The organism is Fibrobacter sp. (genome assembly GCF_045601785.1).
Classification (GTDB): Bacteria; Fibrobacterota; Fibrobacteria; order Fibrobacterales; family Fibrobacteraceae; genus Fibrobacter.
This window is the reverse complement of the sequence record NZ_JAZSAF010000003.1, coordinates 1-57,671: the sequence shown is the minus strand read 5'-3', so window position 1 is coordinate 57,671 and position 57,671 is coordinate 1. Positions and strand designations below refer to the sequence as shown.

General features: G+C 52.3%; 45 protein-coding genes (1 of these 45 running past the window's edge). 31 read left to right on the top strand and 14 right to left on the bottom strand.

The window, feature by feature from the left end:
* From ACKI61_RS00650 to ACKI61_RS00615, 8 genes are all read left to right on the top strand, one after another.
* Positions 1-3,735: the 3' portion of a glycoside hydrolase family 9 protein gene (locus ACKI61_RS00650; protein WP_407455895.1), read on the top strand. It extends 2,106 nt beyond the left edge of the window; 3,735 of the gene's 5,841 nt are visible here — the last part of the coding sequence; the start codon falls outside the window, past its left edge; it ends in the stop codon at positions 3,733-3,735.
* 1 nt (position 3,736) lies between these two features.
* Positions 3,737-6,085: an ATP-binding protein gene (locus ACKI61_RS00645; RefSeq protein ID WP_407455894.1), complete on the top strand. Its 2,349-nt coding sequence runs from the start codon at positions 3,737-3,739 to the stop codon at positions 6,083-6,085.
* Positions 6,085-6,459 (top strand): response regulator, encoded by a 375-nt coding sequence (locus tag ACKI61_RS00640; protein WP_407455893.1) that lies wholly within the window; start codon positions 6,085-6,087, stop codon positions 6,457-6,459. The genes ACKI61_RS00645 and ACKI61_RS00640 overlap by 1 nt, the downstream gene beginning before the upstream one ends.
* A 10-nt stretch (positions 6,460-6,469) precedes the next feature.
* Complete coding sequence (locus ACKI61_RS00635; RefSeq protein WP_407455892.1) at positions 6,470-7,939, top strand: sigma-54 dependent transcriptional regulator; 1,470 nt, start codon at positions 6,470-6,472, stop codon at positions 7,937-7,939.
* Positions 7,940-7,952: 13 nt separating this feature from the next.
* Positions 7,953-9,356: a replicative DNA helicase gene (gene dnaB, locus ACKI61_RS00630; protein WP_407455891.1), complete on the top strand. Its 1,404-nt coding sequence runs from the start codon at positions 7,953-7,955 to the stop codon at positions 9,354-9,356.
* Positions 9,343-10,122, top strand: coding sequence for an MlaE family ABC transporter permease (locus tag ACKI61_RS00625; RefSeq protein ID WP_407455890.1), 780 nt, complete (start codon positions 9,343-9,345; stop codon positions 10,120-10,122). Before dnaB ends, ACKI61_RS00625 begins: the two co-directional genes overlap by 14 nt.
* A gap of 9 nt (positions 10,123-10,131) precedes the next feature.
* On the top strand, positions 10,132-10,917 hold the full coding sequence (locus ACKI61_RS00620) for an ABC transporter ATP-binding protein (RefSeq protein WP_407455889.1): 786 nt from the start codon (positions 10,132-10,134) through the stop codon (positions 10,915-10,917).
* Between the two features lie 126 nt (positions 10,918-11,043).
* Positions 11,044-12,240, top strand: a complete 1,197-nt coding sequence (locus ACKI61_RS00615; RefSeq protein ID WP_407455888.1) for a PKD domain-containing protein — start codon at positions 11,044-11,046, stop codon at positions 12,238-12,240.
* A gap of 10 nt (positions 12,241-12,250) precedes the next feature.
* Here the strand turns inward: ACKI61_RS00615 and ACKI61_RS00610 are convergent, their stop codons facing one another.
* The 8 genes from ACKI61_RS00610 to ACKI61_RS00575 form a co-directional block, all read right to left on the bottom strand.
* The gene (locus ACKI61_RS00610; protein WP_407455887.1) at positions 12,251-12,385 is read right to left on the bottom strand and encodes a hypothetical protein; all 135 of its coding nucleotides are present in this window, start codon (positions 12,383-12,385) and stop codon (positions 12,251-12,253) included.
* 140 nt (positions 12,386-12,525) lie between these two features.
* A complete protein-coding gene (locus ACKI61_RS00605; protein ID WP_407455886.1) occupies positions 12,526-13,269 on the bottom strand; it encodes a DedA family protein in 744 nt (247 codons plus the stop codon).
* Positions 13,270-13,301: 32 nt separating this feature from the next.
* Entirely contained in the window at positions 13,302-14,918 is a 1,617-nt protein-coding gene (locus ACKI61_RS00600; protein WP_407455885.1) for a tetratricopeptide repeat protein, read from the bottom strand.
* A gap of 72 nt (positions 14,919-14,990) precedes the next feature.
* The gene (locus ACKI61_RS00595; protein ID WP_407455884.1) at positions 14,991-16,574 is read right to left on the bottom strand and encodes a PEGA domain-containing protein; all 1,584 of its coding nucleotides are present in this window, start codon (positions 16,572-16,574) and stop codon (positions 14,991-14,993) included.
* A gap of 7 nt (positions 16,575-16,581) precedes the next feature.
* Positions 16,582-17,199, bottom strand: a complete 618-nt coding sequence (locus ACKI61_RS00590) for a hypothetical protein (protein ID WP_407455883.1) — start codon at positions 17,197-17,199, stop codon at positions 16,582-16,584.
* A complete protein-coding gene (locus ACKI61_RS00585) occupies positions 17,200-18,567 on the bottom strand; it encodes a hypothetical protein (RefSeq protein ID WP_407455882.1) in 1,368 nt (455 codons plus the stop codon).
* The gene (locus ACKI61_RS00580) at positions 18,560-19,852 is read right to left on the bottom strand and encodes a hypothetical protein (RefSeq protein WP_407455881.1); all 1,293 of its coding nucleotides are present in this window, start codon (positions 19,850-19,852) and stop codon (positions 18,560-18,562) included. Before ACKI61_RS00580 ends, ACKI61_RS00585 begins: the two co-directional genes overlap by 8 nt.
* On the bottom strand, positions 19,849-20,562 hold the full coding sequence (locus ACKI61_RS00575; RefSeq protein ID WP_407455880.1) for a hypothetical protein: 714 nt from the start codon (positions 20,560-20,562) through the stop codon (positions 19,849-19,851). The genes ACKI61_RS00580 and ACKI61_RS00575 overlap by 4 nt, the downstream gene beginning before the upstream one ends.
* A gap of 28 nt (positions 20,563-20,590) precedes the next feature.
* Here ACKI61_RS00575 and xseB point away from each other — a divergent pair, with 28 nt between their 5' ends.
* From xseB to ACKI61_RS00515, 12 genes are all read left to right on the top strand, one after another.
* A complete protein-coding gene (gene xseB, locus ACKI61_RS00570) occupies positions 20,591-20,809 on the top strand; it encodes an exodeoxyribonuclease VII small subunit (protein ID WP_173566169.1) in 219 nt (72 codons plus the stop codon).
* Between the two features lie 2 nt (positions 20,810-20,811).
* The gene (locus ACKI61_RS00565; RefSeq protein WP_407455879.1) at positions 20,812-21,657 is read left to right on the top strand and encodes an ATP-binding cassette domain-containing protein; all 846 of its coding nucleotides are present in this window, start codon (positions 20,812-20,814) and stop codon (positions 21,655-21,657) included.
* A gap of 58 nt (positions 21,658-21,715) precedes the next feature.
* A complete protein-coding gene (locus ACKI61_RS00560) occupies positions 21,716-22,060 on the top strand; it encodes a hypothetical protein (RefSeq protein WP_407455878.1) in 345 nt (114 codons plus the stop codon).
* 46 nt (positions 22,061-22,106) lie between these two features.
* Positions 22,107-22,730, top strand: a complete 624-nt coding sequence (gene hisH, locus ACKI61_RS00555) for an imidazole glycerol phosphate synthase subunit HisH (protein WP_407455877.1) — start codon at positions 22,107-22,109, stop codon at positions 22,728-22,730.
* Positions 22,731-22,781: 51 nt separating this feature from the next.
* Positions 22,782-23,918: a dTDP-glucose 4,6-dehydratase gene (locus tag ACKI61_RS00550; RefSeq protein ID WP_407455876.1), complete on the top strand. Its 1,137-nt coding sequence runs from the start codon at positions 22,782-22,784 to the stop codon at positions 23,916-23,918.
* Between the two features lie 116 nt (positions 23,919-24,034).
* Positions 24,035-24,598, top strand: a complete 564-nt coding sequence (rfbC, locus tag ACKI61_RS00545) for a dTDP-4-dehydrorhamnose 3,5-epimerase (protein WP_407455875.1) — start codon at positions 24,035-24,037, stop codon at positions 24,596-24,598.
* Between the two features lie 104 nt (positions 24,599-24,702).
* On the top strand, positions 24,703-25,149 hold the full coding sequence (locus tag ACKI61_RS00540) for a low molecular weight protein-tyrosine-phosphatase (protein ID WP_173566175.1): 447 nt from the start codon (positions 24,703-24,705) through the stop codon (positions 25,147-25,149).
* Positions 25,150-25,170: 21 nt separating this feature from the next.
* On the top strand, positions 25,171-26,301 hold the full coding sequence (locus ACKI61_RS00535; RefSeq protein ID WP_407455874.1) for a polysaccharide biosynthesis/export family protein: 1,131 nt from the start codon (positions 25,171-25,173) through the stop codon (positions 26,299-26,301).
* 22 nt (positions 26,302-26,323) lie between these two features.
* Positions 26,324-27,700, top strand: a complete 1,377-nt coding sequence (locus ACKI61_RS00530; protein WP_407455873.1) for a mannose-1-phosphate guanylyltransferase/mannose-6-phosphate isomerase — start codon at positions 26,324-26,326, stop codon at positions 27,698-27,700.
* A gap of 197 nt (positions 27,701-27,897) precedes the next feature.
* Positions 27,898-30,225 carry a family 43 glycosylhydrolase gene (locus tag ACKI61_RS00525; protein ID WP_407455872.1) on the top strand — a complete coding sequence of 776 codons (2,328 nt, stop codon included), beginning with the start codon at positions 27,898-27,900 and terminating at the stop codon, positions 30,223-30,225.
* 23 nt (positions 30,226-30,248) lie between these two features.
* Positions 30,249-31,757, top strand: a complete 1,509-nt coding sequence (locus ACKI61_RS00520; RefSeq protein WP_407455871.1) for a carbohydrate binding domain-containing protein — start codon at positions 30,249-30,251, stop codon at positions 31,755-31,757.
* Between the two features lie 125 nt (positions 31,758-31,882).
* On the top strand, positions 31,883-33,709 hold the full coding sequence (locus ACKI61_RS00515) for a carbohydrate-binding protein (protein ID WP_407455870.1): 1,827 nt from the start codon (positions 31,883-31,885) through the stop codon (positions 33,707-33,709).
* Between the two features lie 3 nt (positions 33,710-33,712).
* Here ACKI61_RS00515 and ACKI61_RS00510 read toward each other — a convergent pair whose 3' ends face one another.
* The 3 genes from ACKI61_RS00510 to ACKI61_RS00500 are packed head-to-tail and all read right to left on the bottom strand — an operon-like array spanning position 33,713 to position 36,597.
* On the bottom strand, positions 33,713-35,377 hold the full coding sequence (locus tag ACKI61_RS00510; protein WP_407455869.1) for a hypothetical protein: 1,665 nt from the start codon (positions 35,375-35,377) through the stop codon (positions 33,713-33,715).
* A gap of 3 nt (positions 35,378-35,380) precedes the next feature.
* Positions 35,381-36,253 (bottom strand): TIGR02147 family protein, encoded by an 873-nt coding sequence (locus tag ACKI61_RS00505; RefSeq protein WP_407455868.1) that lies wholly within the window; start codon positions 36,251-36,253, stop codon positions 35,381-35,383.
* Between the two features lie 44 nt (positions 36,254-36,297).
* Positions 36,298-36,597, bottom strand: a complete 300-nt coding sequence (locus tag ACKI61_RS00500; protein ID WP_298771871.1) for a hypothetical protein — start codon at positions 36,595-36,597, stop codon at positions 36,298-36,300.
* Between the two features lie 451 nt (positions 36,598-37,048).
* Here ACKI61_RS00500 and ACKI61_RS00495 point away from each other — a divergent pair, with 451 nt between their 5' ends.
* Both ACKI61_RS00495 and ACKI61_RS00490 read left to right on the top strand, forming a co-directional pair.
* Positions 37,049-38,344, top strand: coding sequence for a fibrobacter succinogenes major paralogous domain-containing protein (locus tag ACKI61_RS00495; protein WP_407455867.1), 1,296 nt, complete (start codon positions 37,049-37,051; stop codon positions 38,342-38,344).
* A gap of 27 nt (positions 38,345-38,371) precedes the next feature.
* A complete protein-coding gene (locus tag ACKI61_RS00490) occupies positions 38,372-39,259 on the top strand; it encodes a hypothetical protein (RefSeq protein WP_407455866.1) in 888 nt (295 codons plus the stop codon).
* A 130-nt stretch (positions 39,260-39,389) separates the two neighbouring features.
* On the opposite strand, the gene ACKI61_RS00485 is transcribed toward ACKI61_RS00490, so the two are convergent.
* Positions 39,390-40,304, bottom strand: a complete 915-nt coding sequence (locus tag ACKI61_RS00485) for a PD-(D/E)XK nuclease family transposase (RefSeq protein WP_407455865.1) — start codon at positions 40,302-40,304, stop codon at positions 39,390-39,392.
* A 157-nt stretch (positions 40,305-40,461) separates the two neighbouring features.
* On the opposite strand from ACKI61_RS00485, the gene ACKI61_RS00480 reads away from it, so the two are divergent.
* The 7 genes from ACKI61_RS00480 to ACKI61_RS00450 all read left to right on the top strand — a co-directional run bounded on the left by ACKI61_RS00480 (position 40,462) and on the right by ACKI61_RS00450 (position 52,259).
* Positions 40,462-43,533, top strand: a complete 3,072-nt coding sequence (locus tag ACKI61_RS00480; protein WP_407455864.1) for a hypothetical protein — start codon at positions 40,462-40,464, stop codon at positions 43,531-43,533.
* 7 nt (positions 43,534-43,540) lie between these two features.
* A complete protein-coding gene (locus ACKI61_RS00475) occupies positions 43,541-43,678 on the top strand; it encodes a hypothetical protein (RefSeq protein ID WP_407455863.1) in 138 nt (45 codons plus the stop codon).
* Positions 43,679-43,758: 80 nt separating this feature from the next.
* On the top strand, positions 43,759-45,495 hold the full coding sequence (locus tag ACKI61_RS00470) for an AAA family ATPase (protein WP_407455862.1): 1,737 nt from the start codon (positions 43,759-43,761) through the stop codon (positions 45,493-45,495).
* Positions 45,496-45,602: 107 nt separating this feature from the next.
* Positions 45,603-46,466: a DUF4423 domain-containing protein gene (locus tag ACKI61_RS00465; protein WP_072979852.1), complete on the top strand. Its 864-nt coding sequence runs from the start codon at positions 45,603-45,605 to the stop codon at positions 46,464-46,466.
* A complete protein-coding gene (locus tag ACKI61_RS00460; protein WP_407455861.1) occupies positions 46,463-47,668 on the top strand; it encodes a hypothetical protein in 1,206 nt (401 codons plus the stop codon). The genes ACKI61_RS00465 and ACKI61_RS00460 overlap by 4 nt, the downstream gene beginning before the upstream one ends.
* Positions 47,669-47,809: 141 nt before the next feature.
* Positions 47,810-50,470: a beta-L-arabinofuranosidase domain-containing protein gene (locus ACKI61_RS00455; RefSeq protein WP_407455900.1), complete on the top strand. Its 2,661-nt coding sequence runs from the start codon at positions 47,810-47,812 to the stop codon at positions 50,468-50,470.
* 124 nt (positions 50,471-50,594) lie between these two features.
* The gene (locus ACKI61_RS00450; protein WP_407455860.1) at positions 50,595-52,259 is read left to right on the top strand and encodes a carbohydrate-binding protein; all 1,665 of its coding nucleotides are present in this window, start codon (positions 50,595-50,597) and stop codon (positions 52,257-52,259) included.
* An 85-nt stretch (positions 52,260-52,344) separates the two neighbouring features.
* Here ACKI61_RS00450 and ACKI61_RS00445 read toward each other — a convergent pair whose 3' ends face one another.
* Together ACKI61_RS00445 and ACKI61_RS00440 are read right to left on the bottom strand one after the other, a co-directional pair.
* A complete protein-coding gene (locus ACKI61_RS00445) occupies positions 52,345-53,475 on the bottom strand; it encodes an LD-carboxypeptidase (protein WP_407455859.1) in 1,131 nt (376 codons plus the stop codon).
* An 8-nt stretch (positions 53,476-53,483) separates the two neighbouring features.
* Positions 53,484-54,653, bottom strand: a complete 1,170-nt coding sequence (locus ACKI61_RS00440) for a glycoside hydrolase family 3 protein (protein ID WP_407455858.1) — start codon at positions 54,651-54,653, stop codon at positions 53,484-53,486.
* Positions 54,654-54,856: 203 nt separating this feature from the next.
* Here ACKI61_RS00440 and ACKI61_RS00435 point away from each other — a divergent pair, with 203 nt between their 5' ends.
* Positions 54,857-55,558 carry an SIMPL domain-containing protein gene (locus ACKI61_RS00435; RefSeq protein WP_407455857.1) on the top strand — a complete coding sequence of 234 codons (702 nt, stop codon included), beginning with the start codon at positions 54,857-54,859 and terminating at the stop codon, positions 55,556-55,558.
* Between the two features lie 132 nt (positions 55,559-55,690).
* The coding region (locus ACKI61_RS00430; RefSeq protein WP_407455856.1) for a right-handed parallel beta-helix repeat-containing protein at positions 55,691-57,671 on the top strand (1,981 nt) is incomplete at its 3' end.

Below are 57,671 nucleotides of genomic sequence, written 5' to 3'. Positions count from 1 at the left end.
GAAGTGGCCCTGGTGACGGTGTTCTACAATACGGTTCCCGATGCGAATGGCGCAATGTCTGTTCAGCAGGCCAAGGGCTCGAAGGGCGGCTCCGTGACTTTGTCTGGCCTCAAGCAGGGCGAAACCTACTACTTCTTCTTGGAAGGAATGGATGTCAAGCGTAACATTACGACCGACGACAACCATGGACAATGGTACCAGTTCACGATGACTGATGTGCGTCCCAACATTAGCGGAGTGACCATTTGCCAGGTGGACCATCGCAGCGCCAAGATTTACTGGTGGACCGATTCTCGATCGAATGGCTTGGTAAAGTATGGCACGTCGATGAGCGCGTTGAACGAATCTAAGGCATCGACCGATGGGGCCGTGCTGTTCCACGAAGTGGAATTGACGGATTTGAAGCCGGGAACCACCTATTTCTTTGAAGTGTCTTCGGGTATGTCGACAGACGACAACGGTGGCGCGGGTTACAGCTTTACGACAGACAGCGAAGCCTCCTATGTGGATCTTGCCATTTCGTTCAAGCCGTCGAACAAGGAAAGTAACTGCAGCAACTGGAAGGACTGCAAGGCGTTCTTCTTTATCGTCAACAACAGGGACACGGTGGATTACGAAGATTTGGAAATTCGCCTCTACCTGGATAAGTCCGTGACTGCGGTTAGCTATGACCACCAGGCCTTTGCCGGAACGGGTCAGGCAAACAATGCCAATTTCGATTTGCAGATTGGTACCTACACGACCGACGAAGCCGGCAACGGCTATTTGCCGATTACCATCAAGGGAACCCTGTTCGTGTCGGGAAGTGTTTTCTCTGAACTGATTCTGACGAACTCGACTTTTGACGGTCTCGAAAATTCATGGTCGCTTCGTCCGCATACCGACGCAACGGATCCGGAATATTTCGAAGGAATCGACCTTACAAAGGGCCCTTACTATAAGGAAAATTCCTATACAAAGTCCTTTGTCGAAACGGTTAACGGCGTCCGCGAAGAAGCGTTTAGGAAAGACCCCTACATTACAGCCTACTACCACGGCAAGTACATTTACGGCTATGCTCCGGACTACGAACCGGGCAAGGGCCCGCAGGTGCGCCGCACGGTAACGCTCAACTTTATCGAGCCGTTCGTCTCTCCGGCATATTCTGTCGAAAAGGTGGATTACAAGACGAGCTTTGTGGGGGCAAGCAAGGTGACCGGAATGGGACTTCTCGATGACCTCGAAATGAATGGTCGTCCGCAGTCTTTTGTGTACGACAATTCTCCGCATTACGATTCCTTTGTATTTGCAAAGTCAGATACGGTGCTTGCATACGGCAACAACTACATGGAATGGGTGAGCTGGCATAACCATGGGGCGAACCAGAAGACCGAAAACAAGTATGACTGCGCTTGCGCCGTGGTTCGTACCAACGTGGAAATCGATACGATTACGGTTCCGCTCGAAAAGCGCTATCTGATTTTTGACAAGTCCATCTACAAGACTTACCAGACGCTTCCAGGGGGAGCGCCCAAGAGGGTCCTTGTCAAGGTGCAGCTGCTCGACAGTCTTGCCCAGCCGCTTGACTCGGTGAATCTCTCGCTCAACTTGTCGACGGAATCGGGTAATGTCCTCTTCTGGAGTTCTGCGACGGCGACCATTCCTATTACAAGTATCGCCCTGGTGAACGGCTATGCGGAATTCTATGTGAGCTCCGAGGAAGTGCTTTCTACCAAGCTGATTGCCGATGCGGGGCCGTCGACGCTGTTCGATTACGAAAAGGCTGTAGCGGACCTTGTAATCGAAGAGTTGCCGCCCTGGCCGATTATTGACATCGCCAAGATGGTCGATACCGATTGTGACAACGTACCTGACGCCATCAAGATCACGATCTCGAACGAGTACCAGGAAAATCAGTCGTTCAAGTCGGTAGAGTTTGTCTACAATGGCGACACGATTACCACGACCGATGTCATCAGCCAAAACGGCAAGGATCTCCTGGTCAAGGCCAATATCAAGGACACATCGGTGAATACGAATCCGAGCGGCTCCATCACGCTGTACACCAACGTGGGTTCCAGCGTCGAAAGCCATACGGATTTTTACCAGGATGGTGTTTCCCCGGTACTTCTTGCAATTTCTGTTCTGGAACGCCTAGATACAGCAACTAGCGACCGCGTGTACATGCAGTTCAGCGAACCGATTTCAAGTCCAGGCATGAGCTGGCCGGTGCAGCTGTTTGCAAGTAACAAGACGACGGCGGTAGACGCACCCCCGGTCAAGTTCTCAAAGATCTACAACGAGTCGATGAACGTCTGGGAAATGGAAGTCGCTTTTGCTGAAGATGGTTCTTCGATCGTGACGGAAGGCATGTTTGCGCAGCTCCTTTCCAATGGAGTCATCAAGGACAAGAACGGTAACGAGGTCTCCATGGATTGCGGACAGCCGAAGCTTCCGGTAACCTTGAAACTGATGCCTGTTCCGATGACATACGCATCCATTTCGGATTACGACGAAGACGGTGTGGCGGAACGGGTGTACATCGAATATGTGCGCCCCATTGACCCGAAGCATTACCCGGACAGCCTTTCGCTTGTCTTTGGCCTTACTGCGCCGGAAACGCTGTGGGTGAAGGGTTCCGAAGCGGCCTATGCAGCCGATGGCATGAGTGCGACGCTTGATTTGCAGCATCCCTTTAGCTATGGCGTGACCACGGGACCGCTCGAAGGCATCTTGCTTGGAAAGGAAATCTCGGGTGCAGGTCTTGTCGCGCAGCACCTGGGTGCAGGAGCCTCTTATGAAAAGGATACAGTGCTTGCCGAAGACAAGGTGGGCCCCGTCATTGTGACTGCGTCCATTGATATGTCCAAGTCTGACAAGTACGACCTGCTGGACATGGACTTGAGCGAACACGTCGTGGTGGTGGATTCTTCGCGCGTGTACTACCGCGAAAAGGTTTCTGACCGCGATACGGCCGTATACAAGTCCTCGATTCAGTCCTTGTCGCTTGGCTCGGATAAGAAGAGCCTTGTCGCCATTTACGACAAGGAAAGCCCGCTTGCCGTAAACGACGGCGACTTTGTGCGCCTGCAGCCCAAGGAGCTTAGCGCCCTGATTGATGGCAATGGCAACGTGCCTTCGATGAACGCTCCGTGGGTACCCATCATGAGCAGCGGCGATCCGAAGATCAAGTACGCGGTGACGCTCTGGAACAGCGTGTCGCGTTCCGGTGGCGAAATGCGCTCGCAGGTGCAGGCTCCGGACAATATCCGCATGTATGTGCTGAACCCGACGACGCATAAGCTTGACCTCATCAGCGATGGTCAGGTGATTGCCGCGGGAATTGACTCGACAATGATCCAGGGTGCCGTCTGGAGGATTGAGCTTACCCTTCCGAGAGGAACTACCGCCGATGGTTCCCCGGCTTGGGACAGTCTGCGTGTCAAGTACAACATGCCGATCTATTCCAACCTGGGCAGCTTCGTGAACCGTCTTTCCGGAAAGTTCGATGTATCCTCTATAGAATACCTCTCCACGAGTGGCAAGATTGTCTTCTTTGCGGAATGGGCAAATACCGACAAGGGAATTGTCTCGGAACAGGGTAGGGCTGTTGCTACCGGCGCCTACATCTACAAGATGCAGCTGGAAAGCTTGTTCATCCCGAACCCGAATGCCGATGCAGAGACTGCTTCCAAGTATAGTAGCAAACATTCTTACGACAAGACTGCTACATTTGGTGTAAAGCGAGAAAAGTAAAATGTCCGAGTGCCTGTATTCCGATTCCCCATACCTGTTGGTGCTTTCGGTGCTTGCACTCGTTGTATCCCTTTATTTCCCGGTGATGCTCGAGCGGAAGATGACGACTCGTCGCCTTCCCTTGCCGCTTCGCAAGATGGTCGTTGCGAACGTGGCGTGGAACCTCTGTGGTATATTGGGAATTGGCTTCTTTAGCGGAGAGATGGACCCGGGAACTCCCGCCTATATCGGAAGGCAGCTGCTGTTTGGACTTCAGGCGCTCTGCTGGACACGTGTGGGAATCGCGGTCTACGACATGGGCGAACTCATTTTGCTCAGTCGCCATTCTGTGCTTAAGATGGTGTCTTGGATTTTAAGCATCGTGGTAGTGGTCGCCTTGACCTGCCTGTTGATCTTTGTTCCAAACTTCATCACAGAGATAAGCGTATTCGGGTTCCACCCGTTCGAGGACTACCCGATATTTGTGTGCTTCATGCTTGTCTATGCGGTATTCTTCTTGCCTGCCTGCATCTCGATTGTGTACCAGCTTCTGCGCGGCTCCCTTTTTTCGCTGGACCAGACCATTGCGCAGACCGGTGTCTACATGGCAGGCAGCTTTATCATTTTGCTTGTCCTTTCGGTCACATTCGACTTTATTATTCCTGCGACAACGAAATTTGGCGCATGGCATGGCGGATTCCACTTTTTCATTTGGCACCAGTTCCTGACGCTGTTCCTTGCGGTTCTCTGCGGTCAGTACTATACGTCGGCCAGGTTCAAGGACAAGAGCTCCTTCTGGTTCCTGCAAAAGCTGATTTCAAAGATCGAAGACGGCATCATCTGCTTTGACGATGCGGGCAGGATTACTTCGGTAAACCATGGCGCCTCCAAGCTCTTGGGACAGTCTTCAATTAATTTGTGCGGAAAATCGATCAAGAGCGTGCTACCGCCGAACCTGGATTTCTTTAGGGAGACAGTCTATAGCGATGTTCGTATGAACATCAATGGCGAAACCCACGTGATGAAAATCTACTTCTTCAAGTGCCGCCAGACGCTACTTACCGTTATAAACATCGCCTTTTTCATTGACCAGTCCAAGACGCTTCTGTTGCAGCAGAATATCAAGACGCTGAACGAGCAGTATGTGGAATACACCCACGATCTGGTGCGCTATCAGGACCGGTTGAACAAGGAAGCGGCTATCAAGGCCGAAAAGGAAAATGTGCTGAACACGCTGATTAATGCGCTCCCGTTCCGCGTGTGGTACAAGAGCGAACTGGGCGTGTACCAGAAGCAGAATCAGCAGGACCTGGAAAAGCGCGGATCGCGCGAGGGCGCCCGCGACAATCCCGAGGATATTTCGCCCTACGAAACGGAAGCCCGTGAAAATGGCGAGGTGAGGGTCTACAGCTCGTACGAAGATAAGGACGGCAAGGAAATTTCGCAGGACGAAGCGAACCGCCTTGCTCGAACGGGTGCCGTGGTGCAGTCGTTTGACAATATGTACATCCCGATTATCCAGCAAGGGCAGCCACCCTACAAGACACTCTGCCTCAAAGTGGATATGACCGAGCAGCGCAGGCTCGAACAGGAACGGAACATGTTGCGCGAACAGAAGTTCATTCATTCTCGCCTCGAAGAACTGGGAACCATTTGCGGCGCGTTTGCGCACGACTACAACAACATTCTCGGCTCGCAGTTGGGTTTCCTCGAGATTGCACAAGAAGTGATCGAAGATAAGCAGTCGCAGGTGTACACGTTTATTTCGGAAGCGAAGAAGGCCGCCCAGCGCGGCAAGGATTCGCTCAACGAACTGCTGAATGCCATTCGCGGCAATGCGAACGCGGCAACGCCTGCAATCGTGTTCTCGCCTTACATGATTATTGAAGACGTGGTCCGCAAGATTTCGTTGACCTTGCCGCCTAACGTGAAGGTGCATAGCGAAGAACTCGACAAGAGCCTCAAGGTCCGTGGCATTGTGGCGTCTCTCGACCGCATTATCAGTAACCTCGCCAACAACGCCCTGTTTGCCATGAAGGAAACGGGCGGCGGTTCGCTGACCTTCAAACTTTATCCTGAAGTTCTCGAATCCCAGCTGGTAACGCCCTATGCTCCGCCGGTACCTGCGGGCAGTTATGCCAAGTTCGAAATCTCCGATACGGGTACGGGCATGGATTCGGGCACCCTGGAACGTATTTTTGCACCGTTTTTCACGACAAAGGCTCCCGGCGAAGGCCTGGGGCTGGGCCTTTCTTCGGCCCTAAGGCTCCTAAAAGAGGGCAATGCCTACTTTACGGTGCAGACAACTCTGGGCGAAGGAACTACATTTTATCTATATTGGCCAATGGAAACTGAAACGAAGGAGGGCTAGTGCCTACGATCCTGATTATTGATGACGACGAGCAATTTAATTTGATGCTCAAGTCCGCTCTTGAAATCAAGGGCTACAATGTTGAAACTGCCAAGAATGGTCGCGAAGCCAAGGCTTTGTACCAGAGCAAGACCTACGATGTGATCATCACGGACATCATTATGCCCGATGTCGATGGTTACGAAGTGATTCTCGACTTGCGCCGTCTGGGCATGAGCGACCGTACCATCGCCGTGAGTGGCGGTGGCCGAACCTCTGCCGAGGACTACCTGATGACTGCCCAGCACTTTGATGCTGCCGCGACCTTCAACAAACCGGTAGACTTGCAGGCCCTTCGCGCGAAGGTCGAAGAAATCATCAAGAACCATTCGTAGTAGGTTTCCGATGAATGTCCTGATCGCGGATTTGGATCAGAAATTTATCGGCGATATCCAGCACTCTTGGTCTGTTGCAGGTACAACTTTGCTTACCTGCACCCGCGAGAGTGACTTAATGCCCATCGTCAAGCAGAATTCGATAGACCTGGCGTTTATCGAAGTTCCTTTCTTGATGCAAGAGAATATGGACATGGTGAGCTTTCTCAAGGAAAGTCACCCGGGCATTGAAGTTTTTGTCCTTTGTGACGACCGCAACTGGCAGGGGGCGGCTTCGGCCATTACCCGCGGCGCGAACACGTTCCTAAAGAAGCCGCTTACGATTTCGCAGCTGGAAACGACGACGCAGAAGGTGCGTGCGCAGCTGTTGAACAAGTCCAACAACCAGCTCATGGAATCCCAGGTGCTGGACGGGCTTCTCGGCAACACCCCCGAGATGCGCAAGATTCTAAAGACCGTCTACAAGGTGGCGCCCACCAACAGCACCGTACTCATTACCGGCGAATCCGGTTCGGGCAAGGAATTCCTTGCAAACGTCATTCACCGCTACAGCAAGCGCGCCGCCGAGCCCTTTGTGGCGGTAAACTGCGGCGCGATTCCCGAGAACCTGGTCGAAAGTGAACTTTTCGGAAGTAAGAAGGGCTCGTTTACGGGAGCGACTGCCGACAAGAAGGGCCTCTTTGAATCGGCAAACGGGGGCACCCTGTTCCTCGATGAGGTTGGTGAGCTTTCGCCGGCGACCCAGGTGAAACTGCTCCGTTTTTTGCAGAACCATGAGATTCGTCGCGTGGGCGACACTCAGCCGCAGTACCTGGATGTGCGAGTCCTTGCGGCAACCAACCGCGACCTGCAGGAAGCCATGCAGGAAGGCCGCTTCCGCGAAGACCTTTATTACCGACTGAACACGTTCCACCTGCTCCTGCCCCCGCTGCGCGAACGCAAGCCTGCGCTTCCGAACCTGATCAAGTATTTTATTCTGAAGAACAAGGATGCTCAGGGCAAGGAGATTGTGGACCTTGAGCCCGCGGCACTCTATGCCCTTACCAGGTATTCGTACCCGGGCAATATCCGTGAACTGGAAAACATCATCGAACATGCCACCGTCCTTGCCGAAGGCGGTGTGATTCGGCTAGAAGACCTGCCCGAAGGCGTGCAGGAGTGTGCCCGCGAGCAGGCCGTGGCCATTCCCCATATCAAGGGCTCGGGGGCTCAAGAAGGGAAATCCATCGAAGTGTCTCCGGTGGAAGTGCCGGGGATATCCTTCGAGTCCGTAAAGCCAAGGGAACTGCCTGCCGCATCGGAAAAGGATTCCGAAGAGCTCTTGCCGCTCGAGGAAATGGAACGGCGCTACATATTGCGAGCGCTGAGCGTCTGCAAGGGGAACCGTACCGAAGTCTGCAAGCGCCTGGGAATCAGCCGCGCCACCCTGTGGCGTAAACTTAAAGAACTTAAAATTATAATGGACGGCGACGAAAAGTAGTTGCCAATGTGTTATGCCCGATTTCGATAATCAACAGAAAGGTTTTGATGGTCGTCAGGTCCCGATGGACTTGGATGCAGAACGCTGCCTCCTGGGCGGTATCCTCCGCGATCCCGAAGTGATGGGCGAAGCCATCATGGTCATCAAGGACGAAAGCTTCTTCTATCTCGAAAAGCACCAGGTAATCTGGACCGCCCTTTGCACCTTGAACAGGAACGTGACGCCGATTGACCTGGTGACACTTGCATCCGAGCTTGAAAAAATGGACAAGCTCAAGCTGGTGGGTGGCCGCGAATACCTGTTCGAACTTATGGAATCGGTGGCGTCTTCGGCGAATGCCAGCTGGCACATCGAGCTTTTGCGCAAGAAGGCGACTCTCCGCAAGCTGATTAAGTCCTCTTCGATGGTCATCAAGAATGCAATGGATCCGGCTGCCGCCCCTGACGAGGTGCTGCAGGATGCGGAACGCGACATCTTTGCCATTGCCGACGACCAGATTCGCGATTCTTTGAAGCCCATCCAAGATTTCGTGTCGCCGCTTCTGGACCGCCTGAACAACAGGAAGGACGGCATCACGGGTATCCGCACGGGCATAACGGAACTCGACCAGCTGACAAATGGCCTGCAGAATTCCGACCTGATCATTCTTGCTGCGCGCCCCGGTGTCGGTAAGACTTCGTTTGCTCTTACGATCGCTGCAAACGCGGCAATCAACTACCAGCACAATGTGGCGTTCTTCAGCCTCGAAATGGACGGCATGCAGCTCGCCCAGCGTCTGCTCTGCTCCCAGGCGCAGATCGACCAGAGCAAGCTGCGTAACGGATTCTTGAATAGCGACGAAAAGAAGCGCCTTATCGCGGCGGTGACGCCGATTCAGAGGGCGCCGCTGTATGTCGACGACAATGCAGATTTGGGCATCATGGAACTCATGAGCAAGGCGCGCCAGCTGAAGCGCAAGGGAAAGCTCGATCTTTTGATTATTGACTATCTGCAGCTAATGAAGACGGGTCGCGAAGAAAACCGCGCCGTGGCGATCGGCGCCATTTCCCGCGGTCTGAAAATCCTTGCGAAGGAAATGCAGATCCCGGTAATTGCGCTTGCTCAGCTTAGCCGTAAGGTCGAAGAGAAAGGCCGCGAACGCCCGCAGCTCTCGGACCTTCGAGAATCGGGCTCCATCGAACAGGACGCCGACATGGTGTGGTTCGTGGAACGCAAGTTCGTGCAGACTCACCGCGAAGAGGACAAACATTCGGCGGAACTCATCGTGGCCAAGCACCGTAACGGTTCGGTGAAGGACATCCCCATGACATTCATTCCGGAATATACGACCTTCTACGACGCAGCCCCCGAAGGCGAAGAGGGTGGAGAGGCGTATTCCTACAATGAAGGAGGAGCGGATTTTGGTGACTATACTTAAGCCCTTCTTTTGGATTGGCGAAATTATCGTCACGGGCATCTCCGCTATCGGGGAGGTGGTTTGCATACTGTTGAATACGCTTAAGCAGTTGCGCTTTATCCACAAGAATCCGGTGCTTATTGTAAAGCAGATGATATCCATTGGCGTGTCGTCCTTGCCGCTCCTGTTCGTGACGTCCATCTTTACGGGCATGGTGGCCACCGTGCAGGCCGAATTTGAATTCCACAACCTTGTTGCAGACAAGTTTGTGGGAACAGCCGCCTGCAAGATGATTCTGATTGAGCTTGGCCCCCTGCTTACCGCGATTGTGCTTTCGGGCCGTGTGGGCTCTGCCGTTGCGGCGGAGCTTGGCTCCATGAAAGAAAAGGAGGAGCTTGCCGCCTATACGGTACTCGGACTTGATACCTACCGTTACTTGGCACTCCCGCGTTTTGTCGCCTTCTTTACCATGGTGCCCTGCCTTACGATCATTTCGAATGCGCTTGCCGTTATTGGTGGCTGGATTGTCTGCGTTCTTGGTCTAGACATTACCACCTATACCTATGTGACCGGGATGCAGTACCTGTTCGACCCCATGGACTTGTGGTCGGGCGTGCTCAAGTCGTTTGTCTTTGGAACTCTGATTTTCTTGCTGGGCTACTACCATGGAGTCAATGCCAAGGCCGGTGCCCGCGGTGTGGGAATCGCGACGATGAGCGTCGTGGTTTCGAGTTGCCTTATGATTTTGATTGCTGACTTTGTTTTAGATGCTATATTGTTCTTCTAAGGTGTCACTATGCCAAACGTAAAAATCGACCCGAACGATATCGCCATCCGCCTTAAGGGACTGAAGAAGTCCTTTGGTCCGCAGGATGTGCTTTGTGATGTGAATCTCGACATTCGCCGCGGCGAGACGATGGTGATTATCGGAAAGTCCGGTGGTGGCAAGTCCGTGATTCTAAAGCACATGATCGGGCTTTTGCAGCCGGATGGTGGCGAGGTGACCGTGGACGGAGTGACGATTAGTACGCCGAAGTTCTTTGACACCCATACGATTCGCCGCAAGATGGGCATGCTTTTCCAGATGGGCGCCCTTTTCGACTCAATGGACACCGGTGAAAATATTGCCTTTGCCCTGCGCGAACACCATCCGGAGCTTTCGGAAAAGCAAATCCAGGATGTGGTGACCGAAAAGCTCAAGATGATCAACCTGGTGCCGGAATTCCGCACTAAGATGCCGTCGGAACTTTCGGGCGGTATGCGTAAGCGCGTGGCCCTTGCCCGTGCCATTGCCCTGAACCCGGAAATCCTTTTGTACGATGAACCGACGACTGGCTTGGACCCGATTACGAGCGATGTGATCAACGACCTGATTCTTGACATGCAGAGCAAGCTTGGGGTGACGTCGGTGGTGGTGACGCACGACATGGTGAGTGCCTTCAAGGTGGCCGACCGCATTGCCATGCTCTATAATGGTCGCATTATCGAAGTCGGAACGGTCGAAGAGATCAAGAACACCAGTAACCCCTACGTGCACCAGTTCATTACCGGTCAGCGCAAGATTTCGGTGGACGAAGAATAGTTCTTCGGTTAAATGTTAATTTTTGTTTATAAAAGGCGTTTTTTCGTGATTTTTCACACGAAATTACTTACAGCTGTACCACTTTTATTTTGAATAATGTATTTTTCGGCTTAAAGAGGTTTTTATATGAAGCAGAAACTTTTAACCGGTTTTTCGTTGATGGCGGTCGCCGGCGTGTCCTTCTGGGCATGCGGTGATGGCTCTATCAACAAGATGGACGAAGCTGACGGCTTGATGGCCATGCAGTACCCTGATCATGATGCATGGGTTAATTTTAAGGAAGAACAGAAGAACGCTTGCAAGGCGGACATGGACTGCTATATTCAGTATCAGGGATATATCGACGGTACTGAACTGCCGCCCGAAGACGCTGTGAGCAGCTCCTCTGAAGAACAGCAACAGCAGCAACAGACCCGTCTTTCTTCGGCTCAGGGACAGATTGATATTGACAACACCGGGCCGACCTCTTCGGCTACGATTATTGACCCGGGCCAGCAGACATCGTCGTCTTCTGCAGGAACCCCTGTGACGGGTCTTGGCGATTGTAAGCCGGTTACTTCGCCGATTGACAAGGGCGGATCGGTTAGTTGGCAGTTTGTAGGTAATACTGCTTTGTATAAGCCGATGGAATTTGCAACATTTACCTATGAATGGGACTTTGGCGAACTCGGAACAGGTGTTGGTTTCAAGACTGATGCTGTGACCTATCCTAATTCGGGTAAGTATACTGCAACCGTAAAAGTCACGACTAAAGATGGCAATACAGAAACCAAGGTTTGCGCGGAGACGTTGCAGGTGAATGGTGCCAAGATTACATGTACTTGTGCAACAGACTTTAAGTCGCCCTACGATTATACCGCCGGTGCAACGGTGACATGGACTGCTACATGTAGTTCTGCAGGTGCAAATATCTTGGAAGATAAGTTCACCTGGGTTGGTGCAGAAGGAACGACTAATGTTGGTTCTTATACATTTACTGAACCGACTACAGTTACTCCGAAGGTCATTGCTAGAAACGATGATAATACTGAAAGCGAATTTGATTGTCCGTCGATTAAGGGAACGAATGGACCGGAAAATGAAATCAGTGCGCCGTATGACAAGGCCATGGTCGCGGGAGTTGACTATACAATTACAATCACCTCTTCGTGCCCGACAACGGTTCAACTGAATCCGGACCAGTCTGCAGGTGGTAACTGCACGGCGGTTGTTAATGGAGAATCCATCACAATCGGTTGGGAAAAGCAGATTCCTGTATCGTCTTTGACCAGTCCGTTTACTTTGAATGCTACTTGTGCGTTGGCCTCGATCAAGTGCTGGTAATCTAATTCACTTAATTCAAAAAGCTCCCTTCGGGGAGCTTTTTCTTTGCTACGGAATCGCCCTCTTTAAGCATTTCTGTAGCCATTTCGCGAGCCTTTGCCTCGGCGCCTTTTGATAAATGCCCCAGGTTGTTCCGAATTTTCAAAAAGAAATATGCTCGATGCAGTCGCTACCATAAAGGTGAAGTGCTGCGTTTAGGAAGTCCAATTATAAATTATGTACAAAAAAGGCAAGTCCAAGAACTTGCCGTAAAATTTTTTGTTTGGATTGATTTTTGTGGTAGGCTTAAGCTTTGGGCTTGTTGCTTTTTACAGCGTTCCAGACCATGTAGCCGATAAAGAGTGCGCCGAAGGCGAGGAGGGCGATTGCAAGCTCGGAGTTGTATTTCTCGATGATGTCCTTCTGGCCGTGGGCGAGGTAGCCGAGGCCTGCAAGGACGCAGTTCCAGATGGTGGCGCCCAGGAAGGTGTAGAGCGTAAAGGGCAACAGCTTCATGTTCGCGATGCCTGCGGGTATCGAAATCAACTGGCGTATCACGGTGATGAGGCGGCCCACGAAGGTAGAGATGGCTCCGTGTTCGCGGAAGTAGTTCTCTGCCTTTTCAAGTTTCTGCGTGTCGAGCAGCAAGAAGTGCCCTAGGCGGCTGTCGGCGAACTTGTAGATGATGGGACGGCCCAGGAACTTGGCGAGGAAGTAGTTGATGTATGCGCCTACGAGAGCGCCTACGCTTGCTGCCACCACAATCAGCACGATGCTGAGACCGGAACCCGGCTGCAGCGCCTTGTAGGCGGCGGGCGGCACCACGAGCTCCGATGGAAACGGAATGAACGAACTTTCAACGGCCATCAGGAGCGCAATGGACCAGTAGTTCAGATGCTCATTGTACCAGTCGATAATCTGGGTGTAGATGCCGGGAGCCTTGGCGGCTGCATCGGCGGCCGCGCTTACGGAATCAGCTGTGGTGGTGTCTGCAAACGAGGCTGTTGCGAACAAAGTAATTGCGAGAAGGACCAAGAGCTTTTTATTCATGAGGATAAATATAGAAAGTACTTGGCTCTAAATTACTTTTTCTTTTTGGCTTTCTTGCCAGCCTTCTTTGCCTTCTTTTTGGCCTTTTTGCTTGCCTTCTTGTTCTTGGCGGGCTTGGCCTCTTCGACTTCCTCTTCTTCTTCGTCGCTTTCTTCGACGGCGGGCTCTTCGGCCTGCTGTGCCGGTTCGCTGTAGGTTTCGCCGGTCTGGTATTCGATTATGGAGTTCTGGTTGTTGGCCCTTTGGAGTGCCGCCTTGGCTTCTTCGACATACTTGCCGTTGGGGAAGCGCTTCAGGTAAATTTCATAGTCCTTGAGACGGTTGCCGCTCTTGACCAGTTCAAAGATGCCTGCTTCGGCTTCGTCGCGGAATGCTCCGTTCGGATTGTCGTTCAGGTAGGTAAGGTAGGCCTTGAAGGTGTTCTGTGCCTGGATGGCGCGGAACTTGTCGTACTCACCCAGGGAGCGCAGCTTGGCTTCGACTTCGGCCCTGCGCGGGGAGTCGGGGTAGTACTGCAGGAACATTTCCAGCATCTCGGGATCGTTGCTGGCCATGACCTGGTCGAAACGGGAGTCTTCCTGCTTGACCTGGTATTCCTTGATCTGGATCTTGCCGCTGTCGAGCGTGGCGTAGAGGGCTTCCTTGGTGGCGAGGTCTGCCGGGTGGCAGAAGGCGAGGAAGCTTTCGAGAACGTCTGCAAACTGCGTGCGGGTGTAGGCTTCGCTCATGTCGGGGAGCTTGCCGTCCTTATCGAGGTAGAAACGGTAGTCGCGTTCGATGGCCATGCAGTCCCAGTCACTGAGCGTGTCCTTGACTTCGCTGTACTTGCGCAGCACGTCGTCGCGGTCATGCAGCTCGTAGCGGGTGCGGCGGTCGCGTCTGCTTTCGCGGCCGAAGTCGAGAGAGAATTCCAAGCCGATGCGTACGGGCCACTTGTAGGAAACTTCGTCGAACACGAGACCAGAGTACGGGGACGGAGCTTCTTTGTTGTCCTTTTTACGGGCCTTGATGTTTTCGTAGGGGAGGAATTCCTTACGGACGTTGAGGCCCACCTTCAGGTCTACGTCCTTGAAAATCTCGGTGATGCGGTATTCGAGGGCGCCCGATGCGAAGGCGGTGTTCACGTAGTCGGTATATTGTTCGATGTGTCCGCCAAACTTGTCATAGAAAGAGAAGAACTGGAAGCCGAAGCCGCCGAGTACGCGCAGATCAAGATCGCCGACCAAGTTGAACGAGAAACCGCCAACAACGGAGGGGGCATACGTCAGGAACGAGAGCGTTTCGTCGTCGAGAGGGCTGGAGTTATCTTCTTTGCCCTTGGTCTTGTTATAAAAGTGGTACTTGGGGCTGTCTTCGATGGTGCCGAACTGGATGGAGTTGACCTCCAGGCCAAGCCAAATGGTAAACGGAATGTCCGCCTTCCATGCGGGAGTGATGAGCGGCGACCAGAGGAAGCCTACGGATGCCGGGACGGTAAGGACGTCTTTGTCAATTCCGCCGGTAATCAGGGTGTTCGACGAGTCCGTCTTGAAATTCAGGAAGGCCGGTTCGGCCTGCAAGTAAATCTGTGAACGCCAGTTGATTCGTTCAAAATCGGCGGCATAGGATACCGCTGCAATAAAAGTCAATAGGGTAAGTAGTCTACGCATCGTCCTAAATTTAATTTTTCTTTGGCCCAAAAGGGGGCTGGTGGTAGAAATAAGGGGCGTTTTGGGGCTTTTTTAGAATGTGAGCACGATTCCGAATCCAAGAAGAAGGATTCCTCCGCCAAGTAGCGAACCCCCGATAATCATCTTTCGGTCGCCGCTATGGACCAGGTCCTTGTTCTCCTTGGCCTTCGCCTTGTAGTTTTCGCCTCCTGCCGAAGGCCTGTCCAGTTCCTGTTTGATCCTGTCCGCGTCGTCGTAGTCGGTGTAGGCGAGGTATGTGAACAGCGCTCCCAGTAGGAGAGGCGCGATGGAGGTTCCCATCAGCGTCTTGCCGATGGTGTTCTTCTTGCGTTCGTGCCGCCATTCCTCTTGAAGTACAAGCTCCTGTTTGTTGGAAATGGGGGTAAGCTCTATGCTGACATCGGTGATTTCGGTAGGTGCGGCGTAGACCGTCAGCATGGTGTCGCGGTAGCCCGCCTTGCGAACTTGGACGGTGGAGAATCCGGGTTCGTATACGGTAAACTTAGCGGGAGAGTGTCCGATAGGCTTGGTGCTTTTGGTAAGCGGAGTTGAACCTGCAAAAATTTCTGCGCCTTCGGGAATGGTGTTTACTAGGAGTTCGGGGCGTACCCGCTTCAGCTTGAGCGATATCTTGGCGGTGTCGCCGGGAATCGGGGCTACCGATGCCTTTGCGCCCCACAGCTGCTTGTCGAATCCCCAGTACGAGAATATCTCCACTTTGCCGGTATCGGTGATGGCGAAGGTGCAGGGGCTCTTGCAGATGTCGTCGCGTCCCCTGATGGAAATATTGGAACCGTCGGGGGTCGTCTCGATGCGTACAAAGCTCTTGCCGCTTGATTCGGCGGGAATGGATGCGAGCGTGTCGCCCTGCAGCTGTGCCACGAAACGGCTAAGTTTGTTCTTTGCAAGGGCGTCGCTCATTGAGCGCATTGCAGACAAATTCATCTGTGCGGCGTAGGGGCGGACTTGAGCGGAATCTTCAACCACAAAGTGTGTCATCTGTATGGCGACAGAATCGGGGGTTCTTGCGGCGGTGATGCGTCCGATGTAGGCGGAGGCTGCGCCATGCGCGGTGAGCGAGTCCCTGATGCAGCCGGCATCGCTACAGCTGCTGAACTTTGTCCGTGAAATCGTCGTAATGGGATTTCCCGATTCCTTGAGCAGTCGGATGATCAGGTTTTCAAGCTGGTTTGCGAGTGTGGAGTCGGAGTTGCGCCGCTCGAAGGAAACAAAAATATGGTGGGTGCTGACGGAATCGAGGAAGGTGGGCTCGGAAACCGCGAAGGCGTTGCTGTCGTTCACGGAAGAATCCAGGACGGCCGTGGAGTCGCCAGTGGCGACTTGCGAAACGGAGTCCTTGCCTAAGGAGCCCTTGGTTGTCGCGGTGGAATTGGCTATTGTCAGCAGGTCGTTGCCTTTTTCGTCGACAATTCTCTTGAACCTGTCCCTGGGAATGCGGATGACGGTGAACTTGCCTTGGATGGTGCCCCCCAGGCTCACGGTGTCGTTTTCGATACCAAGAAATTGAGCCGCCTGCTTGGTGCCGCTCGTCAGTTCGACTAGGGCGGGAATCCCAGGCTCGCCTTCGGCAAACGCTACGATGCTAAGTAGGAGAACGAGTAGTATTTTTTTCATGGCAAACCTAGAAAGATAAGATGAATCCGATCGAAAGAAGGGCCGCCCCAGAAAGGAACGCTCCGTAGGTGATGTGCTTTGCAGTTTTCGCGTCTTGGCGGTGGTCCTTGAACCGGTCGGCTACTTCATTGTAGTCGTCGTTTCTTATGGAAGAATTTTTAAGGGTGCGCTTGTCCTTTTTTGCCTTGTCGATTTCGTAGTAGGCGACGGAACCTGCGACAAGTCCCACAACAAAGGAGATAATGGAACTTTTCATCAGGGCCTTGCCGAAATTTTTTCGGCTTCGCTTTGAAAGTTCCGCCTGCTGATCTTCTAGCAAGTCGTCGGTGATGATGGGCTGCTGAGAAACGATGATGTAGGATGTGTCCTTGTCCGAAAGCTTGACCCTGAGCGTTGTATCTGTAAATCCCGGATTGAACAGCGAAATCAGGATTTCGTTTGTTTCGCTGTCGTCCATTGTGATGAACGCGGGGGAGACAAAAGCCGGGTTCTTGGTATGGCTTGGCTGGATTTCGCCGACATAGATGTCAGCGTGGTTTGGAATCGTTGAAACGTGCAGAACTTTTTGTTCTGCAACGGCGTGAACGCACAGGGTAAGGAGAATGAGCAAAGCAAGGTTTTTCATCTACATTGCCCCTTCTCTGAATGGTCCCGTGACACGGAAGTAGGATTTCTTGTTTTCGATGGTCCAGTAGATTTTGGGTATGCTGTTGTGCGAATAGTCTTCGCCCACGATTTGCAGCTTGCAGCTGTCGCGGCAGGTGCTGCGGAAATGCAGGTATGGCACCTGGTAGTTGCTTTCCAGTGTGTCGAGGTCTTCTACGACATGCAGCTTGGACGGGTTGACGCCGGAACCGTCGTCGTAGATCAGGAAAAGGACGGAATCGGTGATGTCGAATGTCGCTTTACTCGCCATGGCTTGTGGCGGGGTGTGATCCTTCAGGGTGACTGTGTCGAGTGTGAAAACCGTGTTTTTGGGAATGTCTACGGTTCGGGTCTCGCTTATGTATTCATGTCGGAGCGTTTCCTGCACGACGACGGTGAGCCCCATCTGCGGATTTACCTTGGCAGAAAGTGTGCCTGATTTTTGTTCGTTGGTGAGGGTCTGCAGCGTATCGCCTTCTGCCGAGATGAGGGTGACTTTTGTTGAAAGGACTGCGTTGTCCCTGTACCTGTCGTAGACGATTGGAATTTTTAGGGTGGAGGTATCGTTCAAGATTTTTGTTGAGAAGTGGAAAATCTCGGTGGAGTCGCGGTATACCCTTCCGCTTTCGCTCTTGACCAGCATCTTGATGCCCCAGTACAGCGTAAAGGATGAGTCGTAGGGGCTTAGGGACTGCTGCAGTACGGAATCGTAGTCCTGGATGAGCGAACCTCTCAGGAGGACTTCGGTAAAACAGTCGGTTTGTCCGAGTAGTTCGTCCCAGACCGAATCGGGGTCGTAGGACATGTAGATGAGGCACTGCGCCGCTTCCCAGGAATCGATTCCCGAAACATTCCAGCGCAGGGGGAGCTCCTGGTCGTCGGTGGGGTCCGCCTGGTTGAAACCGTTGTAGGGATACTGGATTGCGATGGCGCTCGGCGTATTGACATGGATGCGGAAGGTGTTCCGCAGCGTGTCGTCGAAGATGTCGGTCGTTTCGAGGGAGCCTTCGATTTCGCCGGGAGCATCAAAGGTGTAGCGGAACGAGTTCAGGTTGTAATAGTCGTCACCGATTTTCCAGAGCAGTCCGCCATAGTACTGCTGCAGGGCCTCGTCGGTGTGAATTTTTCCACCGACGGAGTAGCCGGCGTAAAAGCGTATGGACTGTCCCTGTTCCACATACAGGTCCCCAATGGGATCGTAGTAATTTGGGATGTCTTCGCTGTACATGGATTCACTTGCGAATACATACTGTTGCAAAACGGGGGTGTCCTCGTCGGCCAGGTGGTCTCCACAGGCAAGTAGAATCAGTGTGCAGGCGGTAAGTGCAAAAAGGTTTGCTCTAGTCACTGAACACCTCCGTAAGCGTTGAATTGGGACGGAGGTAGAAGATTTTTTTCGTCCTGTTGTTGCAGAAGTCTGCGGTGGTGATGGTGATGAACTTGAAAGTCCAGATTTTGACGCCCGCCCTTTCTGCAAAGGGAACCAGCAGGGTGTCTCCCTGCAGTGAGAGGTCGTGAATCAGTTCGTCGTCGTAGATGACGCTTGTCTTCGCGATGGAGGTGCCCCCGCCAAGGTCGCGCAGAAGGAATCGTAGCGTGTCGGTATAGTCGATGGTATCCTTGGCGGTGATGCTTTCGATGGTCGGCGCCGTGAAGTCCATGAGCAGAATGGAATCGAGTTCGGCGACCTGACCTCCCCGCAGACGAATTTCGATGGTGTCGGGCGTGAATTCGTTAAGGTCTTCAGCGACCGTGACGAGCTTGTAGGAGCCCTTCGGCAATGGGGCGATGCGGAATGTCGGCTTGCTGGTGTTGGAAATCTTGGTTTCCTGGATAAGGCTGAATGAAGAATCCATCAGGGAAACCTTGTAGCGGTAGCCGTTTTCCTCGGAGTTGGTGTGGATGGTTCCCGAAATGGCGCCTTCTCCGTTCCTTCCGTTAGTGAAAAAGTGCGCGGCAATGTTCTGGTCGGCTTCCAGGAGCATCTCGTTGAATGCGCTCACCTTCCAGGTGTACTTTTGGAGTGGCTTGAAACCGCTGAAGTAGGAGAAGTACGCCTGGTTCAGAATGGTATCGACAAGGGTAGATTCGGTTTCGTCTTTCAGGGTAAAGTGGTAGGACATTTGCCACATGGAATCGGGATCGTGACCGTTCCAGGCAAAATGGAGGGCTTTGTCCGGATCGATGTTCTGCGTTCCTGCTGCCGGGATGAAGTGCTCGTTGTCTAGTTCGGGTGGGGAGGCTACGGTGATGGACAAGGTGTCGCTTAGGGTGTCGCCGAAAAAGTCGATGAATACGAAAGCGATATCGTGAATGCCGGGATTGGTGATGTTCCTTTTGAAGCTGAACTCGCTTGCGAAGGGTTCTCCGTCGATGGTCCAGAAGTAGCTCGTGTTGCGGATGGATTTGGAGGGCTGTACGGTTGTAAGGAATATGAGCGAGTCGCTTGGCTGGATGGTGTCGGACTTGGTGGTCTGGGCATCGGAATCAAAGGATGTCGTGGTGTAGGCGTACACCTTGATTTCTTGGCTGTCACGGCTGTCGAAAAGATACTGGTCCGAATCGCTGCAGGCGGTAGCGAGTAGGGAGAACAGGGCAAATGCTATGCCGACAATCGCTCTGGAGAAGCTCATTTGCCCTCCAGCGTGTCGATGACGAAGAATTCCTGCATGGGCAGGGAATCCTTGTCGCCCTGGGAGTCTTCGACGAGGATACGGAAGGTGTGGCTACCTTCGCTGAAGCCGGACTGGAACACCTGATTGAGTTCGCCGACCTGGTAGCGGGTGCCGTCAATTTCCAGGATGTTCTGCAGGTGGTCGCCTTCGTCGTTGTCGATCGATAGCCAGACGAAGGAGAAGGGGGTTTGGCTGTTTCCGTATAGGGTATCGCCGTCGGCAGGCGTGGTTATGTTAGACAGCCATGGCGGTGTGTTGACGGTGACGGTGAACTTTTTTTCGAGCGTGCTCCCTTCGCGGTCTTCGACGACGAGCCTGTTGGGAATGAAGTTCGCTCTGAAAAACTCCGATGACATGAATGACGTGGAAATGGCGTAGGTCCTGCCACTGTCGATCAGGTCTTCGTCGATGTACCAGTAGTACTTGACCTTGTCTTTTTCTTTATCGGGAGCGATGTCGACGATGAGTTCGGCCTTTTCGCTGGAATTGAGCTTGAGCGGCTCCATTGAAGTCTCCCCGAACTGCTTCACGAGGACTTCGACTTTCACGATTTTGCCGCTGTCGTCAACGGCTTCGGGAATGTCTAGGCAACCGGCAAGAACGCCAAACGCGATGGGCGCAAGGCAAATGTTTAAAAAGCGTCGGTTGTTCCTACAGAATAAACTCACCGCCTTAAAGATAACTATATTCACCAATATGAGTAACGAAAATCTCGAATATAAAACCGCAATGGAACGCTTGGAAAATATCCTGGAGCGAATCGACAATTCGGAAATGGAAATCGACGAGTTGGCGGGCGCCGTGCAAGAAGCGACAGAACTGCTGCGCAAGTGCAGGCAGATTCTCATTGCAACCGAAAAGAACGTGCAGGAAGCCCTTTCGGGGCTCGATGGTGAAACGGAAGCAGGGACATAGCGATGGACCTGCAGTCGAAGGCGTTTGAGAACGGGACTGTGCCTGCCATGGAAGTGGCTGGGCTTACGGTGAAGTTCCCGATGCGGGGGGGAGTCTTTGGCAAGGTCCAGAGCTACTTTACCGCAGTGGACAACGTTTCTTTTTCGCTTGAGCAGGGTAAGATCCTTTCGGTGGTGGGCGAGTCCGGTTGCGGCAAGTCGACGCTGGTGAAGTCTTTGGTTGGACTTGTGCCGATGGCGGCAGGCGAATACAGGTTGTTTGGCGAAAAGGTTGTAAACGGTAAAGTTGCTGCGGTTGGGCCTGGGATGCCGCAAAAATCGTGCCGCGTGTCGGACTTGGTGCAGATGATTTTCCAGGATCCGTTCAGTAGCTTGAACCCGCGGCAGACGGTCGAGGAAATTTTGACGGCGCCGCTGGTGGCGCGCGGAGTGACTGTAGATGCGGCGAGTGCGCGCGCCAGAGAACTTCTGGAGCGTGTGTCTATACCCGTGGAAGCGCTCCAGAAGTTCCCCCACGAGTTCTCGGGGGGCCAGCGGCAACGCCTCTGCATTGCCCGTAGCCTCATGGTGAAGCCAAAGATACTCCTGTGCGACGAGGTGACGAGTGCTCTGGATGTCTCGGTGCAGGCGCAGATATTGCATTTGCTCGATGACCTGCGGGTCGAACTTGGAATATCCATCCTGTTCATCAGTCACGATATGCAGGTGGTGCGTGCCCTGAGCGACGATGTCTTGGTAATGTACTTTGGGCACATCGTGGAACGCGGTGCGGCGGACCAGGTGCTTGTAAATCCGCAGCATGAGTATACCCAGAAACTTTTGGCGAGTGTGCCGACAATCAGAAGATGAAAAGAAAACGAAGTATTTTATATAAAGTAAGCGGAGTGTAAACCATAGGAGATGCGATATGTCTATTTCAGAAGAAGCAAAAAAGTTTCATGCCGACAAGCGTGGCAACTGCGCCATGGCGGTTGCTTATGGATATGCCCGCGGAACAGGCAAGACGGAACTTGAAGCGACGGATGCCGCGCAGACGTTCCGCGGATTTGGCGGAGGTCAGGCACCGGAGGGATTCTGTGGAGCTCTCTACACGGCTAAGCTCATGCAGCCCGACCATGCCGATGCTATCGAGGATTTCTTCAAGCGTGGCGCTAAAAACTGCACCAAGTGTAAGGAAATTCGCCCGAATGCAGTGATTCCCTGCAACCGCTGTGTCGAGCTGGCTGGCGAAGCGCTGGATTTTCTGAAATAGGGAATGCTCCTTTTTTCTATCTTTGCGCCTGCAAAGAGAGGTTTTTATGTCCGCTAATCCGATAATCGTGGTTGACTACAATGCCGGTAACTTGACTTCGGTGATGAACGCGCTTGCGCACATTGGTGCCGATGCGAAGTCGAGCCGCGATGCCGATGAAATCGCAAAGGCGACCCGCCTGATTTTTCCGGGCGTGGGTGCTGCAGCTTCTGCCATGGAAACGCTTACCCGCACGGGAATTGGAGATGCCATCAAGGCTGTCGTGAAGGCCGGAAATCCGGTACTCGGCATTTGCATAGGTTGCCAGATTATTCTCGAAGAAAGCGAAGAAGATGGTGGCGTCAAGACTTTGGGCCTTATCCCCGGCAAGGCCGTGCGCTTCAAGGACGAACCGGGCCTCAAGATTCCGCACATGGGCTGGAACCAGGTGAACTTTACGCGCGAACACCCCATTATGAAGGGCATCAAGAGCGGAAGCGACTTTTACTATGTGCATTCGTACCACCCGGTGGTGAGCGCCGAATACGCTTTTGCTGAAACGACTTACGGCTCGCAGACCTTCCAGGGAATGGTTGGCAAGGATAATTTGATTGCAACCCAGTTCCACCAGGAAAAGAGCGGAGATGTGGGCCTTGCCATGCTCAAGAACTTCTGTGATTGGAAGGTGTAGAAGCGGAGGACTTTGTAAATTTTCTATATATCCCCGTAATTGGAGAAAAATATGAAAAGATCGATTGTGATTACCGGCGGTGCAGGTTTCATTGGAAGCCATGTCGTTCGACTCTTTGTTAATAAATATCCTGAATACAAGATTATCAACCTCGATAAGCTTACCTACGCGGGCAACCTCGCGAACCTCAAGGATATCGAGAACAAGCCGAACTACAAGTTCGTGAAGATGGACATCTGCGACTTTGACGCTTTCTACAAGCTTATGCAAGACGAGCAGGTCGACGGTATCATCCACCTCGCGGCCGAAAGCCACGTGGACCGCTCCATCAAGGACCCGTTCACCTTCGCGAAGACCAACGTGATGGGCACGCTATCGCTTCTCCAGGCAGCGAAACTCTATTGGGAAAGCCTCCCGGAAAAGTACGAAGGCAAGCGTTTCTACCACATTTCGACGGATGAAGTCTATGGCGCACTCAAGATGAACCATCCGGAAGGCATTACGCCCCCGTTCACCACGACGGCCTCCAGCTCCGAACATCACCTGGCCTACGGCGACGACTTCTTCTACGAGACCACTAAATACACGCCGCACTCTCCGTATTCCGCTTCCAAGGCGGGCTCCGACCACTTTGTGCGCGCGTTCCACGACACCTACGGCATGCCGACCATTGTGACGAACTGCTCCAACAACTACGGTCCGTACCAGTTCCCCGAAAAGCTGATTCCGCTGTTCATTAATAACATTCGCCACAAGAAGCCGCTCCCGGTTTATGGCAAGGGCGAAAACGTGCGCGACTGGCTCTTCGTAGAAGACCACGCCCGCGCTATCGACGTGATTTTCCATAACGGCAAAATTGCCGAGACCTACAACATCGGCGGCTTCAACGAATGGAAGAACATCGACATCATCAAGGTCGTCATCAAGACCGTCGATAAGCTGCTCGGCCGTGCCGAAGGCGAGGACATGAACCTCATCACCTACGTCACCGACCGTCTGGGTCACGATGCCCGCTATGCGATTGACTCCACCAAGCTTCAGAAGGAACTGGGCTGGGAACCGTCGTTGCAGTTTGAGGAAGGCATCGAAAAGACGGTGCGCTGGTACCTAGACAACCAGGAATGGCTCGACAACATCACCAGCGGCGACTACGAAAAGTATTACGAAACGATGTACAAGAATAGGTAAAAAGTGGTTAGTATGCAGTGGTTAGTAAACAGGAAAGCAAATGCGGCTTCGCCGAGAACCTGATTTTTAACTGCTGGAACCCTAACCACCAACCACTAACCACTAATCACTAGTTTATGTCCAAATTCAATTTTATCAAAACCTCTATCGAGGGCGTGACGATTGTAGAACCGACGGTCTTTGGCGACCAGCGCGGCTACTTCATGGAAACCTACAACAAGGGTGAATTCGATGCCGCAGGCCTTAACATGGTCTTTGTGCAGGACAACGAATCCAAGAGCAAGAAGGGCGTGCTCCGCGGACTCCATTTCCAGAAGAAGAACCCGCAGGGTAAGCTCGTGCGCGTCATCGAGGGCGAAGTCTTTGACGTGGCGGTGGACCTGCGCAAGGATAGCCCGACATTTGGCAAGTGGGAAGGCGTTACGCTTTCTGCCGAAAACAAGAAGCAGTTCTACATTCCCGAAGGCTTTGCACACGGTTTCGTGGTGCTTAGCGAAACAGCGACCTTTGTGTACAAGTGCACTCGCCTCTACGACCCGAAGGATGAAGGCGGCCTGATGTGGAACGACCCCGAAATCGGCATCAAGTGGCCGGTGGGCAACGGCTTCGAACCGCTCCTCTCCGAAAAGGACAGGTCGAACCCGCCGCTCAAGGATCTGGGCTTTGCGTTTGAACTCTAATCAGCTCCTTGTATAAATTATCTTGGAATAAAAGGGCTGCTTTCGGGCGGCTCTTTTTCTTCTATAAGTTGTAAAATTTGTAACAATTTTTTAATTTTATCATGATGAAACATATTCTTGTAGTTTGTACCGGAAATATCTGCCGCAGTCCCACGGGCGAATACTGCCTTAAAAAGGAACTGGGGCCTGAATTTGAAGTCATGAGTGCCGGACTTGGAGCCCTGGTGGACCATCCTGCCCATGAGCTTAGCCAAAAGATTGCCTTGGAACATGGCATCGATATGAGTGCCCATCGCGCTCGCCAGATTAATTTGGACATTCTCAAGTGGGCTGATTTGGTTCTTGTGATGGAAAATGGCCACAAGATGGAGCTCCTGCACCGTTATCCGTGGCTCGAAGGTAAGGTTTTCCGTTACGGGGAACCGCAGCGGGTCGATGTACCTGACCCGTACCGCCGTCCTGAAAACGCCTTTGTGCTGGCATGGAATTTTATCTCTAAATTGACTCCCTATTGGGTTGAAAAAATCAAACAAAGTGAGGGCCAGGCGTAGTCTGGCTAAAAGGGTTGTGTTATGAAAAAATTGAGCATTAGTCTTTGTGCCATTGCTGCAGCTGTTCTCAGCGGCTGTGCTCTTGGACCGCAGATGCGGATGTCTGCGCCAGGGGATTCTGCTGAATATAATGGCATCGCAGTGCATATGCATGCCATTGATCAGGGGGATTTTGGCCAGGGTGCTGTAAACGCCGATGGTTCTACCGATTTGGGTGACCTTAAGGACCTGGTTGTTGATTCCCTGCCGGATCTCGAATACCGCATCGGACCGCTGGATATGGTCCAGGTGGTGGTTTGGGAACATCCGGAACTGACATCCCCGATGGGCCAGTACCAGCCGGCCGGTCAGAAGGTGACTACCGATGGCAAGCTCTTCTACCCGTATGCAGGTGAACTCCAGGCGGCAGGCCTTACTGCCCAGGAACTCCGCACCGAGATTACGAAGCGTCTTTCCGACAAGATTTTGAATGACCCGCAGGTCGATGTCCGCGTGACGGGCTACAATAGCCGCAAGGCTTTTGTGGCGGGTGCCGTTGTGAAGCCGGGCTTTGTCGCTTTCAACGAAAATCCGATGACGCTTCCCGATGTGATTGCGGGCGTGGGTGGATTTTCGGACAAGGCGGATCCGTCTGGTATGCAGTTGCGTCGTGGCGACAAGGTTTATAACATTAACTACCTGGATGCCTTCAAGTCCAACCTGCCGCTCGAACGCATGATGGTGCAGCCGAACGACCAGATCTTTGTTCCGGCGCTCACCGAGACGCAGAAAGAACAGAAGGTCTATGTGATGGGTGAAGTTGCAAGGACCGGTATCGTAAATATCTATAGCGGTAAGTTGACCTTGGCCGAAGCCTTGGCCTCGGCTGGTGGTCTGCAGGCTCTGAACGCTACTTCCCGTGGCATTTATGTTATTCGTAATACGTCCGCAAGCCAGATTGATGTGTTCCAGCTGAATGCGAAGAACGCCATGGCGCTTGCGATGGCTGACCGCTTTGAACTGAACGCACGCGATATTGTCTATGTGGATGCTTCTGGGCTCGCTTCTTGGAACCGTCTCATCAGCCTGATCCTCCCGTCCGTCCAGACCGTCTACTACGGAGCTTTGGCAGCGCATAACATTCATGTCGTCAAGGATGACTACACCAAGTAGGCGAAGCAAGGAGTAACCGAAAATGATTAACCTGATTCTCTGTGGTGGTTCCGGTACGCGCCTTTGGCCCGTGAGCCGTTCCCTGATGCCTAAGCAGTTTGCTCCGCTCTTTGACGGACAGTCGCTTTTCCGCAAGACGGTGGTCACGAACGCAGCCGTTTGCGAATCGCAGTTCATTGTGAGTAACGCCGACCAGTTCTTCTTGGCCAAGGATCAGCTCGAAATGGAAGGCATGAAGGGGAGTAAGTTCCTGCTTGAACCCGTGGGCCGAAACACCGCCCCCGCGATTGCGCTCGCCTGCCTGACCATGAACCCGGAAACCATCGTGCTCGTTTCCCCGTCGGACCATGTGATTCGCAAGAAGGACGAGTACAAGAAGGTGCTGCTCCGCGCCCAGGAACTCGCCGAGGCGGGTAACCTCGTGACTTTTGGCATTACGCCGACAAGCCCCGAAACCGGCTACGGCTACATCGAAGCCGCAGGCGAAGACGTGAAGCGCTTCGTGGAAAAGCCCGACCTCGCCACTGCCGAAAAGTACCTGCTCTCCGGCAACTTCTACTGGAACAGCGGCATCTTCTGCTTCAAGGCGAAGACTTTCCTCGCTGAGCTCGGTAAGTATTCTCCGGAAATGCTCGCCGCCGCCCAGAAGGCGCTTACCAATGCGACAATTGAAGAGGGCGAACCCATCCGCATCGACCGCGACGACATGATGGCTATCCCGAGCAATTCTATTGACTATGCCGTGATGGAAAAGTCCTCCAAGGTGAAGGTGGTGCCTAGCGACATCGGCTGGAGCGACCTCGGTAGCTTCGACAGCCTTTACAGCGAATTCCCGCACGACGATAACGGTAACAATGTGAACCCGCGCCACATCGCGGTGGGTTCCAAGAACTCGCTCGTGATGGGGTGCCAGCGCACGATTGCGACGATCGACCTCGACAAGATGCTCATCGTTGACACTCCGGACGCCCTGCTCGTTGCTCCGCTTTCTAGCAGCCAGAAGGTGAAGAAGGTGGTGGAAGAGCTCAAGCAGAGTGGCTCCGATTTGATCAACGTGCCGCAGACCGTGAGCCGTCCGTGGGGAACCTACTCCGTGCTTGAATCCACCGAACGCTACAAGATGAAGCGCATCGTGGTGAAGCCGGGCAAGCGCCTTAGCCTGCAGAAGCACCTGCATCGTTCCGAACACTGGGTCGTGGTGAGCGGTACTGCCACCGTGACCGTCGGCAAGAACGTGTTCTATGTGCGCCCGAACGAATCGACCTACATCCCCGTGGGCGAAGTTCACCGCCTGCAGAACGAGGGCAAGCTTCCGCTGGTCATCGTCGAAGTGCAGGTGGGCGAGTACACCGGCGAAGACGATATCATTCGCGTGGAAGACGACTTCCACAGAAACTAATAAATAGCTCAAAACTGCTTTTTTGGCAAAATTTAGCCGCTTGTTGCTTTTGGCGACGGCGGCTTTTTTGTTGCCTTGGATTGACAATTTGTCAAGAGAACTTTTAGTTTCGAAGCGAAAATTGCCCTGTTTTTAGGGTAATTTTAAGTTGAAAAGGACTGCTTGGCGGTGGTGCGCCGGGCAAAAAGGAGTAAAAAATGGGATGCTTTAAGCTCTTGGCTTGCGTAGCCTTGGTTTCTGCCGGAATTGCTGGTGCCGTTACGGTCAATAACCCGATTATGTACGTCGATAGCCCGGACCCCTCGATTGTCCGCGTTGACGACGCCTATTATATGGTGACGACGACCATGCACTTTGCCCCGGGCGTGCCCGTTTTCAAGAGCACGGATTTGGCCCAGTGGCGCACGGTGGGCTATGCCTACCAGACGCTCACCAACAACGACCAGCAGAACTTGAATGGCGGCAAGGATGCTTACGGTAAGGGCTCTTGGGCTTCGAGCATCCGTTACCACAAGGGATTCTTCTACGTGCTGACCCCGTCCTACACGACAGGCAAGACGCATTTGTACAAAACCGCTGACGTGGAAAGCGGCCAGTGGAGCGAAGTGCAGCTCCCGTTCTATCACGATCCGTCCCTCTTCTTCGATGACGACGGCACCGTTTGGGTGTTCTACGGCAGCGGCGACCAGATTAGCTACGTGCAGTTGAACGACGACGCAAGCGGCGTGAAGGCTGGCGGTAAGAGTGGCAAGATTGGCGGCGTGAGCATCAACCAGGTGACCGGCACCAGCAACTACTATGTGCAGCAGGAAGGCTCGCACATGGAAAAGGTGAACGGCGAATACTACCTGTTCACGATTTCCTGGCCAGCGGGCAAGAGCCGTAGCGAAATTGTTTACCGCTCCAAGAGCCTGCTTTCCGGTTACAGCGGAAGGTACTTCCTCTCCGATAACGGTGTTGCCCAGGGCGGCATCTTTGACACTCCCGATGGCAAGTGGTATGCGCTTTTGTTCCGCGATTCCGGCCCGGTCGGCCGTATGTCGCACCTGGTCCCGATGGAATGGAAGGACGGCTGGCCGGTTCCGACCAGCGGAAGTAAGGCTCCCTCCACGATTGACCTGCCGGAATCCCCGCTCCCGGGCTATGGCATGGTCACCAGCGATGATTTTGAATCCAGCGAACTTGCTCTTGAATGGCAGTTCAACCACAATCCCGATAACAAGAACTGGAGTTTGTCTGCAAATCCGGGCTTCTACCGCATTACTACGAGCCGCACCGATAGCCGCGTGGTGAATGCGAAGAACACCCTGACCCAGCGTTCCTTTGGCCCCAAGAGTTCTGGCCGTACGCTTGTCGATGGCACCGGCATGAAGGATGGCGATATGGCCGGCCTCGTTGCCCTGCAGGATGACAAGGGCTTTGTGGCGCTTGCTAAAGATGGCGGCAGCTACAAGGTGGTGATGTATACCGGAAACAAGGACGGCGAAAGCCTGAAGGAAACGAAGGCGATTTCGGGTTCCAAGGTTTACCTGCGAATTGATTTCGACCTGCCGATTGATCGCGGTACCGCCTACTTCTATTACAGCACCGATGGCAATACCTGGACAAAGATTGGTAGCGACGTGAAGCTCAATTACGACCTCCACATGTTCGTGGGAGTGCGCTGGGGCCTCTTCAACTTTGCAACAAAGACTGCGGGCGGCTATGCGGACTTTGACTGGTTCAAGGTCGGTGTTGATGCGAACGATGAAATTTATCTCGATGGCGCTGGTTCTGAACCTGTTCCGCAGACTCCGTTCTGTACTGCTGGTGAAAACTGCCCTGCCGTTGCGCTCCCGGGCAAGATTGAGGCCGAAAACTTCGACGTGCCGGGCAAGGGCAAGGACGGTACCTCTTACTACGATGGCGATTCCGAGAACCACGGCGATAGCGACTACCGCGCAGGTACCGGTGTTGACCTTTACAAGAAGGCGACCGGCGTCATTGTGGGCTACAACAGCGAAGGCGACTGGCTCGAATACACGGTGAACGTGAAGGAAGCGGGGGATTACACCATGTTTGCGGCTGTCGCTGCAGCGGGCAATACCTCTAGCTTCAAGCTCTCCCTGGATGGCAAGGACATTACCGAAGAAATTGCGGTACCTGCGGCAAGTTCCGGCGAAGAAAATTACGACGACTATAACAAGGTGAAGGCCAACGTGACTCTCCCTGCGGGCGAACACGTGCTCCGCTTCACGGTTGTAGGTTCTTGGCTCGATATTGACTACTTCACGTTCGTGAAGGGCAAGGATGCAACGGATCCGGAACCCATCGGAACGGAAGGATTTGCAACTGCCGTTCGCTACGATGTGCAGGCTGAACAGCTTTACCGCGTGTACGGCTTGAACGGAAGCTTTGTGGGAACCGTGTTTGCAGCAAGTGCAAGCGAGGCTCAGTCCAAGGTGCGCTCCATGGTTTCGGAAAAGGGCGTGTACCTGATCAGGGCGAAGAATGGGATGGTTCGTCGCTTTATGGTAACGAAGTAAGGGCTGCAAAAAAGGAGCGAAGGATGTTTGGTATGAAAAATTTGGGCAAGGTGGTGCTTGCCCTCGCCAGTGTTGCGCTGTTTACGGGTAATGCCTTTGCAGACAACCTAACTGTAGACGGGAAATCCCGCAGCATGCTCGTGTATGCTCCGTCGGGTATCGAGAAGAATCGCCCGCTCATCATCCAGATGCACGGCATGAACCAAGATGCCCCCTACCAGAAGAATGCGGCGAAGTGGGAAAGCATAGCCGACACGGCTCGCTTCGTGGTGGTGTTCCCCAATGGCGAAAACAAGGCCTGGGACATTGGCGGCGACAAGGATGTCAATTTCTTGAAGGCAATCATCAACGAAATGTATCAAAAATACGGAATTGATAAAAACCGTGTATATGTTTCGGGATTTTCGATGGGCGGCATGATGAGCTACCATGCGGCAAACAAGATGGGCGACATGATTGCGGCTATTGCGCCTGTTTCGGGTGGTGGCGGCGTGAATTCGCCCAAGCGTGCGATGCCGATTATGCATACGCACGGCACGAGCGACGATGTGGTGAATTATAACAGCACCGTGAATACCCTGAAGGGCTGGGTCAATGCGCAAAAGTGCTCAAGCAGTTCGCAGAAGATTAAGCCGTATCCGACGACTAAGTCGGGCTCTGCCGCGTCTCTTGAAATTTGGAGCGGCTGCACCGATAATGTGGAAGTGCGCCTGCTGACAATCGAAGGAAAGGGCCACTGGTATTCCATGGACGAGGCCGTGAGCGTGAACACGAGCGTGGAAATCTGGAACTTTGTGAAGAACTATTCGCTGGATGGTTCCTCTCTTCCGCCGCCGACACCTGCGATTGTCGTGCCTACGAACCGCGATGAAGTCTTTAACGGCGGCTTCGATTCGAGCGCCGTGGCTTGGGACTTGCAGCTACATGGCGATGCCGCTGCGACTGGTGATGCGAAAGATGGAAAGTACCAGCTTGACATTTCCGCTATCGGTACGCAGAATTACCAAGTGCAGCTGATTCAGCACGACTTGCATCTTGAAAAAGATCAGTGGTACGAGGTAAGCTTTGAGGCAAGTGCAGGGGCTGCCCGCACGCTCGAAGTGAATGTGGAGCAGCATAACGATCCGTGGGCGAGCTACCTCAAGGAAAATCAGAATTTTGATCTTGGCACGGATATGAAAACCTATTCGTTCAAGTTCCAGATGACGGCCGCGACGGATACGAACAGCCGCCTGAGTTTCAATGCTGGTGCTGCGACGGGAACGCTTACGCTCGACAACGTGAAAATTGCAAAACTCGATGCCGCGCAAATTCCTGAGGAAGGTCCGTCGACTTTGCGTGGGGTACAGTATATGCGTGAGCAACCATCGGCGTACGCCGTGTTCGATATACACGGAAGCAGGCTCGGCTCGGTTGAAATTCATGGTGCGGGCATTGCCGAATCGCTTGAACAGGCTGGGTTCACTAAGGGTGTTTACCTTTTGCGGAGCTTGAAGGGCGAAAAGTCGCTCCTGGTGCCCGTATCCCGTTAAAAAACGCCATTTTTCCCATAGCGCTTCATTGATAAATAATCAATGAAGCCTTTCTTTTAGGTGGGTGTTTTTCCTTTTTTTAAGAATATTTTTTTAGGTGTAAATATCATCATGGAGTGATGAAGATGTTTGGCTTAAAAAAATACTCGTTCGGCGGGGCTATCGCCCTTGCTTTTTGTGGTTTGGCCTCTCAGGCCTTTGCGCATCCTGACAGCCTGGTGCTTACGCCCCCTTTGGGATGGAACAGCTGGAACGTGTTCCACGAAAACATCAATGAAAAGCAGATTCAGGAAATTGCCGATGCCATGGTCTCTTCTGGCTTGAGGGATGCTGGCTACATTTACTTGAACCTCGACGACAACTGGATGGACACCAAGCGCGATGCCCAGGGTAATCTCCAGAATAATCCGAAAACATTCCCGAGCGGCATGAAGGCCATTGCCGATTACGTGCATGCGAAGGGCTTGAAGTTCGGCCTTTACGGCGACCGCGGCAAACGCACCTGCCACCATTACAATAGCAACTGGCAGAGTGAAAGCGGTTCCAATGGCCGCGAAGAACAGGATGCCAAGAAGCTCGCCGAATGGGGCGTGGACTACTGGAAGTACGACAACTGCGATTCCGACCCGACAACTCAGGAAAAAGATTACACCGCCATGTCCAAGGCCCTCCGCAATTCCGGACGCGATATCGTGTTCAGCATTTGCATGTGGGAATACAAGGACTGGATGCCTAAAATTGCTAACCTCTGGCGCACCACCTTCGACATTGGCCCCGAATGGATTTCTACCTCCTGGTACCGCGGCGTCTACGAAATTATCGATGCCAACAACAAGTACTGGCAAATTGCAAAGCCCGGCCACTGGAATGACCCGGACATGCTCGAAGTAGGTAACAGGGGACTTTCTTACGAAGAACAACGCTCCCAGATGACGATGTGGTCCATTATGGCTGCCCCCATCATGATCAGTTCCGATGTGCGCAACATGAGTAACGAGACCAAGGAACTCTACCTGAACAAGGACATGATTGCCATCAACCAGGATTCTCTGGGCGTTCAGGGACATCGCGTCTCCGACGTGAACGGCAAGCAGATTTGGACCAAGCCCTTGAAGAATGGCGACATTGCCGTGGCACTTCTGAATAACAACAGTTCTACCCAGACTGTGGAATGCAACTTTGCAGACATTGGCGTAGAAGGCGAAGTGGAAGTTCGCGATGCCTGGAAAAAGAAGGACATGGGTCCGCTTTCGCACGTTTCTATCGAACTTCCGGCTCACGGCTCGGCACTCCTCCGCTTGGTTCTCAAGCCGGTTCCGCGCGCTCCGTTCAAGGGCGAAGCTCTCGCCATTCCGGGCAAGATCGAAGTGGAAGATTTCGACATTAACGGTGTGGGCCAGGGCAACACCACCTACAACGAAAACGATACCGAAAACCATGGCGATTCTGACTACCGCCCGGGTACAGGTGTAGACCTTTACAAGAAGGCTACTGGCGTGATTGTCGGTTACAATCAGGCGGGTGAATGGCTCGAATACACCGTGAAGGTGGCCTCGACGGGAACTTACACGATGAACGCCTCCGTGGCTTCTGCTAACAGCACGTCAAGTTTCAAGCTCTCTATGGACGGCAAGGATATTACCGAAGAAATCGCCGTGCCTGCAGCAACCGAGGGCGAAGACAACTATGACGAATACAATACGGTCGAAGCCAAGGTGAACCTGACCGAGGGCGAACACATCCTCCGCTTTACGGTTACCGGCGACTGGATGGACATCGACTGGATTGAATTCTGCGCAGGCGAAAGCTGCGAAGACACGCAAGGGATTCGCGCGGCACTCCCTGCCGCCATGAACCGCGACTTGGCTCCGCGACTCCTCAAGAAGGGCAACACGCTCTTCATCGAAAAGAACGGCAAACGCTTCGACCTGACCGGACACAGGATTAAGTAATCTTTACTTGTTGCAGGTCCCGTACTTGCTGATGGAATGAATCTTTGACGAAATGTTCGAGCCTGGTTTCTCGAAACTGACTTCCACGCGGCTGATGTTTTTCACGACGCTGTCGCGTTCGACGCGGAGCCCGAAGCCTTCCTGGACAAAGTCGCTCCACTTGATGTTGGCGGTTACGAGCTGCTCCGTTGCGGGAAGTTGCGCCTTGTAGTAATCGTATTCCGTCAGCTTGTTGTCGTCGGGGAAGCGGATGTTTATAAAGAAGCTTTCGTTCGCGGTGTAGGTGATGCATACGCCGCCCCATTCGGTCAGGTCGTTGCCCCGCTGTTCATCGCCGGAAATTTCGAAAAAAATTCTTGCATAGGGGTGGCTGTCGCCGAGCCGCGCGATGGTGTAGATGTAGCCGTACTTGTCGCGGGATGCCGATTCGTAGCCGTAACCCTTGTCGCCCGCGGGCCAGCTGAATGTCGATGCGGAATCCGTATAGAAATGCAAGAAGCCATAGGTGTCGCTGCCGTCGTCGATTTGCGTGTTCACGCGGCTGCAGGTGCGGCCAAGGTCCGGGTCCATCACGTTCATGCAGTTCTTGGCGCAGTACATGGAGCCGGTGCAGTCCAGTTCGGCGATTGTGTCCAGCTCGACGACCGGGAAGATTACGGTGTCGCCGCCGTCAAATTTCTGCTCTAGGATCCAGTGGCCGTCTAGGCAGCGGAATATGGAGCGGTAGTAGGCGGAGTTTTCGCTGGTGTCGGGGAGCAGCGCGCCGGCGCGTTTTTCGGTGCAGCGGCCAAGCCCGTAAACATCGTTCCAGAACGATTCCATGACGGGCTCGAATTCGGGAACGTTATCCGCGAAATCCCACGTCTCGATATTTTTGCGTATTTTGGGGGCGTTCGCTTCGAAGGCGTTGTCGGCAAGGGTCGCCTTCAATTGTTCGCTGTTCCAGAAGCCGTCTTCTTCCAGGTCTTTTGCAAAGCCTGCCAGCTGTTCGCTGAATTCCGCCTCGGTGCAGTTCAGCTGCATCAAGACGGAGATGGCGAGCAGAGCAGCGTCCCCTTCACTGTCGCCGAAGATGTTCAGGTCTTCGAATCCCCTTGAAATGTCTGTAATCCCGAATGCGGCGAAAATTTCCCGCTCCGCTTGCGATTTCGCCTCGCCGATTTTCATGGGCTTGTTCCGCACCAGCCATTGCGTGCGCTCGTAGGCGAGGTGCGTAAGCAGGTTGATGTTCGCGGTTTCGCGGTCTTCCAAATCGGTCAGTGCGTTCAGTTTTATCTGGCTTACCGAACGTTTGCCGGTGACTTCGTTCCAGTAGTATCCTTCGGCTTCGAGCAGCGCATAGGGGGCGTCCAGGTTGATGTTGGAAATATTGAATTCGCCCTTGTTGCTTGCGACTTTTCCCGTAAACGTGTTGCCCGTTTGCACCAGGTTGTCGCCATCGACTTCGTACAAGGTTACGGTTGAGCCGCTCACGAACGGTCCCTTCTGCGAAACGCCCGCCACGGTCTTGTCGGCGATAGCGTTTTCGGCTTCGGTGGAACCACCGGTCGTTTTTTTGTCGTCGTTGGAGCAACCCGCGACGAAAAATACTGTTGCAAAAGTAACTAGTAAAAGTTTGTAATTAGAAAAAATCGAAACTGTATTTTTATTTGATATTTTACCTTTCATCTCTCATTCCTCATCTTTCGTCAAGGTTGGTGAGCCTGCCGAACCATGTCTCTCGTCTATTTTCTTCGTCAGCGGGAACAACTGCAAATTCAGCTCGTAGACGCGTTCCACTTCGTCTTCGTTGGTGGCTATGGCGACAATCTTTCGCCGAAAGTGCGCCAGTTCCTTCAAGATTTTCTGGTACGACTTTTCGGTGAGCCCAAGCGTAAGTGTCGAAAAGTTCCGCTCCGTCACGGGAACCTTGTCCAGCGTATTCAGCGCGAGTTCACCCATTTGCCTGTGAAAACTGCGGACGGCAGGAGTCGCAATGTCCAGCGGCCCCGTGGCGACTGATTTTTCAGTCTGCCGGTAGTTGTGGATGCTTGTCGTGCGCCGAAGCAGCTTTGCCGATGTCAGAAACTGGAGCGCCTTCACGACCTCGTCGGGCGAAATTTCGGGGATGCACTGCTTTGCCAGGTGGTTCGGCTTTGCGCCTTGCATGGCGGGGGCAAGTTCCCGGAGGGTGGCGTATTTCCAGTTCGAAAAATAGGTGTAGAGGTCGGAACCCAGAATGTTCACCTTGTGCGCCTTGGCGATATCCTTGAGCTCGGCGAACGTCTCGTCGCGCAAGTTGTCGTTTTTCGCCTGGTTGAACCGCACCAGGGCCGTAAAGTAGTCGAATTCGAATCCTGCCAGGTCCATCGCGCTGGCGACCCGGTTGGCGGCGTCGTCCGAAAGTCCGCTCTTGCCGTCGCAGACCAGTTTCAGGAATACGGGCGAGGAAAACTTGGCGGAGCGGGCGAAGTCACGCCACGAAAAGCCGACCATCTTCTTCTTTTCTTGGTAGAAGTCCTGGATGTATCGGCGGTAGTTGTTGTATTCGATAATGGGACGCATGTCCCGAAAAATAGTAAAAAACTAGAATGTATCAAAGCCGTGTATCATGAAATCTCTTCTAAAATTTCTTTCAGAAGCTCGCCGGGGTCGATCTTGAAAAATGCAGCCATGTGGATAAAGTTGAGCATGGTGAGCTGGGTGCGCCCGAAGTTCCCGCTCTTGCGCATGACTCCCACTTCGACCCCGTAAAGCGTGTTCTTGTGCAGGTTGAGCTCGAAGGCTAGCCTGTCGCGGGAAATGCCGATGGCTGCACGGTGGCGCTGGATGACTTTCGCCATCGCCTCGGTAAAGCGGTCTTCGTCGAGACCGAACCAGTCCGGAGTTTTTTTCTGCCTTTTGCCCATGTAACAATTCTTTGTGATACGCTTTATGATACATAAAATAGGCAGAAATTGTAAAATGGCGTCACAGATGTCTGTGAATTTTTTTTGTGCCCCCCCATGATACTGTTTCGGGGTTGTGATACGGCTTATGATGCGGCAACCTGGATTGTTGGTTGCGATATGTCACAATATCACAGTCCTCTGTAAAAATTCCTTAAAAATTTTGTGACGCTGGTGATTTGAAAACCTATATTTACCATAGGAATCACATTCCTTTGTGACTATTTGGTGATTGTGGAAAAGTTTTGTGTGTATCATAGATGTGTATATTATTTTGTTACACTACTTAAAATGGTTTGTAATTGCTTCTTTTTGTATAAAATTGTATCAGAGAAACTATTGACATTCTCTGAAGGGCAAATATATATTTGTTGCAAAAGTGTTTTAGAAAAAGACAAAAGGGATAGACGATATGGCTAAAAAATTTCACCTTGCTTGGGGTTCAATCGCTGCGGTCTGTTTGGCGGGTGTTTACGCCTGTGGCGATAGCGACGACGGCGCAAATACTTCTACAAATGCAGGGACTGCCGCTCTCGACGAAGTCTACGCTTCTGAAGATGACTTGCCGGGTTGTACCGAAAAGTACGACGGCGCGGTAGCCTTTGTCAAGGAAGGTTCGACGGCGTTCAAGTGCGAAGACGGCCGCTGGGAAAACAAGGGCGAATACTACGCGAACAACGACGCCATCAAGAACTGCACCGCAAAGCGCGAAGGCGAAGTTGCCTATATCGTCGACGAAGACAAGAGCCTTGTCTGTGAAGACGGCAAGTGGGTAAATTCTTCGAATGTCTCTTCTTCGTCATCCTGGACCCCCGAAGGGGGGATAGGATCCAGTTCGTCTAAGGTCCCTGAGCCTGTCGAAGGGACGAGTCCTTCGGATGTGTCGAGTAGTTCTGTGGTGTCTTCTAGCAGCAGCGAGACAAGTGTGTCCAGCAACAGTACTAAATCCAGCAGCTCCGTTGCGCAGTCATCGTCATCGGTTGCGTCCAGCAGTTCTGCAAAATCATCAAGTTCATCGGTAAAATCAAGCTCGTCGATTACTTCCAGTAGTTCATCAGGTATTGTTTTGCCTTGTAAGACGGAGTCCGAAGACAACTGCGAATATGGAATTTTGAAGGATTCTCGTGATGGTCAGGAATACAGGACCGTGAAGATTGGTGAACAGTGGTGGATGGCGGAGAACCTGAACATTGATACGGATAACAGCTGGTGCTACGGCGACGCCCCTGCCAACTGTGCCAAGTACGGTCGCCTTTACACCTGGGCTGCGGCAGTTGGGGGTGCTGAAGACGAATGTGGTGGGGGACACGAATGTAATCTGGGCACAGGCGATGTTCAAGGCGTTTGCCCCAAGGGTTGGCACCTGCCAAGTAAGGCAGAATGGGAAACCCTGATTGTGACCGTTAACGGTTCCATTACGGAATATACGTCTGGAAATAGTACGAGAGCCAAGCTCAAGTCTCAGACAGGCTGGAAAGCTCATAGCAGCGTTACCAACGAGGATTCCTTCGGGTTTTCGGCGCTTCCTGCCGGCTACAGGATCAACGATGAGTACTACTACGAGGGCATCCTCGCGTACATCTGGAGTTCTACCGAGCTCAATAGCAAGCGCGCGTACCGCATGGATTTGTACTACGCCAACGACTATGCGAACCTGTGCGACGACTACAAGTTCATCGGGTCGTCTGTTCGTTGTCTCAAGGACTAAAATTCAAATAAAATATCGGTGAAGGCCATGAAAAAAAATCTTTTTGAGCCCAAGGTCGTTCAGTTTTTTCACAGTGGAAGTGAATTTCCGCAAAAGAAAATTGATGAAACCCATAAACATAAGCCTTGGTCCGTAAACAGTCATACGCGTAATTTCATAAAATGTAAGGGCGAATATGTAGATAAGAGTGGAAGAAAAAAACAAGGAACATTGGTGTTCTGGGGGGAATGGGAGGCTGAAGCAGATGTTGTAGAATTCTATGAATTAGCGGGTCTTTTGCCGAAAAGATTGATATCTCCAACTCATAAACAAAAATATCCGAGTGGTTATTCCAGTTGCGTCAATAAAACGGGTTGCAGAAAAAAAGAAATTCCTCTCAACACGGATCCATTTGTATTTGGCGAATGTTTTCGGTATTCAAATTGTCAACAATTGTCTAGGAAAAATGTTCTTCAAAAAATATCGCCAAATTCCATAATTCTATTTGGCTCGCACAAAGGGAATGTTTTTTTGTTGGATACAGTGTTCGTTGCTGACGACAACTCAATTCGATTCTCCAAAAAAGAAACCCTAAAATCAATTCGTGATTTTAATGCTTATAAAAAGATAGTTCTTGATTATACGTTGCCTTTGGACAATCCTGGTGCTTCATTGGCGTATTATGAAGGCAAAACATATCAGAAAAAAGGAATGTTTTCTTTTTCTCCCGCAAAAATTTATGGTCCTGGTTGCCGGTTCGAACGAATTGCGTTAGACGAAAAAATGATGAAGATGATTGTTGGCAAGGCTGTAAATATGAAGAAAACTCAGGGAATAAGAACTATTGATGCTGATGTAGAAAAAACGTGGAAATTGATAAGGGATTTTGTGTTGGAAAAGGGTTGTGTTTTGGGAGTCCGTTTTGATTTGCCCTAAAAAATTTAGCCGTGTAGAAAAGAGTAATTTGCAAACGAAAGATGAACTGAAGATTCCTTGCAAGTCCCGCTTGCAGTTGCAGAATTCTCTCTTTAGGAAGATTCGTTATTCCGTCAATCTCGTTCAAATGTTATTTATTGCTAGACTGAAGGTCTCTTTTATTAACGTGCAGGAGCGAAATAGCCTTTTCGGGAGTCAGGATTCCCGCCTCAATCAAAATTTTGGCAACCTCTTTGCGGTCGTCTGCTTTCCCTTGCAGGTAAGACCCCTGTTTTTCGTAAAGGATGTCGGTCATTCCATCAACCTCGTTCAAAAGTGTTTCATCGGTGTACCCCTTCAAAGATACATCTTTAGCGAACTCCTTGTCAAGAAGACGCTGCAACTTTTCGGCGGAAATATCTTTTTCTTCAAGGACATTGCGAAAAATACGGAGCATTTCGGCGCGATCGGTTGTATCACGACTCTCCGGGGGAGTGCGGTCGTCAATGGCGAAGAACTTTTCAATTTCGACAAGATAGATGTCAAGCTTTTCGTAGAACATACGGCGGTTGCGCACGAGTTGAGCGTGGTGCAGGTAGGTGTTCCTTTCCAAGGGAAACTGGTTCTCGGTGAGCAGCGAAAGCACGTAGATGCGCGGCAGGTTGTAATCCTGCGACTTCTTGACGGTGCGCGAAACGACACGGGACGTGTAGTAGATAAGCCTATCGATAAAAAGCGTATTGAAGTTCTGCTGCACCTCGATAAGGATAGGGTTGCCCGCCTCGGTAGTGCCGTAGATATCGAAAATGGGGGACTTGTCATCCAGAACACCGGGGTTTTCCGGAACACCCAAGGTGAACGACTTGATGGCGTTTTCACCGGAAAGCAAGAGCATCGCATTCAGAAACTTCACGGTGCGTTCGGGCTTGGCCTCGTTCGCTATGAGCATTTTGAAGATGCCATCACTGAATGGGTAAACATTCTTGTATATCTTGCGGTATTCGGCCAGTCGTTCGGGGTGCTCATGAACATCCTTCACCATGGCAAAAAAGTCACTGCGGCTCATAAACCTGTTCCTTCTATCGGTTTGAAGGGTAAATCTAAAAACAATAATTTTCACTCTTGCAAACAGTTGTTTGCAAAATGTTGTAAAAAGAAATTTGTAAAAGCAAGCGGGAGCATTTATGAAATGCCCTTGGCAGCATGATTTTTAAGGAGATAAAATGAATCTTAACTTGTTTAAAATCTACTTTGGCGTGGCGTTTTCGCTGCTCGCTGCCGCTTCGGCATGGGCTTCAGCTTCGCTTGTGCAAATTGCCGAGAATGATACGCTCTTGATTGATGATTTCGAGGATGGCGATTACAATTCGAATCTTGGCGTGTGGGAATCTTTCACGGGAGAAGGGTATAACGCCACCTTTGGGCGCTCCATTGTTGATTCGGAAGAAAAGAACTCGAAAGTCCTGCGGATTGACTACGAATTTCAGGATGAACAGGAAAACAACGGATGGGAATGGATGGAAACTCGTGTCCTTGTCGCGAATTACACTTCCCTAGATTTCTCTAATTGCACTGAAATCCAGTTTGATTACAAGGCTGATTATCAAAATAACAGCGCTTACGATAACTGGCTTGACTTGCGTTTCCGCGTAGAGGGCGATGACAAAAATGCCTATGTCGAGACGGACTATCATTCCATACCGTTGGACGCAAGCGATGACTGGCAAACGGTAACGGTTCATTGGAATGATTTTTTTCAGGATGGCTGGGGAATCAATCTTCCTGTTGAAACGGTACAAAAGAATATGCTTGCATTCGGCTGGTTCTGGCATACGGAACATGCGGCGCAGGGAACTATTGAACTGGACAATTTCCGCTGCATCAACCAGCCCAAATATGAAGTCACATTTATGGCCGATGGCAAGGTGTTTGCTTCGGACATGTACTATAGTGGAACAACTCCGCGTGACCCGCTGGAAGAATGCAAGTATTACGATCTCTGCACGAGGCCGACAAAGGAACCGTCCGAAACCATGATGTACACCTTTAAGGAATGGAACAAGAATATTGAGCCTGTCACGGCACCGACTGTCTATACGGCGTTGTTTGATTCGGCGGTAATTTCTGTGGGAGAGCCGCTGAATATGGTGGGTGATACGCTTTTGCTGGATGACTTTGAAGATGGCAATGGCGTTGGCTTGCTGGGCGGAACTTGGGAATTCTTTGACGCCCAACAAACGGAAGAAAGTGGGTCGACTTCGTCCATCGAGACCGTATCAGAAAACAAAATCCTTGGTATCGGAAACCTTGCTGAACCGGAAGAGCCTTATGAATGGCTTGGCGCAAGACTCTATTTGTTGGAAGACAGCTCGGCTGTAGATATGTCGCAGTGCGAGGCGATTCAGTACCGCTACAAGGGCGAATCGCATCAGTTCCGCGTCGAAAGCGAATACGAAAATGGTTGGCAGCATTACCATAAGGATTTGCCGTCTAGCGACGACTGGACTACGGCCAACATTGATTGGAACCGCTTGGAAGGCTATGAATGGGTCGATGAAGGAAATCTCCCGCTAAAACAGGTGGGTGTCATCAAACACAAAGTTGTCGCCCTGACTTGGCAAAAAGATTGGTTCTCTATTGATGCTGACGGAAAGGGTCCAATAGAAATCGACGATATCCAGTGCATTCGGAATTTGCCGAAGGTCTTGGTGGAGTTCTATAGCGAAGGGAATAAGGTCGGGGAAACGTCTGTTCCTTATGCGACCTATTTCAAGAATGTAGAAACTCCAAATGCCCCTGTAAAGGTTTCCGAAAATGGGGAAAAATATGTTTTTGTCGGCTGGACACCGGAGATGTACTATGATTTTGAATTGACGAAAAACTTGAGGCTCGATGCTCTGTTTGTACCCACCCGGAAGTTGGTAGTTGCCGGACAGACCTTGCTGCTTGATGACTTTGAAGATGGCGATATGGTGGGCGAACAAGGTAATGAGTGGAGTTTCACGACGGATGGTGAATCGGCTACGGTCAATATGACCGTAGCGGGAGATGCGGACGGCAAGTGGCTCCAGGCCGACTTTACAAATGAGGAAGGTTCGTATACGAGGGTCGATATCGTGTTGAATTTGCGGGATGATGGCGTTGCCCTGGACTTGTCGCAATGTGATGCAATCCAGTACGATTATAGGACCGCGGCAACCCACCAGTTCCATTTGGGAACCATATTTGATAACCTTGAAATAGCACGGGACTATTTTGAAACGGAATGGGGTGATGAAGACGGTGTAAATTGGCGTACCAAGACCGTTTATCTGGAGAGCGACGGCCTGGAATGCCACAGTGGCTGCAAGCCTGTTTCCGAGGTGAAGAAGGCTGTATTCCAGTTGTCCTGGAGTTTTGAAGATGGTGCTGAAAACGCGACCCTTGAAATCGACAACATCAAATGCCTGCGGACCAAGTTCGGTGCCATGACGATTTCGGCGGTTGACTCTACAGCGATTATCGATGGGCTTTTTACGGATGGCGAAGTTCTCGGCATTCCCGAAGATATTGTGGTGAAAAATGTTGAACTGCAACGCACCTTCGAGGTGGGCAAGAGCTCCACGGTGATGTTGCCTTTCTCGATTGACGTGTCGAAGGTGAATGGGGCGGACTTCTATAGTCTTGCCGAAATGGAGTATGCTGATGGCCAATGGAAGGCAGGTGCTACGAAGGTTACGGGAACGCTGGAGGCGAATACGCCTTACCTTGCAATTCCCACGGCTAGTGCAATTACATTCGACCTGGAAGAAAATGAAACCGTTACCTTGAATACGACCGGCTCAAAGGTGACCAAGCTTGGCGACTGGGAGTTCCGAGGCGCTTACGGCGCTATCGCCATGGCCGATTCGACGCACCTGCTGGGGCGCGCCTATGGGTTTGCGGGCGAAGACAAGGACGGGTATAAAATCGGTGAATTTGTGAAACTGGGCAAAGGCGCTACGATCCCTGCATTGCGAACTTATCTCGTGAAAACGGAAACAGAGTCTGCGCAGTGCCCGGCGGGGGCGATGTGTGCCCCGCATGCAAACAGCGTGGCGAGCATCGAGGATTTGCCCGACCGAATTACCGTCGAATTCCTGGATGAAAAGGAAAATGTGATGGCCGTCGAAACCCTGGATGCCAAGACGGGCAAGATTCGCCTTGACCGCTATCATTTAGACAGCTGGTACGACTTGCGTGGCCGCCGCCTGAACGGCAAGCCCTCTGCCAAGGGTACCTATTACAACAACGTAAACATGGTGATTATCAAGTGAGGAAATAATGGAAAACGAATCTCAGAAGAAGACATATATGCCCCCGAAAATCGAAATTGTCGAATTGGCACACCAGGCTAATCTGATGCAGTGCAGCGATGCTAGCGAACCTGGGTGCGATGGCTTCAACGGCGTTACGGGCTGACGTCTGTAGAGCGAATTTCTTCCGCCCTATTGACTTTTTTAACTTAATAAGTTAAATTTAAGTTAAAAGAGCGGGTTGGTATGAGTATCGGCGGAATCACCTACAAGACAATCAACGGCAAGCGTTATGCTTACTACCAGTGGACGGAAGACGGAAAGCAGCGTAGCCGTCGCGTAAAAGACGAGGAATTTGCGGAACTTGCCGCGAAAATTGCGGCGGAGCGTGCGCAAAAAGAATCGCTGCGTGGCATTTTGCAGGGCATGGTGGCTGAACCCGTTGCGGCTTATTCTGCCACTCCGAATTTCAAGACAGACGTGAAAATCGGTGCGCAGTTGCCCCGCTTTTTTGCCTCTGTAATGAAGTGGAAAAAACGCGAGTGTTTTGCCGCTCTCCACGACTATATCTATAGCGAAAACAATGACCGCGTTCTGATTCTGTATGGGCTTCGCCGCACAGGCAAGACGACGCTTGTCCGCCAGCTTATGGGCGAGATGCCTGCCGAGATGCTTGCGAAAACGGCGTTTGTCCAGCTGAGCTCCCGCCATTCCCTTGCCGATGTCAATCACGATCTCAAGTTGCTGGAATCGCTCGGTTATCGCTACGTGTTCATTGACGAAGTGACCATGCTCAGCGATTTTATCGAGGGAGCAGCGCTGTTCTCCGATGTGTTTGCGGCAGGTGGCATGAAGGTAGTCCTTTCGGGGGCGGATTCCTTGGGGTTTGTCTTTTCTGAAGACGAACAGCTTTATGACCGTTGCATTTTGTTGCACACGACCTTTATCCCATATCGTGAATTTGAGAATGTCCTTGGTGTAGCGGGGATTGACAAGTTCATTGAGTTCGGCGGTACCATGAGCATGGGTGGCACGAACTACAATATGGACAAGTTTACTTTTGCGACGAAAGAGAGTGCGGACGATTATGTGGATTCCGCCATTGCCCGCAATATTCAGCATTCTTTGAGGTGCTATCAGCATGAGGGGCATTTCCGCTCGTTGCAAGAACTCTATGATGCGGGGGAGCTGACGAATTCGATTAACCGCATCGTGGAGGACGTGAATCACCGCTTTACGATAGAGGTGTTGACAAGAACGTTTAAGCCAGGTGACTTGAGCCGTTCCGCACAGAATCTGCGTCGCGACAGGTTCAGACCCACGGATGTCTTGGATAGGGTCGATGTTGGTGCGGTAACGAAGAGGCTTAAGCATCTTTTGCAGATTCGTGATAAGGCGGAACTGTCTGTCGGGATAGGCGAGGCTCACCGTGCGGAGATTAAAGAATATTTGGACTTGTTGGACCTTACGTGCGACATCGATGTGATAAACATGTCGAACTTGAATGCGCGTGTTTCGCGTACAGTTCTTTCGCAGCCGGGGCTTCGTTACGCTCAGGCGTCGGCGCTTATCCAGAGCTTGTTGCTCGATGAGACGTTCAGGAATGTTCCGATAGCCGAGCGCATGTCCATAGAAAAGCGAATTCTTGACGAGATTCGTGGTCGCATGATGGAAGAAATTGTCCTGCTCGAAACCAAGATGGCTAGGCCCGAAAAGCAAGTTTTTCAGTTGCAGTTTGCTGTTGGCGAATTTTATATGGTGGTGTTTGACCCGAAAAACGCCTGCTGCGAAATCTACGAAATCAAGCACAGCGACCAAGTGGCCAAGGAACAGTGCCGTCACTTGCTGGACGCAAAAAAGTGTGCCGATACGGAATTCCGCTACGGCAAAATTTTGAGCAAAAACATAATATACCGAGGCCCCACGGGAGCGCTCGGTAATATTAACTATCTGAATGTCGAGGAATATTTAAAAGGTTTATAATACATCCCTTTGACATTTTTTCAAAGGAAAATTCAATATAGGCGTCCCCGGCGGGGTAGAAAAGATTATTTTATTGATTGGATGAATGTCTTTTCGAGAATGCGCCTATGCTGAATATCAACGAAATTAGCGATTACAGGGATTTGCTCAAGAATTACTATACCCAGCGCAAGCTGGATATGCCCCTGTATTCCTACAAGATGATGGGGCAGAAGCTGGGGCTCGATACGAGCCAGATTTTCCGTGTACTGAACAAGGAACTGCATCTGCCGAACCACAGCATTCCCCTGGCGAAGGACCTGTTGGACCTGAAGGGGCGTAGCGGCGAAATTTTTGAAATCCTGGTGGCGGCAGCCAAGGCGAAGTCGCAGGCGAAAAAGGAAAAACTCTACAAGATGGCGCTTTCGCTGCAGGATGTGGACCTGCGCAAGTTCAGCGCGAGCGAATACCTGTTTTTAAGCAAGTGGTGGATTCCGGTGGTGCGGGCGCTGATCGAGATGAACGGGGGCCATGCCGAGGTTTCTCGTCTGGTGAAGCAGATTACGCCCGCTGTTTCGGAAGACCAGGTGCGCGAGGCCATCGCGGTTCTCAAGGATTTAAAGCTGATTACGCCGCTTGCCTCGGAACGCTACGCCGCGACAACGGCTAACTTTACATCGGCGGGGTCGCCGACAAAGACCGCTGCCATTCGCAGCTACCAGAACCAGCTCTTGGCGCTTGCGCAGAATGCGCTGGTCGCCGTGGAGCCTGCGAAGCGGAATATCTCTTCGCTGCTGGTGGGTGTGGACGATGAATGCTTTGATGACCTGAACGAGATGACTTTGGAATTTAGACGACAGGTGCAAAAGAGGGTGGCCGAGGTGAAGGACGTGAATCGCGCGATGCAGTTCGTGTTCGCCTTTTACCCGGTCGCCGAAGTTGCCAAGGAGTCCAAGGGTTCACAGGCTAAAAAAGTGGGGGCGAAAAGATGAAAAAGTTTCTTTTATTCCTCGCCGTTTTTGTGTCGCTTGCGTTTTGGGCGTGTTCCGGCGAAAAAGAGGTGGCCGGAATCAGCACGGTGGAGACGGAAAATGCCTACCTGATTCAGGTTGTCCGCGGAGATTCGTTGCCGGCGGCAAACGTAGTGGCGCGCATGCGTTCTGCGGAATATGTCCGAAGCGTCGAGGGGGCTGCTGCGGATTCCGCGGATGCCGAATTTTTCAGCGAATTCGTGACGGATTCCTTGGGTTGCATTCGTATCGATAGCCTTGCCGTCGATGTGGCGACGCTTGAAGTGGTGGATGCTGGCGAAGGCCTGTTCAAAAAGATTTCAGCCGAAGACATCAAGGACGGAGATTCCGTGCGGTTTGTCTTGGAAAAGACGGGAAGCCTGCGCGGAAAGGTGCATTTGCCCGAAGGGGTCGACTATGCGTGGGTCCAGGTGTACGGAACGGATCGCCTTGTCAAGACCGACAGCGAAGGTTTCTACGCGATGGATTCATTGCCGCCGTTCGATTATGAGTTGCGCTACATTGTGGGCGATAGCGTTGTCGAGAGTTCGGCGATGGTTGGTGCCGGCGAAGAAACTTCGACGGTCATTTATGCTTTTGAACCGGATTCCGTCAAGATTCTTGATTTCGAGTCGGACAGCGAGGAATTTTTCATTACCGATTTGGGAATCTCGGTGGAAGGCTATATGCGCGTTACCGACACGAACGTGGTGACGACGCCGGATGTGGATGCAGGTGTCGCAAGCTTTATCGAATATGCGGGCGCTGGACGCGAAGGCCGAGCGTTGCATTGGAAATCCTCGGCTGCAGTGGGCAAGTGGTCTTTCTTTGGTACCTGGATTTGCAAGGAGGAGTCTCCCTGCGATATTTCGGCGACGGATTCCATCGTGTTTTATGCTCGCGGAACTGGCGTCATCTCGATTGCCTTTGAAACTCTGGGAAGTTCAAATGTCGAAGGCAAAACCTTGGCGTACGACACCCTTGCCACAGATGGTGAATGGAGCCGCCGCGTTATAAAGCCTTCGAACTTTAAGCCACGCGATGACCTTTACGGAAACCTCGGCTGGGATGTTATCAGCAAGGCGCTGACGACGATTTCGATTGCCGCTTACGACGATACAGAATTCTGGATAGACGATGTCGTACTCTACGGCGTCAAGCCCAGTAACTTTGTTGAGCGTTAGTTCCCGGACACCCCTTTGAAATTTTGACAAAACTAAATCCCCGAACAGGGGATTTTTTCGTGCTACAGGATTTAATTTTAGATTGGTTGGCTTGTGCTGGAAAAAGGATGGTACGAGATGTTTGGAATCAAAATCAATCGCATGGCTTGCGTTGCCCTTGCTGCAATGGGATGTTGGTATGCTCAGGGGCATACGCAAGATCTGCTTTACCCCGACATGTTCGCGCTTGGCGATGTGCAACTGCTCGATGGTCCGCTGAAAGAGCGTCAGGACCTGAATGTTGAAACGCTACTCGCCTATGACACGGACAAACTAATTGCGCCGTTTTACGAAGAAGCGGGGATGAAGCCGAAGGCCAGCAAGTTTTCGAACTGGGCGGGTCTCGATGGCCATGTGCTGGGGCATTACCTGAGTGCTTTGGCAATGCAGTATGCGGCAACCGGCGACGAACTCATCAAGGAACGGCTGGAGTATGTGCTGGGCGAACTCAAGACAATTCAAGATTACAATTCCAGGGACAACAATTTCAAGGGTTACCTGAGCGGCGTTCCGAACGGGAAGCAGATGTGGCTCAAGTTTAAGAGTGGAAACGCGGGCGCGCAGAACGGCTATTGGGTGCCGTGGTACAACATTCACAAGATCTTTGCGGGTCTCCGCGATGCCTATATCTATGGCGGCTATGAACAGGCGAAGACGATGTTCCTTGCCCTTTGCGACTGGGGTCTTACAATTACGGGCGGACTCAACGACAACGCCATGGAATCGATGCTCGGTACGGAACATGGCGGCATGGACGAAGTGTACGCCGATGCCTACGCCTTGACGAAAAACGAAAAGTACCTTAAGGAGGCCAAGCGCTGGTCGCACAAGTGGCTTTTAAACGCGATGGCGGCGGGGAATGACAACCTCACGAACATCCACGCGAATACGCAGGTGCCGAAAGTCGTGGGTTTTGCACGTATCGCGGAACTCACGAACGATGCGACTTATGTAAAGGGTTCCGAATTCTTCTGGGACCGTGTGGTGAACAAGAGGAGCATTGCAATTGGCGGCAACAGTATCTCGGAACATTTCCCGGCGCTCGACAATCACAAGAAGTATGTGGAGGAACGCGAAGGACCGGAATCGTGCAACACCTACAACATGCTCAAGCTTACAGAACGCCTGTTCAATATGGATCACGACGCCAAACAGGCGGATTTCTACGAACGTGCCCTCTTTAATCATATTTTATCTACAATACATCCGAGACATGGCGGGTACGTGTACTTCACTCCTGCGCGTCCCCGCCATTATCGGGTGTATTCCAAGGTGAATGCGGCCATGTGGTGCTGCGTGGGTTCCGGAATGGAAAACCCGACGAAGTACAGCCAGTTTATTTATACGAAGGACGGCGATGAACTATATGTGAACCTGTTTGCCGCATCGCTTTTGAACTGGAAAGACAAGAAGGTGAAAATCAAGCAGGAAACGGCTTTCCCGAAGGGGGAATCGGCGAAGTTTACCGTTACGGGTAGTGGCCGTTTCGATATGAAAATCCGCCACCCGTACTGGGTAAAGGAAGGCGAATTCAAGGTTGTCGTGAACGGCGATACCGTGGTGAAAAAGTCCGACCCGTCGAGCTATGTTTCTGCGGGAAAATCGTGGAAGTCGGGTGATGTAATCGAGGTGCTGTTCCCGATGTACACGCATACTGAAGATTTGCCGGGCGTGAGCGATTACGTGGCGCTTTTGCACGGGCCGATCGTGCTTTCTGCAAAGACCGGAACCGAGAACCTGAACGGCCTCGTGGCCGATGACGGCCGCTGGAGCCATATTGCGTCGGGTGCGTTGCAGTCGCTGGATCAGGCACCGATGCTTGCGAGCAAGAAGGAAGAAATTCCGTCGAAGGTGGAGCGCGTCAAGGGCGAACCGATGCACTTTAAGGCGCCGTACCTGTTTGCAAACAAGAAGGATGCGAACCTGCTGCTGGAGCCGTTCTACGAAGTGCACGATGCGCGCTACATGATGTACTGGATGGTGCTTACTGACCCCTCGATTCTCGAACGCCTGAAGAAGGAACAGGAAGAGGCCTTGGCGCTCGACGAAAAGACTGTAGATAAAGTGGCGCCCGGCGAGCAGCAGCCCGAAGTGGACCACAAGATGAAAACGGAAAATTCTTCGACGGGAACGCATCAGGGTGAATTCTACCGCGACGCGGGCAAGTGCAGCGGCGGCGATGGTGGACTCATCAGCTATGAATTTGAGACGAACAGCGAAGATTCCTTGAGCCTGATGGTGCGCTACTGGGGTAACGAAAGCTGTACTCGTACCTTTGACATTATAATCGATGACGAAAAGCTCGTAACCGAAAATATTGCGGGCAAGTGGAACAAGGATGAGTTCGTGAACGTGACTTACCCGATTCCGGACAACATGGTGAAGGGCAAGAAGATTGTGCAAATCTCGTTTACGGCAAGTTCCGGCATGGTGGGTGGCATCTACGGCGTGCGTCTGCTGCGCAACAAACCGAAGCCAGAGGAACCTCCGCAGGTAATTGCCGCGAAACCGGTTGCTCGCCCCGATTTGAAGGCCCGCATTATGGGCGGCGAGTTGCAGATTGCGGTAGACAAACCGCTTTCGCAGGGCTTTACCGCAAGGATTTACGCGATGAACGGTCGCCTAGTCAAGTCGCAGATGCTACCTGCGGGGCAGTCCAGCTTCAGCATCGGCCTTGGCGACATGAAAAATGGCATGTATGTCTTGAAAATCCAGCGCGACGGTTTCAGCTACGGCACAACGATTTTCAGGAAGGATCGGTGATCCCGCTGCTCCCCCCCCCTTTTTTGACAACTTGTCAATAGAATCTCCTTTTAGGGGGTTCTTTTTTTTCGCCCAAAAGGTAATTTATAGCTAGGTTAGTTTGGTGGGAGGAAAGGAAGGTGTCATGATGTTTGGTTTCAAGGTCAGGCGTATTGCCTGTGGTATTTTGGCTGCAACCGCTTTTTCGACGGTGAGTTCTTTCGCGGTGACGAGTCAGTTCCGCGGTGTCAACTGGGCGGATAAGCGCGATAATTTTGTGTCTGATGTGCTGGTGCTTTCGGGCTTAAGCCTTTCGGACAATTACCAGTCGGCGTCGGTGGCTGCCGAACGCGTCATAGGACAGTTCCAGGAGCTGTTCGGCACCAACAGCGTGCGCATGCCGGTGAACGAACCGACGGTTCTCAAAGCGTTTGACATGTATTCCGGTGCCTTGGATGTGGCTCTCAAGCATGGTCGCCTGGTGATGGGCTACTGGGGCCCCGCGCAGCCCTCCGGCCCCAAGAACATGAATAATTGGTGGAGCATGTGGGCGAAAATCGTCGAAAAGTATGGCGACCATCCGAACGCCTACTTTGAAATTTTCAACGAACCGCACATGTACAGCAAGGACGAACTGCGCAACTTGTATGCAACATGGCTTGAAAAGTTCCCAAATGTGCCTCGCGACCATATTCTGCTCGATGGTTCGGGCCTTGCCTGGAATGTGCCCGACATTGCCGATGACCCGCGTTTCGAAGGCTGCCTTTTTGCGGTGCACGAATATACCTTCTGGAACATGAGCATTACCACCGAACAGGGCTGGAAAAACAGCTTCAAGGGTAAGGTGGGCAAGTACATTGACCGCACCGTGTGTACAGAATGGGGCGGTGCCATGAGCCCTGGCGAAAAGAATGGCGTGCATTACGACTACATGGACTACAATTCTACTCCGACAAACTATTTTATGGCCTACATTCGCGGCATGTCGGACCAGCTGCGCGAATGGGAAATGGGCAGCTTCTACTGGCCAGGGCTCCGCGATGGCGACTGGTATAGCATGACCAAGCGCAGCGGCGAAGGGGCGAACATCAAGCTTGAAATCGTGAATCAGTCGGGCGTGGACCGCATGAAGATGGCCTGGGCCGACACGGTCGAGACCGATCCGCCAGAGCGTAAGGCGTATGGCGGCGAACCTGCGGCGATTCCGGGTATCATCGAGGCCGAAAATTACGACGAGGGCGGGAACCGTTTCAGCTTCTACGATAAGGATGCCGCGAACAAGGGCGAAATCTACCGCGAAGATGCCGTGGATGTCGTTACCCTGGACGGTGCGACTTGCGACGGCGAGGCTTGCAAGGGCTTTGCGATTGGCTATACCGAGGCCGGCGAGTGGCTTGAATACAGCGTGAAGGTCGCTGCCGATGGCAAATACGGCGTTCGCGCGAATGTGGCGACGGCTTCAGAGACTTCGAAAATCCAGCTGCTTGTCGACGGAAAGGCTGTTAGCGATACGGTTACAATCGAAAAGGTCGACACGACCTGGAATGTGTACAAGGAAGTCGATATTGGCGCGGTGGACCTTACTGCGGGTGAGCACATTTTGAGGCTTGCCATTGCAGGTAGCTATGTGAATGTGGACTGGCTCAAGTTCTGCGAAGGCGAAAGGTGTGAATCGTCTATGGGAATTCGCTGGGCCTCGCCTGCGACTGCGCACGGTGCCTTGGCTCCGCGCCTTGTCAAGAAGAACAATGCCCTTTTCATCGAAAAGAATGGGCTGCGCTTCGACCTGACTGGCCACAGAATCCGCTAAAAAGCTTTATATCCATACTTCATATCCAAAAAAGAAGGAACTCCCTTGTGCGGGGAGTTCCTTTACCATTTTTTTGTCGGCGTATTTATTCGATGCTGAAGGTTTTGCCCGAAAGCACCTTGCGCAGCGGGATCGAAAGCATGGTCTTCACGGTCAGCTTGTTGGTGTTGACATCCTTCTTGTCGCCTTCGATGTCGAAGGCGAGCGTGCCGCCGTTCTTGTCGACGTCCAGGGTGACCTTGGCTCCCATGACCAGCGGAACGTTCAGGTCGTCGTGTCCTGCCGGGAATCCGCAGAGGACAGGGATGTCGTACTTCTTGAGGTACTTGGAAAGCATCTCTTCGGTGCTTCCGAATTCCTGGTCCATGCCGGAATCCACGAAGTCGCCGAGGATGACGCCCTTCACGTTTTCCATGACGCCGTGGATTTCAAGCGTATTGAACATGCGGTCGATGTTGTGCAGGGATTCGCCGACTTCTTCCATGAAGAGGATGATGTCGTTGTCGCTTGTAAACACGTCGATGTCGCTTGCGCCGACGAGCGGGACGAAGGTCGCCATGTTGCCGCCCACGAGGACGCCTTCACCGTGGCCCTTCTGGTTGAACTTGTGCGACGGAACCTTGTAGGTGGGAACCGTTCCCTTGAGCAGGTCGCGCAGCAGGGTGCTGTTGTCGTCCTTGCCTGCGGTCTTAGCGATGAAGGAACTCATGGTGCCGTGAATGCTCATGACACCTGCCTTGGTCTGCATGGCGTGCAGCGTGGTGATGTCGCTGAAGCCGATGAGCCATTTGGGGTTGTCCTTGATGAGCTGCTGGTCGATGAGGTCTACCAGCTGGATGGTGCCGTAGCCGCCGCGGTTGCAGAGGATGGCCTTGACGCTTGTGTCCTTGAGGGCTGCGATGAAGTCGTCGGCGCGTTCTTCGGCGGTGCCTGCGTACTTGCCTGCGTCGAGCATGCCCACGTTCTTGCCGATGACGGGTTCAAAGCCCCAATCCTTGATGGCGTCGGCCGTCTTCTCGATGTTGGAATCGGGAGTGGAATACGACGGGGAAAGGAGTGCCACCTTGTCGCCTTTCTTCAGGAAGGCCGGTGCAGTACATTCTTCGAACGCTGCGGAGCTTTCTTCGTTGGCGCCGATGCTTACGGAGTCGTCGCTGCAGGCGGTCAGGAGGAGTGCGCTTGCAGAAAGACCTAGAAATAGATTCTTGATGTTCATAGCTTTCCTTATTTCTTTTTGAGTTTTAAAATGCGGTGGACACTTTCGTCGATGCGGGATTCCTCGATTTCGCCCTTTTCGACGGCCTTGACGACGGCGTCGAATGCTTCTACGAAGTCCTGGGGGCACAAGATGATGTCGACACCCGACTGAATGGCCTTGATGGTCGCTTCTTTGTTGTTGAACTGCTTGGTGATCGCTCCCATGTCCATGGCGTCGGTCACGATGACTCCATCGAAGCCCAGTTCGCCGCGGAGCTTGTCCTGCAGAATGACGGGGGAGAGCGTGGACGGCAGGTTGTCGCCAGTCACCTTCGGAACGGCGATATGGGCGGTCATGATCATCTGCGCGCCGGCGTCTATTCCCGCCTTGAACGGGACCATTTCGCACTTGAGCAGTTCCTTCCAAGTTTTGTTTGTCTGCGCGTAGCCGAAGTGCGTGTCGGCTTTGACGTCGCCGTGTCCGGGGAAGTGCTTGAGCGTGCCGACGATGCCAGCGGAGTCGAGCCCGTTCAGGTAGCTGACGACGAAGTCTGCGGCGGTCTCGGGGTCGTCCGAAAATGCACGGGGGCCGATGATGATGTTATCGGGATTGGTGTTCACGTCGGAGACGGGCGCGAAGTCGATGTCGAAGCCGTATTCCTTGATGTAGCTGCCGATGGTAAACGCAGCCTTGTAGGCATCGTTTGGGTCACCGCTTTCGGCGATGGCCGCCATGCTTTCGTACTTGGGAACGTCGAAATTCTCGTTGTTTGCGATTCGTGCCACGCGTCCGCCTTCTTCGTCGATGGCGAGCAGCGGAGTCCCGTTCAGCTCCCTGATTTCTTTGATGAATTCTGCAAGCTGGTTTTCGTCGCCGATGTTGTGCGCAAATAGGATGACTCCACCGACGGGGTAGTCCTTGTTGACGGCGAGCATCGTCTTGTTGACCTTCTGCAGCTTGTGGTCGGTGAGCTCGGTGTATTCCTTCCAGTGGATGGTCGTGTCCATGGATTCGGGACGCACGAAGAACATCGTTCCCACTTTTTCGCGGAGGGTCATTTTTTCGATGGAATCTTCGAGCTCGTTTTCTTCAGCACCGATTGTCGACGAATCGCTCGAACAGGCCGCTAGGGCGAGCAGGGCTGAGGCCGCTGCGCTCCAGAGCAAGCGCTTGCTAAGGGATAGGGATGTTTTCATGAAAATCTCTCTTCTTTTGTGGGCGAGAATGTAGGATAAAAAACGACGATTGTCAATAAAAATGGGTTGGATTGCCTTTTTTATAAATTTTCATAAAATTTATTGATTGAATTAATAAAATTTATGCATTTGACAATATTGTTTTGAGATTGTATATTAGAACCAGAACGAAAAAGAACTTGAATCAACAAATGGAGAATTGGATGCAGAATAGAATTAGGGAGTCTGTGATTATTGCTCTTGCCATTCTTGGCTTCGGCTTGCTCTTGTATGCGGCTATGATGCATGTGAAGGACCGCGACAGGGTCGTGGTGGTGCGTGGCCTTGCCGAACGTGAAGTGGCTGCGGACTTTGTCATCTGGCCCATCGTGTATAAGGAAGCGGGGAATGACCTTGCGGCACTTTACGATGTGGTACAGAACAAGACGGCGGCTCTTGAAAAGTTCCTGCAGGAAAACGGCGTCGAGAATGGCGAAATTAGCAAGGCTGCCCCCGATATCGTGGATACGGACAGCGAACTTTATGGTGGCGAGAAACGCCCCTACCGTTATGTGGCGACGGTCGTGATGACGGTCGCGTCGAAAAACGTGGACAAGGTGCGTGCTCTGATGGAAAAACAAGGTGAACTCCTGAAGCAGGGCATCGCCTTCAGCGAAGGGGATTACCGCTACCGTAAAGTTTATAGTTTCAACGCGCTTAATGAAATCAAGCCCGCGATGATCGACGAAGCGACCCAGAATGCCCGCGCTGCGGCACAGAAGTTTGCGAAAGATTCCGAAAGCAAGCTTGGCAAGATCAAGACCGCATCGCAGGGGCAATTCTCGGTCGAAGACCGCGACGAAAATACGCCGCACATCAAGAAGGTTCGTGTGGTGACTAGCGTGCAATACTTCCTGGAGGATTAAAAAAGACCATAATTTGCGAAAAAAGACATATCTGCATTGACAAGTTGTCAACGAGAACTCCCTAGGCGGGAGCTCTTTTTTTTGTGGCAAAAGGTAATTTTTTATCGGTGTGGATTTTTCGTGAGGTTTCTTATGGATACAAAGATTCTTTCTTTGGCGTTTGGCTGCACGCTCGCTTTTGCAGGTGCCGCCGCTGCTGCGACTCAGGCGACATTCTATGTTTCCCCTTCGGGCAGTGATGCCGCCAAGGGTACGAAAGATGCACCCTTCAAGACGATTACGCAGGCGCAAAAAGCCGTGCGTGCCATTAATGGCTCTATGACGGGCGACATCGAGGTGATTCTCCGCGAAGGAACCTATGCATTGCCCGCGACGATTAACTTTGACGAACGCGATGGTGGCAAGGATGGCCACTACGTGCGCTACAAGGCCGCTGAAGGAGAACGCCCGCTGATTACCGGCGGTATGGGCATTACCGGCTGGACCATTCACGACGAGGCGAACAACATCTGGAAAGCCGAAGGCGTCGATGGCCGTTTCCGCCAGCTTTACGTGAACAATCGCAAGGCGGTTCGTGCGTGTTTCCCCAATGTGATTTCCGCGAATGAAAAAGGCAACGGCGGTTTTGACCACGATTTCGTGCGCCTCACGAAGGTGGATTCTACGGGCCGTGCCTTCGATGTCTCCGCCGACTACGTCAAGAATATCAAGAACATCGAGGATGTCGAAATCCACCTGATGATTGCCTGGTCCGAAAACATCTTGCGCCTGGAGAGTGCCCAGGTGAATGGCGGTACGGCAAAGCTCATTCCCAAGGATCCTGAACGCACTAAGTTGTTCCACCGCGCATACCCCATGCTCGGTACCGCTTTCATGAGCAATCCGCCTAAGCAGCAGGTCTTTTATCTGGAAAACTCCTACGACTTGATCGATGCTCCGGGTGAATGGTACCTGGACGAAAAGGAACACGTGCTTTACTATAAGCCTCGTTCCGGTGAAAGTATGTCGACTGCTCATGTGGTTGCGCCTCGACTCAATACCTTGTTCAGCATCTTGGGTAAGGATACCAAGAACAAGGTGGGTTACATGTCTTTCGAAGGCCTGACATTTGCTCATTCCAACTATACTCGCCCGAGCGAAGAAGGTTTTTTGGATTTGCAGGCGGCAAACTTCAACATAGATGTTCTTCCGGATCCGGGTCGCGGAAACTGGGAAAAGTTGAACAGTAACAAGTATTTGCTGTGGCGCCCCGATGCGGCTTTCCGCGTCGAGAATGCGCATCATTTTTTGGTGCAGGGGAACGTGTTCTCGCAGATTGCTGCCACGGGTCTCGACTTTGTTTCCGGTACCAATGACGACATGATTCAGGGAAATGCCTTCTTCGAAATCGGTGCTGCGGGCATTATGCTGGGCAAGTTCTATCAGGATTCCACGACAGAAATCCACATCGCCTACAACCCGAGTGACAAGGATGAAATCAGCACCCGCGATACGGTCAAGAACAACCTGATCACTAACGTGACGAACGAGCATCAGGGGGCCGTAGGTATTGGCGCCGGTTACCCCCGCTATGTGGTAATCGAACATAACGAAGTCTCTTACACTTACTATTCGGGCATTTCTATTGGCTTTGGCTGGACAAAGAATCAGACCGCCATGACCAATAACCATGTGAACTGGAACGAAATTCACCACATTGCCCGCTTGCTTTGCGACTCCGGCCCGATCTACACGCTCTCTAACCAGGGGACCGGTAGCGAAATCCAGCACAACTATATCCACGATAACGGAACGTCCAAGTGGGCGGACTACTGGAACGTGCCTATTTACCTGGACGAAGGTTCCAGCGGCTTTACCGTGAAGGAAAACGTGTTCAAGAATTCTCCTTCCGGCGTGGGCCAGAACCAGGCCGGTCAGAATACGTTACAGCAGGACGGCAACTATTACAGCGAGAATGTGGTGAACAACGCCGGTATTGAAAAAGATTTTCGTTACATCCGCGACATTAAGGAAATTCCTTTGGCGGACTTCAGCAACACTGTGGCGCAGGCTCCGTACAAGGCTGCGTTCAGCATTCCTGGATTTATTCAGGCGGAGGATTATGACGAGGGTG

What these genes read in the sequence shown, in the direction of transcription:
- ACKI61_RS00445 (WP_407455859.1), bottom strand. Translation starts at nt 53,475, where the DNA reads ATGAACATCAAGAATCTATTTCTAGGTCTTTCTGCAAGCGCACTCCTC.
- rfbC (WP_407455875.1), top strand. Translation starts at nt 24,035, where the DNA reads ATGTCCAAATTCAATTTTATCAAAACCTCTATCGAGGGCGTGACGATT.
- ACKI61_RS00500 (WP_298771871.1), bottom strand. Translation starts at nt 36,597, where the DNA reads ATGGGCAAAAGGCAGAAAAAAACTCCGGACTGGTTCGGTCTCGACGAA.
- ACKI61_RS00465 (WP_072979852.1), top strand. Translation starts at nt 45,603, where the DNA reads ATGCTGAATATCAACGAAATTAGCGATTACAGGGATTTGCTCAAGAAT.
- ACKI61_RS00595 (WP_407455884.1), bottom strand. Translation starts at nt 16,574, where the DNA reads ATGAAAAAAATACTACTCGTTCTCCTACTTAGCATCGTAGCGTTTGCC.
- ACKI61_RS00560 (WP_407455878.1), top strand. Translation starts at nt 21,716, where the DNA reads ATGTCTATTTCAGAAGAAGCAAAAAAGTTTCATGCCGACAAGCGTGGC.
- ACKI61_RS00635 (WP_407455892.1), top strand. Translation starts at nt 6,470, where the DNA reads ATGAATGTCCTGATCGCGGATTTGGATCAGAAATTTATCGGCGATATC.
- ACKI61_RS00490 (WP_407455866.1), top strand. Translation starts at nt 38,372, where the DNA reads ATGAAAAAAAATCTTTTTGAGCCCAAGGTCGTTCAGTTTTTTCACAGT.
- ACKI61_RS00495 (WP_407455867.1), top strand. Translation starts at nt 37,049, where the DNA reads ATGGCTAAAAAATTTCACCTTGCTTGGGGTTCAATCGCTGCGGTCTGT.
- ACKI61_RS00535 (WP_407455874.1), top strand. Translation starts at nt 25,171, where the DNA reads ATGAAAAAATTGAGCATTAGTCTTTGTGCCATTGCTGCAGCTGTTCTC.
- ACKI61_RS00470 (WP_407455862.1), top strand. Translation starts at nt 43,759, where the DNA reads ATGAGTATCGGCGGAATCACCTACAAGACAATCAACGGCAAGCGTTAT.
- ACKI61_RS00475 (WP_407455863.1), top strand. Translation starts at nt 43,541, where the DNA reads ATGGAAAACGAATCTCAGAAGAAGACATATATGCCCCCGAAAATCGAA.
- ACKI61_RS00600 (WP_407455885.1), bottom strand. Translation starts at nt 14,918, where the DNA reads ATGCGTAGACTACTTACCCTATTGACTTTTATTGCAGCGGTATCCTAT.
- ACKI61_RS00440 (WP_407455858.1), bottom strand. Translation starts at nt 54,653, where the DNA reads ATGAAAACATCCCTATCCCTTAGCAAGCGCTTGCTCTGGAGCGCAGCG.
- ACKI61_RS00455 (WP_407455900.1), top strand. Translation starts at nt 47,810, where the DNA reads ATGGCTTGCGTTGCCCTTGCTGCAATGGGATGTTGGTATGCTCAGGGG.
- ACKI61_RS00525 (WP_407455872.1), top strand. Translation starts at nt 27,898, where the DNA reads ATGGGATGCTTTAAGCTCTTGGCTTGCGTAGCCTTGGTTTCTGCCGGA.
- ACKI61_RS00540 (WP_173566175.1), top strand. Translation starts at nt 24,703, where the DNA reads ATGAAACATATTCTTGTAGTTTGTACCGGAAATATCTGCCGCAGTCCC.
- ACKI61_RS00520 (WP_407455871.1), top strand. Translation starts at nt 30,249, where the DNA reads ATGTTTGGTATGAAAAATTTGGGCAAGGTGGTGCTTGCCCTCGCCAGT.
- dnaB (WP_407455891.1), top strand. Translation starts at nt 7,953, where the DNA reads ATGCCCGATTTCGATAATCAACAGAAAGGTTTTGATGGTCGTCAGGTC.
- ACKI61_RS00565 (WP_407455879.1), top strand. Translation starts at nt 20,812, where the DNA reads ATGGACCTGCAGTCGAAGGCGTTTGAGAACGGGACTGTGCCTGCCATG.
- ACKI61_RS00590 (WP_407455883.1), bottom strand. Translation starts at nt 17,199, where the DNA reads ATGAAAAACCTTGCTTTGCTCATTCTCCTTACCCTGTGCGTTCACGCC.
- ACKI61_RS00460 (WP_407455861.1), top strand. Translation starts at nt 46,463, where the DNA reads ATGAAAAAGTTTCTTTTATTCCTCGCCGTTTTTGTGTCGCTTGCGTTT.
- ACKI61_RS00485 (WP_407455865.1), bottom strand. Translation starts at nt 40,304, where the DNA reads ATGAGCCGCAGTGACTTTTTTGCCATGGTGAAGGATGTTCATGAGCAC.
- ACKI61_RS00605 (WP_407455886.1), bottom strand. Translation starts at nt 13,269, where the DNA reads ATGAATAAAAAGCTCTTGGTCCTTCTCGCAATTACTTTGTTCGCAACA.
- ACKI61_RS00515 (WP_407455870.1), top strand. Translation starts at nt 31,883, where the DNA reads ATGTTTGGCTTAAAAAAATACTCGTTCGGCGGGGCTATCGCCCTTGCT.
- ACKI61_RS00615 (WP_407455888.1), top strand. Translation starts at nt 11,044, where the DNA reads ATGAAGCAGAAACTTTTAACCGGTTTTTCGTTGATGGCGGTCGCCGGC.
- ACKI61_RS00435 (WP_407455857.1), top strand. Translation starts at nt 54,857, where the DNA reads ATGCAGAATAGAATTAGGGAGTCTGTGATTATTGCTCTTGCCATTCTT.
- ACKI61_RS00505 (WP_407455868.1), bottom strand. Translation starts at nt 36,253, where the DNA reads ATGCGTCCCATTATCGAATACAACAACTACCGCCGATACATCCAGGAC.
- ACKI61_RS00580 (WP_407455881.1), bottom strand. Translation starts at nt 19,852, where the DNA reads ATGAGCTTCTCCAGAGCGATTGTCGGCATAGCATTTGCCCTGTTCTCC.
- ACKI61_RS00530 (WP_407455873.1), top strand. Translation starts at nt 26,324, where the DNA reads ATGATTAACCTGATTCTCTGTGGTGGTTCCGGTACGCGCCTTTGGCCC.
- ACKI61_RS00480 (WP_407455864.1), top strand. Translation starts at nt 40,462, where the DNA reads ATGAATCTTAACTTGTTTAAAATCTACTTTGGCGTGGCGTTTTCGCTG.
- ACKI61_RS00550 (WP_407455876.1), top strand. Translation starts at nt 22,782, where the DNA reads ATGAAAAGATCGATTGTGATTACCGGCGGTGCAGGTTTCATTGGAAGC.
- hisH (WP_407455877.1), top strand. Translation starts at nt 22,107, where the DNA reads ATGTCCGCTAATCCGATAATCGTGGTTGACTACAATGCCGGTAACTTG.
- ACKI61_RS00510 (WP_407455869.1), bottom strand. Translation starts at nt 35,377, where the DNA reads ATGAAAGGTAAAATATCAAATAAAAATACAGTTTCGATTTTTTCTAAT.
- ACKI61_RS00645 (WP_407455894.1), top strand. Translation starts at nt 3,737, where the DNA reads ATGTCCGAGTGCCTGTATTCCGATTCCCCATACCTGTTGGTGCTTTCG.
- xseB (WP_173566169.1), top strand. Translation starts at nt 20,591, where the DNA reads ATGAGTAACGAAAATCTCGAATATAAAACCGCAATGGAACGCTTGGAA.
- ACKI61_RS00620 (WP_407455889.1), top strand. Translation starts at nt 10,132, where the DNA reads ATGCCAAACGTAAAAATCGACCCGAACGATATCGCCATCCGCCTTAAG.
- ACKI61_RS00450 (WP_407455860.1), top strand. Translation starts at nt 50,595, where the DNA reads ATGATGTTTGGTTTCAAGGTCAGGCGTATTGCCTGTGGTATTTTGGCT.